Source organism: Paenibacillus sp. LHD-117 (genome assembly GCF_030929555.1).
Classification (GTDB): domain Bacteria; phylum Bacillota; class Bacilli; order Paenibacillales; family Paenibacillaceae; genus Pristimantibacillus.
Genome location: NZ_JAVFVT010000045.1, coordinates 1 through 57,671, shown reverse-complemented (window position 1 = coordinate 57,671; position 57,671 = coordinate 1). Strand labels below are relative to the sequence as shown.

At 46.2% G+C, this 57,671-nt stretch carries 42 protein-coding genes and 1 pseudogene (1 of these 43 running past the window's edge); 12 read left to right on the top strand and 31 right to left on the bottom strand.

Annotated features, from left to right (window positions below; translation table 11 throughout):
* Nucleotides 1-1,411 carry the 3' portion of a sensor histidine kinase gene (locus tag RB620_RS26505; protein WP_308099668.1) on the top strand. Its footprint begins 449 nt before the window's first position, so the window shows 1,411 of its 1,860 coding nt (coding positions 450-1,860); its start codon lies off the left edge, out of view; the stop codon is at nucleotides 1,409-1,411.
* Nucleotides 1,412-1,454: 43 nt separating this feature from the next.
* Nucleotides 1,455-3,029, top strand: a complete 1,575-nt coding sequence (locus tag RB620_RS26500; protein WP_308099667.1) for a response regulator — start codon at nucleotides 1,455-1,457, stop codon at nucleotides 3,027-3,029.
* A gap of 660 nt (nucleotides 3,030-3,689) precedes the next feature.
* Here the strand turns inward: RB620_RS26500 and RB620_RS26495 are convergent.
* The 3 genes from RB620_RS26495 to RB620_RS26485 are packed head-to-tail and all read right to left on the bottom strand — an operon-like array spanning nucleotide 3,690 to nucleotide 7,131.
* The gene (locus RB620_RS26495) at nucleotides 3,690-5,258 is read right to left on the bottom strand and encodes an ABC transporter substrate-binding protein (protein ID WP_308099666.1); all 1,569 of its coding nucleotides are present in this window, start codon (nucleotides 5,256-5,258) and stop codon (nucleotides 3,690-3,692) included.
* Nucleotides 5,259-5,311: 53 nt separating this feature from the next.
* Complete coding sequence (locus RB620_RS26490) at nucleotides 5,312-6,211, bottom strand: carbohydrate ABC transporter permease (RefSeq protein ID WP_308099665.1); 900 nt, start codon at nucleotides 6,209-6,211, stop codon at nucleotides 5,312-5,314.
* 26 nt (nucleotides 6,212-6,237) lie between these two features.
* A complete protein-coding gene (locus RB620_RS26485; protein WP_308099664.1) occupies nucleotides 6,238-7,131 on the bottom strand; it encodes an ABC transporter permease in 894 nt (297 codons plus the stop codon).
* Between the two features lie 210 nt (nucleotides 7,132-7,341).
* On the opposite strand from RB620_RS26485, the gene RB620_RS26480 reads away from it, so the two are divergent.
* Together RB620_RS26480 and RB620_RS26475 are read left to right on the top strand one after the other, a co-directional pair.
* Nucleotides 7,342-8,895: a response regulator transcription factor gene (locus RB620_RS26480; RefSeq protein WP_308099663.1), complete on the top strand. Its 1,554-nt coding sequence runs from the start codon at nucleotides 7,342-7,344 to the stop codon at nucleotides 8,893-8,895.
* A complete protein-coding gene (locus RB620_RS26475) occupies nucleotides 8,892-10,700 on the top strand; it encodes a cache domain-containing sensor histidine kinase (protein WP_308099662.1) in 1,809 nt (602 codons plus the stop codon). Before RB620_RS26480 ends, RB620_RS26475 begins: the two co-directional genes overlap by 4 nt.
* Before the next feature lie 85 nt (nucleotides 10,701-10,785).
* Here the strand turns inward: RB620_RS26475 and RB620_RS26470 are convergent, their stop codons facing one another.
* The 16 genes from RB620_RS26470 to RB620_RS26395 all read right to left on the bottom strand — a co-directional run bounded on the left by RB620_RS26470 (nucleotide 10,786) and on the right by RB620_RS26395 (nucleotide 29,551).
* Nucleotides 10,786-12,453 (bottom strand): DUF4091 domain-containing protein, encoded by a 1,668-nt coding sequence (locus RB620_RS26470; RefSeq protein ID WP_308099661.1) that lies wholly within the window; start codon nucleotides 12,451-12,453, stop codon nucleotides 10,786-10,788.
* Nucleotides 12,454-12,861: 408 nt separating this feature from the next.
* Nucleotides 12,862-13,545 (bottom strand): N-acetylmannosamine-6-phosphate 2-epimerase, encoded by a 684-nt coding sequence (locus RB620_RS26465; RefSeq protein WP_308099660.1) that lies wholly within the window; start codon nucleotides 13,543-13,545, stop codon nucleotides 12,862-12,864.
* Nucleotides 13,546-13,577: 32 nt separating this feature from the next.
* Nucleotides 13,578-14,486: a dihydrodipicolinate synthase family protein gene (locus RB620_RS26460; RefSeq protein ID WP_308099658.1), complete on the bottom strand. Its 909-nt coding sequence runs from the start codon at nucleotides 14,484-14,486 to the stop codon at nucleotides 13,578-13,580.
* A gap of 17 nt (nucleotides 14,487-14,503) precedes the next feature.
* Nucleotides 14,504-15,385 carry an ROK family protein gene (locus tag RB620_RS26455; RefSeq protein WP_308099656.1) on the bottom strand — a complete coding sequence of 294 codons (882 nt, stop codon included), beginning with the start codon at nucleotides 15,383-15,385 and terminating at the stop codon, nucleotides 14,504-14,506.
* 55 nt (nucleotides 15,386-15,440) lie between these two features.
* On the bottom strand, nucleotides 15,441-15,878 hold the full coding sequence (locus tag RB620_RS26450; RefSeq protein ID WP_308099654.1) for a NanQ anomerase/TabA/YiaL family protein: 438 nt from the start codon (nucleotides 15,876-15,878) through the stop codon (nucleotides 15,441-15,443).
* Nucleotides 15,875-16,999 (bottom strand): Gfo/Idh/MocA family protein, encoded by a 1,125-nt coding sequence (locus RB620_RS26445; protein WP_308099652.1) that lies wholly within the window; start codon nucleotides 16,997-16,999, stop codon nucleotides 15,875-15,877. The genes RB620_RS26450 and RB620_RS26445 overlap by 4 nt, the downstream gene beginning before the upstream one ends.
* Before the next feature lie 49 nt (nucleotides 17,000-17,048).
* Nucleotides 17,049-17,885, bottom strand: a complete 837-nt coding sequence (locus tag RB620_RS26440; protein ID WP_308099650.1) for a carbohydrate ABC transporter permease — start codon at nucleotides 17,883-17,885, stop codon at nucleotides 17,049-17,051.
* Nucleotides 17,886-18,785, bottom strand: a complete 900-nt coding sequence (locus RB620_RS26435) for a carbohydrate ABC transporter permease (RefSeq protein ID WP_308099648.1) — start codon at nucleotides 18,783-18,785, stop codon at nucleotides 17,886-17,888.
* A gap of 76 nt (nucleotides 18,786-18,861) precedes the next feature.
* Entirely contained in the window at nucleotides 18,862-20,220 is a 1,359-nt protein-coding gene (locus RB620_RS26430; RefSeq protein WP_308099647.1) for an ABC transporter substrate-binding protein, read from the bottom strand.
* A 275-nt stretch (nucleotides 20,221-20,495) separates the two neighbouring features.
* Nucleotides 20,496-21,338, bottom strand: coding sequence for an AraC family transcriptional regulator (locus RB620_RS26425; protein ID WP_308099646.1), 843 nt, complete (start codon nucleotides 21,336-21,338; stop codon nucleotides 20,496-20,498).
* Between the two features lie 237 nt (nucleotides 21,339-21,575).
* Nucleotides 21,576-21,722 carry a hypothetical protein gene (locus RB620_RS26420; RefSeq protein ID WP_308099645.1) on the bottom strand — a complete coding sequence of 49 codons (147 nt, stop codon included), beginning with the start codon at nucleotides 21,720-21,722 and terminating at the stop codon, nucleotides 21,576-21,578.
* An 847-nt stretch (nucleotides 21,723-22,569) separates the two neighbouring features.
* Nucleotides 22,570-24,288, bottom strand: coding sequence for a cache domain-containing sensor histidine kinase (locus RB620_RS26415; protein ID WP_308099643.1), 1,719 nt, complete (start codon nucleotides 24,286-24,288; stop codon nucleotides 22,570-22,572).
* A 3-nt stretch (nucleotides 24,289-24,291) separates the two neighbouring features.
* Nucleotides 24,292-25,818 (bottom strand): response regulator, encoded by a 1,527-nt coding sequence (locus RB620_RS26410; protein ID WP_308099641.1) that lies wholly within the window; start codon nucleotides 25,816-25,818, stop codon nucleotides 24,292-24,294.
* Nucleotides 25,819-25,975: 157 nt separating this feature from the next.
* Nucleotides 25,976-27,640 carry an extracellular solute-binding protein gene (locus RB620_RS26405; protein ID WP_308099640.1) on the bottom strand — a complete coding sequence of 555 codons (1,665 nt, stop codon included), beginning with the start codon at nucleotides 27,638-27,640 and terminating at the stop codon, nucleotides 25,976-25,978.
* Between the two features lie 93 nt (nucleotides 27,641-27,733).
* Nucleotides 27,734-28,627, bottom strand: a complete 894-nt coding sequence (locus RB620_RS26400; RefSeq protein ID WP_308099639.1) for a carbohydrate ABC transporter permease — start codon at nucleotides 28,625-28,627, stop codon at nucleotides 27,734-27,736.
* A 21-nt stretch (nucleotides 28,628-28,648) separates the two neighbouring features.
* Entirely contained in the window at nucleotides 28,649-29,551 is a 903-nt protein-coding gene (locus RB620_RS26395; RefSeq protein WP_308099685.1) for an ABC transporter permease, read from the bottom strand.
* Between the two features lie 295 nt (nucleotides 29,552-29,846).
* On the opposite strand from RB620_RS26395, the gene RB620_RS26390 reads away from it, so the two are divergent.
* The 6 genes from RB620_RS26390 (at nucleotide 29,847) to RB620_RS26365 (ending at nucleotide 36,302) form a co-directional block, all read left to right on the top strand.
* Nucleotides 29,847-30,641: an ABC transporter permease gene (locus RB620_RS26390; protein WP_308099638.1), complete on the top strand. Its 795-nt coding sequence runs from the start codon at nucleotides 29,847-29,849 to the stop codon at nucleotides 30,639-30,641.
* Nucleotides 30,617-31,456, top strand: a complete 840-nt coding sequence (locus RB620_RS26385; RefSeq protein ID WP_308099637.1) for an ABC transporter ATP-binding protein — start codon at nucleotides 30,617-30,619, stop codon at nucleotides 31,454-31,456. The genes RB620_RS26390 and RB620_RS26385 overlap by 25 nt, the downstream gene beginning before the upstream one ends.
* A gap of 19 nt (nucleotides 31,457-31,475) precedes the next feature.
* Nucleotides 31,476-32,552 (top strand): ABC transporter substrate-binding protein, encoded by a 1,077-nt coding sequence (locus RB620_RS26380; RefSeq protein ID WP_308099636.1) that lies wholly within the window; start codon nucleotides 31,476-31,478, stop codon nucleotides 32,550-32,552.
* Nucleotides 32,553-32,652: 100 nt separating this feature from the next.
* On the top strand, nucleotides 32,653-34,185 hold the full coding sequence (locus RB620_RS26375) for a sensor histidine kinase (RefSeq protein WP_308099635.1): 1,533 nt from the start codon (nucleotides 32,653-32,655) through the stop codon (nucleotides 34,183-34,185).
* Nucleotides 34,151-34,873: a response regulator transcription factor gene (locus tag RB620_RS26370; RefSeq protein WP_308099634.1), complete on the top strand. Its 723-nt coding sequence runs from the start codon at nucleotides 34,151-34,153 to the stop codon at nucleotides 34,871-34,873. The genes RB620_RS26375 and RB620_RS26370 overlap by 35 nt, the downstream gene beginning before the upstream one ends.
* A 13-nt stretch (nucleotides 34,874-34,886) precedes the next feature.
* Complete coding sequence (locus RB620_RS26365; protein WP_308099633.1) at nucleotides 34,887-36,302, top strand: sulfatase family protein; 1,416 nt, start codon at nucleotides 34,887-34,889, stop codon at nucleotides 36,300-36,302.
* 145 nt (nucleotides 36,303-36,447) lie between these two features.
* Here RB620_RS26365 and RB620_RS30430 read toward each other — a convergent pair whose 3' ends face one another.
* The 12 genes from RB620_RS30430 to RB620_RS26310 all read right to left on the bottom strand — a co-directional run bounded on the left by RB620_RS30430 (nucleotide 36,448) and on the right by RB620_RS26310 (nucleotide 56,349).
* Nucleotides 36,448-36,612: a YetF domain-containing protein gene (locus RB620_RS30430; protein WP_374121466.1), complete on the bottom strand. Its 165-nt coding sequence runs from the start codon at nucleotides 36,610-36,612 to the stop codon at nucleotides 36,448-36,450.
* A 22-nt stretch (nucleotides 36,613-36,634) separates the two neighbouring features.
* Complete coding sequence (locus RB620_RS26360) at nucleotides 36,635-37,651, bottom strand: beta-xylosidase family glycoside hydrolase (RefSeq protein WP_308099632.1); 1,017 nt, start codon at nucleotides 37,649-37,651, stop codon at nucleotides 36,635-36,637.
* Between the two features lie 335 nt (nucleotides 37,652-37,986).
* Entirely contained in the window at nucleotides 37,987-38,232 is a 246-nt protein-coding gene (locus tag RB620_RS26355; RefSeq protein WP_308099631.1) for a hypothetical protein, read from the bottom strand.
* 86 nt (nucleotides 38,233-38,318) lie between these two features.
* A complete protein-coding gene (locus RB620_RS26350) occupies nucleotides 38,319-42,419 on the bottom strand; it encodes a beta-N-acetylglucosaminidase domain-containing protein (RefSeq protein WP_308099630.1) in 4,101 nt (1,366 codons plus the stop codon).
* 98 nt (nucleotides 42,420-42,517) lie between these two features.
* On the bottom strand, nucleotides 42,518-43,387 hold the full coding sequence (locus RB620_RS26345; RefSeq protein ID WP_308099629.1) for a carbohydrate ABC transporter permease: 870 nt from the start codon (nucleotides 43,385-43,387) through the stop codon (nucleotides 42,518-42,520).
* Nucleotides 43,388-43,399: 12 nt separating this feature from the next.
* Nucleotides 43,400-44,317 carry a carbohydrate ABC transporter permease gene (locus RB620_RS26340; protein WP_308099628.1) on the bottom strand — a complete coding sequence of 306 codons (918 nt, stop codon included), beginning with the start codon at nucleotides 44,315-44,317 and terminating at the stop codon, nucleotides 43,400-43,402.
* An 80-nt stretch (nucleotides 44,318-44,397) separates the two neighbouring features.
* Complete coding sequence (locus RB620_RS26335) at nucleotides 44,398-45,762, bottom strand: extracellular solute-binding protein (protein WP_308099626.1); 1,365 nt, start codon at nucleotides 45,760-45,762, stop codon at nucleotides 44,398-44,400.
* Between the two features lie 378 nt (nucleotides 45,763-46,140).
* Nucleotides 46,141-52,191 carry a glycoside hydrolase domain-containing protein gene (locus RB620_RS26330; protein ID WP_308099625.1) on the bottom strand — a complete coding sequence of 2,017 codons (6,051 nt, stop codon included), beginning with the start codon at nucleotides 52,189-52,191 and terminating at the stop codon, nucleotides 46,141-46,143.
* 715 nt (nucleotides 52,192-52,906) lie between these two features.
* Nucleotides 52,907-53,650 carry a twin-arginine translocase subunit TatC gene (gene tatC / locus RB620_RS26325; RefSeq protein ID WP_308099624.1) on the bottom strand — a complete coding sequence of 248 codons (744 nt, stop codon included), beginning with the start codon at nucleotides 53,648-53,650 and terminating at the stop codon, nucleotides 52,907-52,909.
* Between the two features lie 133 nt (nucleotides 53,651-53,783).
* On the bottom strand, nucleotides 53,784-53,978 hold the full coding sequence (gene tatA, locus RB620_RS26320) for a twin-arginine translocase TatA/TatE family subunit (RefSeq protein ID WP_308099622.1): 195 nt from the start codon (nucleotides 53,976-53,978) through the stop codon (nucleotides 53,784-53,786).
* Nucleotides 53,979-53,999: 21 nt separating this feature from the next.
* Nucleotides 54,000-55,235: a ZIP family metal transporter gene (locus RB620_RS26315; protein ID WP_308099621.1), complete on the bottom strand. Its 1,236-nt coding sequence runs from the start codon at nucleotides 55,233-55,235 to the stop codon at nucleotides 54,000-54,002.
* 31 nt (nucleotides 55,236-55,266) lie between these two features.
* On the bottom strand, nucleotides 55,267-56,349 hold the full coding sequence (locus RB620_RS26310) for a multicopper oxidase domain-containing protein (protein WP_308099618.1): 1,083 nt from the start codon (nucleotides 56,347-56,349) through the stop codon (nucleotides 55,267-55,269).
* Between the two features lie 484 nt (nucleotides 56,350-56,833).
* On the opposite strand from RB620_RS26310, the gene RB620_RS26305 reads away from it, so the two are divergent.
* On the top strand, nucleotides 56,834-57,238 hold the full coding sequence (locus RB620_RS26305) for a cupredoxin domain-containing protein (RefSeq protein WP_308099616.1): 405 nt from the start codon (nucleotides 56,834-56,836) through the stop codon (nucleotides 57,236-57,238).
* A 28-nt stretch (nucleotides 57,239-57,266) separates the two neighbouring features.
* Nucleotides 57,267-57,551 (top strand): annotated as a pseudogene (gene mntR / locus RB620_RS26300) (transcriptional regulator MntR); the annotation flags it as partial.
* Nucleotides 57,552-57,671: the final 120 nt, after the last annotated feature.

Sequence of the window (57,671 nt, the reverse complement as noted above, 5' to 3'; positions counted from 1 at the left end):
CCGCGATTTAAAGCGCTTTCGAGAGAGCGAGTTTTATACCGCTGCCATGGAGCAGCATGGATATCCCGTTTGGTTTGATACAAGCAGAGTCACTGATCTTTTCTACAAAAGCGAGACCATTAAATATGGTATGACAGATCTCATAACGATGACTCAAGCCGTCTATGATATGGAGACCCACGACTTTGTTGGCGTACTCGTCTTGAATATCAAGGTAGGCGTGCTCACGGATTCGTTGAAATCCTATGCCTTCTACGGAAGCGGAAATACGTTTCTTACTGGTCCGAACGGGGCTATTATGGGCATTAATCTGAATATATCCGAGCCTAACTTCTCCACAGCAAGAGATATTGTTCCGCTGATTGCATCCAACAGGGAGGGTGTCTATAACGGCAAGATGGACGGGACCCGAGTATTTATTGTTTACAAGCAGGTTCCTTATACGGATTTGTCCGTTGTTCATATCGTTGACAAAGACAAGCTGCTGCAGCCGGCCTACAACATCCGCAACCTATGCCTTTCGATTGTAGCCGTGCTTATTATGCTGTCCATTATTGTTGCTTATTGGACGACAATCAGCATCTCGCAGCCATTAAATAAGCTGATGAGGGCCATGGGCGCTTTTCCCAGCAATGAATTCAATGTCAGCTATACACCTTCTGGTCAGGACGAGATTACCTTATTAGGCAACCAATTTATCAATATGGCGGATCATACGAAGACGTTGATCGATCAAATCTACGTCTCGGAAATCAAACAGAAAACGTTAGAACTGAACCAAGCAACAGCCGAATTAAATGTTCTCCAGATGCAGATTAATCCCCATTTCCTATATAACACATTAGACATCATACGCTGGGAAGCGATGTATGAGGCTGGCGGTGAAAGCAAAGCAACCCGAATGATCGATGATTTCTGCAAATTGATGCGTATAACTATCAACAAGGGTGAAGAAGTGATCCCGATTGAAATGGAATTGACCCATGCGCTGACCTATATTGATGTCATTAACTTTAGACATCGCGCCCCTATTTCGCTCACAATTGATTTTGATTTAAATACGAAGAGCTTCTACATTCCAAGGCTGACCATCCAGCCTCTCATTGAGAATGCGGTCATCCATGCCTTTCATGAAGTGGGGGCGGAAGCGAGAATTAGCATAACGGGAACAATGGAGCATTCCATCGTGCTGATCCGTGTAACCGATAACGGAGCAGGAATTCAACCGGGCAGGCTGACGGAGCTAAAGGATTCCCTGCTAAGCGACAACTCGCCTCAGGGCAGCATCGCTCTTTACAATGTCAATCAGAGATTGAAGCTGCTCTACGGGGAAAGCTGCGGACTAGACATAACGAGTGAGCTTGGAGTCGGCACTACCGCGCTCATAAGGCTGCCGGCAATCGAGAAGTAGGCTGGGAGCACTTCACATCCATGATGAGAACAGGAGAATGGACATGTATGTAAAGGTATTGCTTGTAGACGATGAAGAAATTGTATGCGACGGATTAACCCGATTTATCAATTGGGAAGAGCTTGGTTATCAGGTTGTCTCTTCCGCAAGCTCGGCAGCTCAAGCCCTTGTATATATGGAGTCCTCGCCTGTCGATCTTGTCATTAGCGATATTCGGATGCCGGTTCAGAACGGGCTGCAGCTTATGGAAATCATCCAGTCCGAATATCCTGGTGTGCGTACGATTATTTTAAGCGGATATGGCGAATTTGAATACGCGAGGCAGGCTTTGCGGCTCGGGGCGAGCGATTTTCTCACGAAGCCCGTAAACTTTGGAGAGCTGAAAAAACTGTTGATCAACATCAAGAAGGAGTTGGACCTGGAACGCCAGGAGGAGCGAAACCGAAAAGAATATAGGCAGATACATCTTAATCATGTATTAAACAGCTTGGCGAAAGGTTATATTGTCGATGATCAGGAGGAGCAGGCTGCGCTTGCCGGATTGCCATGGGACCGTGAATACTGTTTAATCCGGATTCAAATCGAGAAGTTCTTAAGCGAACAATCGGTTCTGAACGATGGTAAGGAACTCATTTCTCGAATCGCCAGCCAAGCTGCTGATGAAAAGGGCTCAGTCTGGGTCTTCAATAATGAACGGAGCGAGATCGCTTGCTTTTGGATGCCTCAGGTGGATGAAGATATGACCGCTAGTTATTTGAAAGCGCTGACAGAAAATCTGCAAAATCATCAGATCGAGGCTGTACTGGGAATCAGTGAAAAGCACCGTCGACTTGTTCATTTGAAAGAGGCATACTTGGAAGCTGGACGCGCACTGCAATATGCAATGATCCACCTTGACCGGAAGATAACTTATTATCGCGAGATTGATCATGTGCTGTTGACCAACTATCGGATTGATGAGACTCTGGCTGCCGAAATCCTGGATCTACTGGCCTCGCCTGAGCAGTGGATCCGAATCGAATCGATTATTTATTCCACAATTGATGCCATGAATTACGAAGGCTGCAAACCTCATGAAATCCAAGCTTTCTGCATCCAGATTCTGTTTATGATCAGCCAGCATCTTTATAGCATCCATAACATAAAGTCTCCTTCCCAAACAGATACTGCCCTGTTCGTGTCTATTCGGGCCATGCTGCTATCTTCCGACGTGACCAGCATGAAGAAAAGCATTGCAGACGCCCTCGATCGGATGAATCAGGAACTGAACCCATCGGATCAGGAAGCGAAGTCAAGCCATACAATTGCCAAGGTGCAGCGCTATATCGATGAGCATTATGCGCAGGATATCAGCTTAACAACACTATCCAATGTGTTCTTTATCCATCCGATCTACTTAAGCCGTTTGTTCAAAGAAAAGACGGGCAAAAATTATCTCGACTATGTGACAGAGGTCAGAATCATGCGAGCCAAGGAATTGTTGAAAAATCCCGCATTAAAGGTGTATGAGATTTGCCAAATGGTCGGCTATGACAGCCCTCGCTATTTCAGCAAGCTGTTCAAAAGCTTAACGGGGATGACGCCGAAGGAATATAAAGAGAGCGCACACGGATATTGATTATTTTAAATGACAGCGCCAGTAGGATCCAACCACTTTTGGAATCATCTCATCAGAACAAAAGGGTAAAGGCTGAAGTACACACACTTTATGCATACTTCAGCCTTTTCTAATCATATCCGTCGAAATGAAGGGTGTTTACAGTGTACGGACATGAATCAGGCTACGGAAGCGGCGCTCACCGATAATACAACGGTTTCCCCGAACGACGCTGATCGGACAGACGGGAGGTCCAGCATACGGCAGGCTGTTTGGCCGATGTCTGTAACGGCGTTTCCGAGCACTTCATAGTAGTCCAACTCGAAACCCTTCAGCTCTTTGTAATCTCCGAATTATATAGGTTAAGCACGGTTATGGCGATCGTATGAACCTGATCCGTCTGAGACAGCTTGCCGGTAGCAAAGATGACCTCTTGCGTCGGATAGATGCCGTTCAGCCGCGCAATCTTCTGGGCGTCAGTCTCCCGCCCCCTCTGCTGTATCTCGCCGGATCATCCGGCCTGAAACCCATTATGCCTCTGCTGCGAATCTGGGCGCGGGCAGCGATCGGAAGAATATTACTTGCACAGTCTATCCTAGGCAGTGAGCTAAAAGAATGAAGGGGCGCTCACGTCATTAAAATGACTTTTGAGACAGCCCCTCTTACTAACTCTGGCGATTCCTATTTCAGAAACTCGTCAACTTGCTTTTGCATCTCCTGGATGACCTTATCGATGCCTGCGCTTTTCAGTTTCTCTTGGAATACGGCTACCCCTCGCTCTGTGTCTCCAGGCTCCGCCATACCGTACTTCAGCGGTTTACCAAATGTGTCCATCGCGTTGTTTATCGCTGCGATCTCATTCTTCACATTAGAGTCATCGAATACGAAAGTTTCCAATGGGTGATTCACAGTAACTTTCTTGAACTCTTCAATGGTTTGGAAAAATTCTTCTGCTGTTTCTTCATTTTGCCGTTCATTATCTGATACCCATCCCCAAGGACAAACTCCGGCAGGCGGGAAGCCCTCAGAAGCAGGCAATGACTTGAATTGATCATCGCCGATCGCTTCATAATGCTTCCCTTCAATTCCGTAGAAGGTCAAATCATGTATTTCTTTGTCGTAACGAAGAAGATCCAGCACCATCAATGCGCGTTCGGGATTTTTGCTTGAAGCGCTAATGGACATTCCATTGGCGGTGAAAGGAACACTGTACCTTTTCTTTCCATTACTGATATCGATAATCTCGATCTTCCATTCCGGATTTGAACTCTTGATGGACGCTTTTGCCCCAAGCAGCGTGCCGAGATTCCAATCAATCGCAGCAAGCTTCCCATCTTTAAACGCCTGCTGCTTATCCATTTTGCTTACAATCGCATCTCTTTGCCAAGCTCCGGCCTGTGCTGCTGTGTACATCTTTTCGATATACTCCGTATATTCGGGAGTGTCCATGTAGCTGAACACCTTGCCTGTTGCATCATTCATTTTATAGCCTATCGGCAGCGGGTACATAGCATCAGCAAATTCATTCGGTTGGACGAACTCCAGCCAGGATCCTTCCCCTGGACCAAGACTTGGAATGATCGATTTCTCCTTTTCTGCAATTACTTTTAGGTAGTTTTGGTAATCATCCAGTGTCTTAACTTCTGGAATACCATGCTTCTCTCTCAAGTCGCCGCGGATCGCAATCAACTTTTGTGAATATTCGAAGCCGTTCTGTGGCACCATGTATACCTTGCCATTGACTCGTGCCTGCTCCCAAGCAGCCTCTGGTTGTTGTTCCCAGGTTATTGGCGCATATTCTTTCAGCAAATTTTCCGTAATTTCCATATATCCGTTTTTGGTCGCTATTTGGGTGTATTTGTTCCAATTAGCAGAGAACACCAGATCCACATCTTCGTTTGCCGCAAACAGCAATGGGTACTTTTGCTCTACGTCTCCCCAATCGATAAAACTTACATCCAAGGTAGCATTCACCTTTTCTTTCAATCGCTTGTTCACTTCGCCATATACCTCATCGAAATCGGCAGGCTTTGCGCCAAGCAACACCATCTTCAGGGTTATTTCCTTGCTCGTATCTAGTTTTGAACCATCTGCAGAATCTTGACCTGTGCTGTTTGTGTTGTTTGTAGACTCATTTGAATTAGATGGTTCCGGCCCGGCATTTTTTCCACAGCCGCTTAGAACAAGCGCTAATACGAGAAAAACAAGAATACCCCAGGTCTTGAAGCTTTTTCTTTTTCCTGCAAACATTTTTCTTCCTCCCTTTATCATTATTATATATTTGATAACCGGACGAGCCGTGATTATCCTTTGACCGAGCCAACTGTCATGCCTTGTACGAAATATTTCTGAACGAATGGATACAACAAGACAATCGGCCCTGTAGCCACTATAGCTAACGCCATCTTGAGATTCTCGCCCGGCAGCTGCCCTACTGAGATTCCCGTCTGAGCCATAATTCTTCTTACTCCTTCAAGATTTCCTAAAGATTTATAAAGCAAATACTGAAGGGTATACAAATGCTCATTCGATACATAGAGCAGCGAGTTAAACCAGTCGTTCCAATACCCTAATGCTGTAAATAGCCCAATCGTCGCTAGACCCGGTTTAGCAAGAGGAAGAATGAGACGAACGAAGATTGTTAAGTCGCCCGCTCCATCAATCTTGGCTGATTCGGTAATCGCCTCCGGTATGCTGCGCATGAGAGTCCTTAATATGATGATATAAAAGACGTTCAACATTGGAGGCAGCAACAGAGCCCAATAGGTATCCTTAACTTGTAGATAATTCACCATGAGAATATACCAGGGAACCAGCCCCCCTTGAAAGAGGGTCGTAAAGTAAAAGTAAAACGAGAACCCGTAACCCCACTTAAAATCCGACCTTTGAAGAACATAGGCAGCCATCGCAGAAGTTAATAAACCAAACAACGTACCTACCACGGTAAGCGATATGGTCAGCGCATAAGATCGAAATAACACGTCCGGCTCTTTGAACACATATTCGTAGGCGCTAAAATCCAAGGAACTTGGCCAGAGCCGGAATCCATTCGTCAAAATGTCCGATTCGCTCGTAAAAGATCCGCTAATAACTAATACAAAGGGAATCAAGCAAAATAATACAACCAACGTAACGAAACAGTAGCCAATAATTTGGAGGAATATGCGGTCTCTTGCCATTTTCGCTCCAGCAGTTTTACTCATGCATGCACCTCTCTCTTCCTAATCGCCTAGAATAGTGCGTTGTCTTTGTCGACACGTCGTACCAAATAGTTTGCAGCAAGAATCGTAACAAAGCAGAGTACCGATTGATAAAAGCCTATTGCCGCTGACATGCCGATCTCATTATCGACCATAAGTGAGCGATACGTATAAGTATCTATAACATCAGTGGCCTGATAGAGCAGACCATTGCCTCCGACTAGTTGGTAGAACAGACCAAAATCTCCACGGAAAATCGTGCCTATAGACAACAGCACCAAAACAATGATCGTCGGCCTGATAGCCGGAAGAGTAATATGGAAGATTCGCTGAAATATGTTGGCTCCGTCGATCTCCGCCGCATCGTATGATTCACGATCTACGTTCATGATCGCGGCCATGTAGAACACAGCCCCGTACCCTACTGTCTTCCACGCCGAAGTAATTACCAAAATATACTTCCAATATTCTGGTGTTGTATAAATATCTAGCGGCTCTAGATTTAGCGATCTTAGCAAGCTGTTAATTAGACCGTACTCAAAGCTAAAAAGATTGTATGCAATGGCTCCTACTACAACCCATGATAAAAAATAGGGCAGCAGCAAAACAGTTTGTGATATCTTTCTAAACCATTTTTTCCCAATCTCTGCAAGCAGAATCGCAACAATAATTTGAAGAATATTATTGACAATTATAAAAACAGTATTATAGCCAAGCGTATTCATCGTGACACGAAAGGCATCACCAGTTAAAAAGAAAAACCGAAAATTATCAAATCCTACCCATGGCGAATTGAAGATGCCCAAATCGTAGCGGAACTGCTTGAATGCCAAGACGACTCCCGCCATCGGTAAATAGGCGAAAATAAAAAAGTAAATGACTGCTGGCGCTAGCATGAGAAGCAGCGTTTTGCGACTTGCCATATAAGAGAATATCCCCCGCTTCAATATACAATCCCTTCCTTCACTAATTTGAGAACTGAACTTCATTCTATCTATCTATAATTTAACAGCATGCCTATCCATATTGAACCCATGCAAATATCGGTTTTCTGTAACTTATATCGATCCTGCAAAAAAGTCATAGCCTTAAGCTAAGGATGCAGGTAAGCTTGAAGAAGAGGGGGATGAATTGTGAGGTTGCTAATTGTTGATGATGAAAGATTGACCCGCGAAGGATTGCGTGATGCAATAAATTGGAAAAACCTTGGCATATTCGAAATTAGAGAAGCGGTCGACGGACTGGGTGCTTTATCTATTATGAATACATTCAAGCCCGATATCCTGCTCACGGATGTACGTATGCCACGAATGGACGGTATTAAGCTGGCAACCGAACTGCGCCGGATAAACCCTGGCTGCAAGGTAATCTTTATAAGCGGCTACGCGGACAAGGAATATCTTAAAGCGGCTATCTCTCTGAAAGCCGTGCAGTATGTGGAAAAGCCAATTGATGCAGAAGAGCTAGAGGACGCGGTAAAACAAGCCATACAGGAACGGATGGATGACCAGCTTATTAATGAGAACGAAGCCTTTGCCAGGGCCAACTCATCGCTTGTTCGTCAGCAAGCTACACTTAATTTGATCGGTGAGTCGATCGATGAGCATCAACTCCGCAAACAATTGGATTGGACGGGCTTCAACCTGCCCTCCCCTGTCGTAGGAGCGACCGTACTTGTCAAAATCGTTGACCCAATAGCAGATAATGACCAAGCCATGACCATCATGACAACAGCTGCACACCGATTTGCATGTCCCTTTCTTCTTGCTCCCAAGGACAGCATGCATTATGTTCTTCATCTCATACCTAGGGCTGCCTTCCATCTGGATAAGCCTTCTCTTAGAACGATGTGCCAGGAGCTGGCTTCCGCTCTAAGTACACAATTTCCAAGATTCGCAGTCGCTGCCGGAGATATCGTCAATGATATCCATTCATTCAAACAATCCTACATTAATGCCGTTGTAAGGATTCAAGAGGCATTCTATCTTCCTCCTTGCGCGGTAGTAACCGATAACACACCCTTGCGAAACTTTTCGGAAGAACAAAAGCGACTGTTCATGGACAATCTAAAAGCCGCCCTTAAGCTGGAACAGTTCGACGAGATCGACTCGCACGTTCAACATCTGACCGACACGATAAGGAAATGTCCGATGGAACTCGTGAACGCGACCAAGGATTTGTACCGTAGGATTGCCATCGAATTGGAGGCCTTCGCAGAATCCCGCGGCATCCGGCTATTCACGCTGCAAAATGGAGATTCCCCCTTGGAGTTTATTCTCGGATGCCATTTTATTGACGATGTGCTTGCAGCGGTCAAGTCTAAGCTAAGACAGCTGCAGGAGGAGGTCACCGAACGAAGCAAGAACACTACGGCATCGCGGGTCATGAGATACATCCATGAGCATTACGCGAGAGAAAGCTTATCTGTAGGAGACTTAAGCGAATATATGCAAATGACAAACTCTCATTTGATTGCGGTGTTTAGGAAGAGTACGGGCAAAACCGTCAAGCAGTATTTAATGGAATACCGAGTGGAAAAGGCCAAGCAGCTGTTAATGGAGGATTGGATGAAAATGAGTGTTGTCGCTTCTCGAATGGGGTTCAAAGACGGGGAGTACTTCGCAAAGGTGTTTCGAAAACATGCAGGAATGACCCCCTCCGAATATAGGAATCGGTATCGGCCATGAGATCATACTTCATTCAAATTTATAAAGGCTGGTTGTACAATACCAAATTGAAACACAAGATTTTGCTTACTTATTTGGCCCTGATTATACTTCCACTCGGAATATTCCAATATGTTGCTTCAGACAAAATAGCGGACCTAATCGTCGATCAGATTACCTACTCGGCGGAACAAGGCTTTGATCAAACCTACTCCTATTTCAGTTATCGCGTGGAGCGCATTGCCAAAACAACCGACATACTGCTCACTAATCCTGCTGTATCCAGCTCCATACTAGAGCTGAAAACGAATCATAATATTAACAAAGAGCTTCAGGAATACGACGAGCTCAAGCGGCTACTGATTTCGGTTCGCGATAATCTTGATATTGCCGGCACTGTCATGTACGTTCCGGAAACATTTTTATTCGCCAATGAGATGGAGAACTTCCTGCCCATTAGTCTTGCGGATAATAGCTCCTGCTTTCAACGGTTGAAAATGGAAAAGCAAAAATATATGTGGTGCACTGCCGACACTCTTGCCGGATACTCACCGACCGATGATGCATCTTTCATCTCAGTTGCCAGGAATATTATGGATCCTAACGATTATCAGTCGCCCATTGGCCACCTAAGAGTTGATGTAGAGAAGGAAAAACTAAGAATGATCTTAAATAAAGCAAATGTCGTTAAGAATAGCGTAACCTTTCTTCACGACTCAACATTAGGCGTTATTCTAGCTTCTGACTCAGTCCCTGCTGACCTTGTTCAACCGCTGGCCGATGTCCACCTGCGCGATGAAACGAATATTTTTACTTCGGGCGAAAATTACTATTTTACTCGCCCTGTTCCATCCTCGCAATGGAGTATGGTTACTGTCATTCCGCTTGATGAAGTTGTTAAACAAGGGTTTCAACTGCGCAACCAACTGTACCTTTTGTTGTTTGCTATCGCGGCTGCAGCTTATTTGGTGGCCTACCTTCTTGCAATATCCATTACTCGCCGCATATCAAGGCTGACTAGCCGTATTCGAGAGGTGGAGATCGGCAACATGCTCCCTTTGTCCCCCATCGATGGCAGGGACGAGGTGGGCGAGTTAATCCGAACTTATAACTTCATGATCAAAAAGATATCTGCCATGAACGAACAACAGTTTCGGCTTGGCCAGGAGCGGAAAAGCGCGGAGCTGAAAGCGCTGCAATCACAAATCAATCCACACTTTCTATACAATACGTTGGATCTGATTAACTGGATGGCTACTCGGGGTATGAATAATGAGATCAAGAACGTCGTAAAGACCCTGTCCCGTTTTTACAGAGTCAGTCTTAGCAACGGAAGAGACATCATTACCCTGAAGGAAGAATTGGATCACGTTACATTTTATGTGCAAATCCAAAATATCCGTTATGATTATGAAATCGAGTTTCATATCAGGGTGCCTGAGGATATGTACACCTATTTGATCCCGAAAATAACGCTGCAGCCGTTAGTGGAGAACGCCATTGCTCACGGTATCCTGGGGCGCGAGAGCCGAAAAGGTAAGATTGAAATCACTGCGGCATGGGCAGGAAATGATATCTTGATCACGGTAAGCGATAACGGTATAGGCATGGACGAAGATCAACTCGCAAAGCTCAATGATCACTTCACTAAGCCTGGTGTAAGTGATGACTCCTATGGCAGCAGAAACGTTGATATGCGCATTCGGCATTACTTTGGAAAAAACTATGGGTTGACTTACAATAGCATGGAAGGCAGGGGAACGAGCGTAGATATTCTTATATCAGCGGAGGATGTACTCCGTAACGATGTGTTAGATGACAGTTAACCAGCATCCCATTATGGGCAGCGGAATCTAGGCCATTAGCATACCCCATCAATTCCGCTGCCTATTATTCATGAATATATGCCCTTCATGATTTATTTAATTCAATAAGCCGATTGACTTTCTCACGCAATTGAAAAATATATTCTGATGATCGTGGATATTGCGAAAATGTGATTGGATAGGACAGTCCCTCATGGATTAACTGTTCCACTTTTGATCTGCCAATCGACATTTCAAGCAGCTCTAAAGCACGCAAATCATACAATGCCGATTTCAATACCATCCCCCGTATGGACTCATATGCGTGGCCGTCAGGCGCGGGATATACTAAAAACGGATCGCCAGAGGGGAACGCTTCACCCGCATCCGTTACAATATACGGATTAATCGGTTCAAGGGAATATTGTGAATTATAGAAATTAAAGCTCCAATGCAAGAAACCTTCGATCTGATACAAGTACAACAATATACCCAATATGCGATTTCGCGCTGACGGCATAGCCATAAATCGATTACTCACTTCAAGCGCCTGCACCGTACAGTAATAAGCCCAAAGCTCCTTCACGCCCGAATCGATAAAAGGCTGAATTTTATCAATGCTGGCAATTGGCTTATCGACGACGCCTTCGCGATAAATGTCAAAGCTGCTCAAAGCATCAATTACTCTGCAATCCTTTAACAAATGCTTGATAGAATCCTTCGCCGCCGCATATGTCTCTTTCTGATGATCATGAGGCTCATCCGAAATATGAAACCACGCTTGCTCAAAGATCCCCTGCTGCTTCAACATTGACTTCAACTCTGGCAAAAAACGGCATAAAAAGGTATGATAGGCCTCTCCCGTGGCTGGAGTATCCCAACCGAATATTTGTTTGTCCTCGCCGTCTACCTTAGCTATTATTTTAGGAGCATACTCTGCCCCCCATTGAGTGAACAAGTGTGACAATTCAATATTTGTAATGCCATGCTTCTTGCACAGATCAATCCAGCGAATGAACCTCGAAAAATCAAACTTGTACTCGTCTCCATTTTTCACCACATCAATTAATTGAACAGTCGTTCGTTCGCCCCCAATCGCTGTGTCCAGCGGTGGAGTAAACATCGGAGTTAACAGCATATTAATCCCATGGCTTGCCGCGGAAGCCATGAAATTATCGATGATTGCCCAATGCACTTCACTAAAGACAGGGACCTTGTAATAATCCGCTAAACAATCTGCATGGAACCATTCGGTATGAAGCAGTCTTTGTGCAGGCAATGGTTGTTTCACGGGTTGAATTCGAATGCAGTGCTCCCAGAGCTTAGTCCCATCTTGAGCTTCCGTTGATAATTCAATTTTGTATTCTTTCTCAATTAAGCTAGCGTCCAATTTCACATCCACCCATATCGCACGCCATTGGTTAGGTATCGCCTTAATAGATTCGGTAGATTGCAACGGTTTTAATAAGTCAGGTAACAGCCCAGGCTCGGTCGTCAAATAATTATCATCCCAAACCCCATAGCAAGGAAAAGCTGAAGGTACAAGCTCGACCTTACGGTATAGAAGCTTATCTCGCAGCAAAGATTTCACGCGCAAATGAAATTTGTAGCCCGGAGTTTCATACGATTCGGTCTCACAGCGATATGCGAGCTGGAACGACAGCGTTTCTCCAATAAGCCCCGTCAATACGGCATCATCCGGCACGGAAGATGGTTGTTTGGAGGGGAGTACCTTTTCTAAACTATCGACCAATATAAACTGAAAGTTTGTCATATTGCCTCCTACAATGTTAAATGAATTCCCGGTATTCACCGAGGCTGATTAAGCTACTTCCCTTGGTATGCTCTCAAAATGCCTAAACATGAAATCTAATGTATACCTATAAGGTAACAGCCGCCCCATTAACTTTAAACCTATGTTAATATCGGTTTTCTGTAATTCATGTCGATTCTACAAGAATATCCGTGATCTTTTGATGTGAGAATCTCGGCATATACGAAATAAGAGTCGGACTTATATTTGATAGTTGACGCCCATGCTAGGCGTACCCAAAAGAAGAACCGACCCTCACGGATCGGTTTTAGTTTTATAAAGCCTAGTCATTCGACTGCGTCGATTTTCGTTATCGGACTGCAATGATTGATTCGAACAGGACCTTAGTCCAGTCCACCGCATGTTCTATTAAACCTGTTCCCGGGCATAGACGAACCGTCTCGTAATTTCGAGCGGTCGGGTGATGGCCCCGCCGACTACAACGGATGCGGCGCCTACTGCCAAGCAGCGCCTGTACATCTCCGGCGTTAATACGTTTCCTTCCGCAATGACAGGAATCCGGACCGCGTCCGCCACCGACTTCAGAAAAGCAAAATCCTCGTTATATAGCTTTCCGCCCGAAGTATATGACGTGTAGCCATACAGCGTCGTCGATACGCAATCGAAGCCCATCCGCTCCGCGTCCATAGCCTCTTCGACTGTCGAGATGTCCGCCATGAGCTGTAGATAAGGATTCATTTTCCGGCAATATGCGACCAGTTGACTCAGCTTCAAGTCATCCGGTCTCCTGCGTCCCGTAGCGTCCATCGCGATCATTTCGCAGCCGCTCTCCAGCAGCTCGTCGAGCTCCTTAACCGTCGCGGTGATAAATACATCGCTGCCAGGGTAATCCCGCTTGACGATCCCGATGACCGGAAGCGATACTTCTTGCTTGATCGCGGCGATATCCGCTTTCGTATTGGCTCTTATGCCGAGCGCCCCGCCTTGCGCCGCCGCGAGCGCCAGCTTGCCCATAATGTACGGGCTGTGGAGCGGCTCATGCGGAAGCGCCTGGCACGATACGACGAGGCCGCCTTTAATCTGTTCCAACATCGTCTTTCGGCTCCCTTCCTCTGAGATTCGCCTTATCTGCAGCTTGCGATGGATGCCTCGATTTCGGCATTCAGCGCAGCAAGCGACTCACGATGCTCCGGCCGAACAGGCAGAAGCGGCAACCGCGGCTTGCCCGTCTCGATTCCACGTAAACTTAAGATAAATTTGCATGCGCCATAGAGAGACGGATAACCCAGCAGCCTCTTGATGAAGCCGTTGATGGTGACTTGCAGCAACTGCGCCTCTACCAGCTTCTCCTTCTCATAAAGCTCGTTCAAGGCGCAGAACAGCTCCGGCATAACGCCGTACGTTCCGCCGATACCGCCGTCGGCACCCATAATGCGTCCTGCCAGAAACTGCTCGTCCGGACCGTTGAACACGAGGAAATCCTCGCCTCCCGCTTCCTTGAACTGCTGCAGCTCGAATGTGCTTTCGCCGGACATCTTGACTCCGATGACTTTGTCCTGCTTCGCCAGCTTGCGGCATAGGCTCGCGCTGAGATGGAACCCCGTCGTCTGCGGGATGTTATATATGATGAACGGTAGCTCTGTACTATCGATCATCTGCTGCCAATGATGCTCCACCGCCGCCTCCGGCAGCCGGTAATAAATCGCGGGCACCGCCGATATGGCGTTCGCGCCCCACCGCTCGGCATGCTTCGATAATTCCACGCTTTCGCGGGTAGAATTCGCACCGACATGCACGATAACCGTCAGCTCGCCCTTTACTTCCTCCATAACGGCTTCAAGCGTATGCTTGCGCTCCTCCGCCGACTGCAGGATTCCTTCTCCCGAGCTTCCCCCGACGTACAACCCTTTGATTCCCTTGCCCGCGTAATAACGCGCCAGCTTCTTGACTCGTTCGCGATCAACCTCGCCCGCATCGTCGTAAGCCGAATACATGGCGACGTAAATCCCTTCAAAATCAGCTACTGCCGTCATCTTGCCCAACTCCCCCGTTATAATATGAAATAAGGATATACGGCCCCGAACAAAGCTGCACGATTGCCCAGCTCGGCCATACGGAGCGGCGTCTCGGGTAGTCCCTCCGGCATATAGTCATGGGTATGCCGCCGAATTTTGCTGAGCAAATAATCGCCTTGCTCCGATACTCCGCCGCCGATCACGATCATGGCCGGATCGGCGATAAGCGCTACTTGAGCAAGACCCTTCGCGATCTCCTCCGCCCAGCTCTCGATCAAGGCGTCATAAGCCGCATTGCCGCCCCTCGCCTCCTGGAATAGCTCATGTCCGCAGCCAGAGAAACCGCGAAGCTCGATCTTTGCTCGACGCATCAAGGCGGACATGGAGGCGCGCTGCTCGTACGTTGTTCCCGTTAGCTTGTCGTACAGAGAGTGCCCCAGCTCGCCTGCCCGGTAATGCTCGCCGATGACGAGGCTGCCTTTGCAATACATCGCTCCGCCTATGCCGGTACCAAGCGTTATGCAGAAGAAGCTGTCATATCCTTTGGCAGCCCCCATCCACTTCTCTCCGCAAGCGGCCGCATTCACGTCGTTGGCCACATGTGCTGCCAAACCGAACTGCTCCTCCACCATCGCCTTGAGATTAGCGCCCTTATAATCCGGTATCGTTCCGCCCGCGAACACAATTTCCCCGCTCTCCGGATTAACAACCCCGGCGGTGCTGATTCCAACGCCTTGCACGCCTTTGTAATGCTGGAGCAAGTGTCCGATTATACCGGCCGCCTGTCCCGTTATCCGGAGTCGGGCATCTCCCTGAGGCGTCTCCATCCGGTCGTGAACGATTAGGGTTGCGTTATTGTCTATGATGGCATACTTTATCTCCGTACCTCCGATATCAAGCGCAATATATCGCTGCATTTCCCGTCACGGCCTCTCCTTTATTTCAAGAAAATTCTGAATATATGATTCATCGTTACACAGCGATTTTGTAGATGATCTTCTTTACATCCTCTGCATGCTGTTCATGCGCGCCTACCAGATGCGCATCTTCCGGAAAGCAGACCAGGAAGTATCCGGGCTCGAGCATTCCCTTCAGCTTGGAAGCCGTTTGTACATCGCCGAACCAAATATCTCTTGTCTCGTCATACGCCGTTACATTTGTAAGTGAGTCGATATGGCTGACCTCGATATACTCTTTGCCTTCCAGCACGACGTGGATATCGATATATTTTTTGTGCGCCTCGTATTGCTTCTGCTCCTTTGGAGACGTAACGAACTGCGCGATGTTTTTGCTAAAGGCGTTCGAATCCGATTGCCCAATCAGATTGAATCTCAAGTCTTCCAGAGCCCTTGCCAATCCTGCATGTTGGAAGATATACAGCCCTGCGTTCTCGATTTTATCGTAGATCATTTCGCCACAATATCCTTTTCCATAATCTCTTTCACGCTGACCTTCCTGTCTTCCTGCAGCGACTTCGTGAGGGCGTCCGCTGTCGCGATGGCCGCTCTGGCAGCCGTGCCATCCAGCAGCGGCTTAAATTCATCCTCTGCTTCAACACCTTGCATAATGCCGTGGAAGTAAGTCATCTCCTTCTTCATAATGCCATGCAGCCACTTCGGCGGCGTCGCGCTAGGTTTGCCGTACATGATTGCTCCGTCCATCTCCAGCCCTTTATAAATGCGGGTACGGTCCTCGTCCACCTCTTTGCTCTCATGCAGCAGGAACCGTTCTTCACCTCCCGGCATCTTCAACACCACTTTAACATCCTGCATGTCGATCAGAATGGCGCCTTTGGTGCCTTGGATTTTCACGTAATGCTCGCTCCAGCGGAAGGCTGATCCGTATTGCAGTGTTGCGAAGCGGTTGTTCGCGAACTCAAGTGAAATGAACAGCATATCGTCTTCATCGCCGAATTGCTCGCCTTGGTGGGCTACGTTGCCGCCCATCATGCTGACGCGCTCCGCTGGTCCCATCAGAAACTGGATGAAATCGAGCTCATGGATGTGATGATACAGATGCCCGCCTGAGATATGGCGCAGCTTCTTCCAGCTTACCTCTTGCTGGGGCTCTTCCCAACCGTTTCTCTCCGCGTGGCAGTACAATAGCTCGCCGATCCGACCATCGTTGATCAGCTTCTTGGCTGTACGGACGCCATCCATAAAGTTCATGACGTGGCCGGCCATGAAGATAAGCCCTTTCTCCTTCGTTCTCGCGATCATTTCGTTACAATCGTCATAATTTAATGCAATCGGCTTCTCGCAAAACACATGCTTGCCATGCTCCGCCGCACAGAGTACCGGATGCTTGTGGTAACCGTTCGGAGATGCCACGATGACGGCGTCGATGTCCGCTCTTTGGCATAACGATTCAACACTTGCCTCCATGTCGCAGCCCAGCTCCTCAGCGATAGGACCCGCATGAGCCGGATCGTATACCGCCACAACCTCTGCCCCTTCTTGGGCATGCAGCAGCCTGCCCAGTCCCGCTCCGAAATATCCTGTGCCTACGATACCGTATTTAATTGTTTTCACGTCAAACTTCTCCTCTCCATGATGCACGCTCTATTTATGAGTGTTGAATTTATTTCACAGATCCGTCAGCCAGACCGCCCGCAATCTTCTTCTGGATGATCATAAAGAAAACGACGGAAGGCAAGATGACAATGACCGATGCTGCCATCATTTCGCCCCAATCCAATATTTCGGAGCCCGTCAATGAATAGAGGGCAACGGATATCGGCATTTTGGCGGAAGTGTTAATAAGCAGCAAAGCGAATAGGAACTCGTTCCATGTATTAATGAACGTATAGATGGCCGTTGCCACAATGCCCGGCGACACGACTGGCAGCACAACCTGCAGGAACACGCGCATCTTGCCCGCTCCGTCCACTTTGGCCGCTTCCTCGATTTCCAGCGGAACAGTTTGAAAAAAACCGATGAGCATCCATACTGCGTAAGGAATCGAGAAGGACAAGTACGTAATAACGAGTCCCGTAAAGCTGTTTACCAGTCCGACTTTAATAAGAATGATGGAATAAGGAACAGCGAGCAAGATCGGAGGGAACATGTACGTCGTAATGAGTAGCTTCGTCATTTTTTTCCCCGCGCGCGGGAAGAAACGTACGATACCGTATGCAGCGAGAGACGAAATGACAATCGTGATGGCTGTCGCCAGCAGAGAGACAATCACGCTGTTTCTAATATTGATGCCGAAGTTCAGGTTCGTCATTACCCTCTTGTAATATTCGAAAGTCCACGTCTCCGGGAAGAAAGCGAGTGGATTGCTGGCCATCTCACCCGGCGTTTTGAACGATGAGAGAATAATCCACAGGAGGGGAAAGACCGCGACAATGGATGCCAGGGCAAGAAAGACATACAACAAGCTTATGCCGATTCTGCTACTACCTACCGTTCTCATCTAGTGATCCTCCCTTTCCCATTTATTTAGAAGCCTGAATAACAGCATGCAGATCATTAGCAGAAACAGGAGCAGGATAACCGTAATCGCCGAGGCGACTCCGAGTTGCTTCATCCCCCATCCCGCCTTGTAAGCGAAGATCGGGAGCGTTGTAGTCAAATTCGATGGGCCTCCGCCCGTTAACAGATAGAGCAAGTCAAAGTTATTGAAAATCCAGATCGTACGCAATACGATCAGTAAGCCGATAACCCCCCGAATATGCCTGATCGTAATGGACCAGAACGATTGCCATGCAGTAGCTCCGTCCATGACGGCCGCTTCGTATTGCTCCATCGGAATTGTCTTCAGCGCGGACAGGATGTTCACCATAAACAAGGGCGTGCCGAACCAAATGTTGATGAATACAACCGCTACGAATACGAAGTTCGGATCGGCGAAGAAGTTCAGGTTGTGATCGGTTATGCCGAGCCTCGTCAGCATATTCGGTACAAAGCCATATACATCGTTAAATATCCATTTCCACGAGAATGCGATGACGATCGCCGGGAATGCCCAAGGAATAATGAGAAGCGTGCGGAACACTCCAGAATATTTCGGGATTTTGTTCAGCGCCAGCGCAAGGGCGAAGCCCATAAGCAGTTGACCAACGATGGATAGTACTGTCCACTTGATAGAATTGGTAAAGGCCAAATAAAAATCTGCGTTGGTCAATACAAACTTGAAGTTATCAAGCCATACCCAGTCGTAGGTCGCTCTAAGCAAGTGCTTCGAAGTAAAGCTGAAATAGATGCTGGATAATATCGGAAAAATCAGCAGCAGCACGACGATGAGAACCGCCGGCAGGATAAACATCAGACCCGTCACGTTTATGTTCTTTTGCTTCAAGCTGGTTCCTTTCACCGCTCTCTCCCCTTTCTTCGGTATTGAGAGGAAACGGAGGATGTCTCATCCCCCGTTATTCCGTTATGTTTATCCGTTATTTAGCGATCTGGAAGAGGTCGTTCAACTGCTTTTCTGCACGTGCGGCGGCGTCCTCGACTTTTTCGTTCTTCAGAACAATATCCTGGAACATCGTCTCGATGACGCTTTGGCTCGTAATGATGCCGGATTGCAGCTTCGGACCGTTCTCCATGCCGATCGCCGTCCCTTTATTTACGGCTTCGCCGATAACCTTCACCGCACTGTTGAATTTCTTGATCGTCGGATTGGCAAGATACGCCGGCTCTTCCGCAATATCCTTCAGAGCAGGCAGCATGCCCGCCGGTACGGAATGCAGAAACTTGATATACTTCTCTTTCTCGTACAAGCTCTCCACGAACGCCTTCGCAATCTCTGGATGTTTGCTTTCCTTCCATACAACCATCGGAATGTTGGACGTCTCGATGCCTTGATCGGGATCGGAAGCGTTCACCTTCGGAATCGGCGCCGCATCGATATGATCCAGAAGCGCAGGCGAGTTCGTCTCTACGCCTCCGATATGGAAGCCGCTGTTAAAGTCAAATGCCGTCTTGCCTTGATAGAACAACGTCGATTGATCCAGCGTCTTGAAGTTCATGGAGCCTGTCGGAGATACAGCCTTATACATGTCCGTCCAATATTTAATGCCGTCTATTGCCGCTTGACTCGTCAAATTGGCTTTCCCATCCTCCGTGATGAGCGTCTCGCCAGCAGAACGGACATAGAAGTTCAGGAAACGCGTAGACAACATGTCGCCGATTCCCATAGGTACGGACATACCGTACACGTCCGGCGGACTGTTCAGCTTCACGGCCGCTTCCTTCAATTCAGCCCAAGTCTTGGGAACCTCGAGACCTGCCTTCTCCAACAGATCCTTGCGGTACCACATGACCTGCGCATGGGAGTATAGCGGGATTGAATAGCTCTTGCCGTCCAAGCTGCCTTCCTTAAGCGGAGCATCATAGAAACGTTCTCTGCCGATTTTGTCAATGACCTCGTCGATCGGGATGATCGCATCAGCATCCAGCATCTCTACGACGTGGTTCGGAAGCGCCGTGCTGACGTCAGGCACTTGGCCCGACAGCAGTCCGGTCGTCCACTTAGTATAGAACTCCGCCCAAGCAAACGTTTCAATCGTAATTTTAACATTCGGATGCGCAGCCATAAATTCATCCGCAGCCTGCTTCATGAAATCATTGCGAGGACCTTGCGTAAAGGAATGCCATAATACGATCTCGCCCTTCAGCTCTTGCTCGGCTTCCGCATTCGTTTCGGAAACGTTGTTCGTCGATTCCTTGCCATTGCCGGCACCATTGCTGCAAGCTGCGCTGAATGCCATTACGAGAGCAAACATCATCATCGTCATTTTTCTTCTCATCAGTCATGACCTCTTTCTGTTATGGATTCGTACAAATCAAACAGATTTCCAATCATTCGCACTACCGAAAAATGCTGGTCGCCAGAATTCGACAAAATCGCTTCAAAAAAATAGACGTCACCTTTTACCGTTCGACTACACCCCTTTTACCGCGTCATTGCTTGATTCTTCATATTTCGTTACCGCTTACAATATTAACAATAACGAAAAAAAGTGGGAGTTTGAACATAGTAAACCAACCATAAGTAGCACAAATCGATCACTTGATGGAGTTCTTACAAGCCTCGTACACGCTCACGGTAAGTATAGGGAGTGACTCCAAAATTTTTTTTGAATATACGCGTAAAATAATTTGGATCCTGAATGCCGACCATATACGCAATGTCGGATATCCGCTCGTCGGTCTCCACGATTTTTTTGGCGGCGACCGTCATCTTCAAATCCAGCAGAAACTCGCTTGGCGTCTTGCCGGTATGCTGCTTGAACAGCCTTCTGAGCGTCGTTGAGCTGACATTAGCCATCTTAGCGAGTTCCTCTACGTTCAAGGCCGTATCGTAATGATTGATCATATAGTCAACGATAAACTGGGCTCGATTATCGTTTTTGTTGTCCGAATTGACCGTCCTCGGCTTCGTCGTCCTCTCCGGCGCGGATTCGTCCGAGGAGTCGATCATATACGCTAGGATAAGCTCCAAATAGCCTCTGAGCAGCAGAAACTTCCCTCGCTTGGAGCCGTCCTTTTCCCGAATGATGCAATTAAAATAATAGATAATTTGCGGATCTTGGCACTGTGTCTTCATGTCGTAGCCGACCAGCTTAGACCACATATCGATGTCGCTGGACGGGAACGCCGCCGTGAACCGGATGCTAATAAACGTAAAGTCGTCAGTATGCGCCTCACATTGAAGCTTGCAGCCTTGCGGGATATAGATGATGTCGTCCTTCTGCAGGCGGTAGACCGTATCGTCGATGACGAACGTGGCGCTCCCTTTGCGAATCAGCCGGATCATTGCGTACGGAATCGTTGATTCAAAGTATGTCCAATTGATAGGAAAAGAATATTCCTCTGAAAATAAATAGTTCAAACGCAGTGTCTGAAATACGCTTTGGTCCGCCATCCTCGTTCACCTCATGCATGAATGTATATCGGTTAGCGTACATAATATTTGCAACAACCGCAAGAAGAACCGCTCCGCGCAAATCGATTGGATGCGTAGGAAAGAGCAAGAAAAAAGCCAAGCGAAAATCAGGAGTGGGTACCTGAAATTCGTCGGCTGCAACCTAGGATATCAGGTTCCTTCCATCAGAAGCGCAATTTGCCAGTTTGTCTTTTCTCACATCTTCGAACGCATAAACTACTCTACTTTAACTGGGTCACCATGCTCCCACGAAGCGAGTACATGCAGACTGACTTTCAGCGCGACAAATGTGAAGTCCGCGACAGAAACCTTCACTCGATCGTCTCTCAGCCGATCTCCCAGGTAATACCGAATGACTGCCATTTTTGCATTTTTCCCTCACTAACAGTAAGAAACACACCACATCCATCGAGTGCGTTCTTAAGCTCTAATCTGCAGATTTAGCATCAAAGCTTCATCCTTTAATCCGACTTTCCGCTTTACCACTGCTTGTGATACGGTTCTCCGTATCACTCTAACGACGAAATTTATATTCTCTTTTATTTATCACTCTACATGTCTTACATCTTGTGAAAAATGCATACAATCGGAAATATTGAATTCGATTCAAAGAAATAGCTTGCATCGTTTCGATAACGATGCAAGCTGAATTCAGGGTTATGCTTTGCGAATGGAATTCCAAATTTCTTTATAGTGCGGACTGTGGACCAAGCCAATGATGTTTCCAAAAGGATCCACGACCGATGCAGTGAACCCGGTGGGTTAATGGTGATTGATGTTCCAGACATAGACACCGCATTAGAGTGGGCTGCCAGAGCGCCAGTCGATGTGGTTGAGGTAAGCTGAACATTCCCCCCCTTTGAAGTAAATCGGAGATGAAAATTAGTCAGGTCATTGAAAAAACGGCACGTGATGCTTATGGACGTTTGCCCTACTATTTGGCTGTAAATCGGCGGGACCTTCAGGCTGTCGGGGATGCCAAAGGGATGCGGCTCGAATCGCGTCTGCCTTCATCACCAAGCCCTCCACCATGGGTAAGCGACTTACTCCGTCAAGAACAAGAACCGTGTCGAACGCCTCACTTTTAAAATGCCATATTCATTACTTTCACAACCTTACGTTATTCCTGTCACTGGTTTCAGCATCTGCTTCGACAGCCCTCCCTGCATTGTGTTCAGAGCATAATTCGAAACTTTATTAAATATGAGCTTTAGTCCTCTTTCATCTCCAGCGGTATTTCGATATGAATGAATGTGCCTTCTCCTAATTGACTGCTAATTCGAACGCCATAGTCCGGCCCGTAGTATAAGCGGATTCGTTCCGTTACATTGCGAATGCCATAGCCTACCGACTCAGGATTTTCATTGAGCTTCTTCACTTTATCCGGCTCTATTCCGCAGCCATTATCCTCGATCTCGATATATACACGATCCGAAGAGCTCCAGCAACGCACATAAATGTATAACGATTCATGATGCCAAGCATGAATTAAAGCATTTTCCAAAAAAGGCTGCAGCAATAATTTGAGTGTCAATATTCGACTCGTATCGCACTTTATGTCATAGACAATTTTCAATGCGTCCCCATATTTAGTCCTTTGAATGTCCAAATAAGCTTGAACCTGCTGCAATTCAAGTTCCAGCGGAATAATCATCACGCCCGTATTCATGACCAATCTGTAAAATTTCGAAAGACCGAGCACCATTTGATGCATTTGATCAAGCTCTCCAAGCTTGGCAAGCCTGCTAATCGTTGACAATGTGTTGTATAAAAAATGTGGATTAATCTGATTTTGCAGCATTTGCAGTTCTGCTTCCTTTTTGCTTATATCGCTCATATAAACTTCATAAATTAAACGTTCAATCGTTTGAGCCATCTCATTAAAGGATTGCGCAATTACAGCAAACTCATCATTGCTTTTGAAATTAATGCGTTTATGAAAGCTGCCTTCCTTGAAAGCGTTCATCGACCTGCTTATTTTATTTATTCTTTTCGTCAGCATCTTGGTCAGCGCAAAGCTAATGAACATAATAACGAAAAATGTTATTGCACAGGCGAGCAATGTTGCTTTTCTAATTTTTCCTGTGTTTTTTTCCAGCTCGATTTTTGGGATAAATGCAATGAGCGACCATTCATCATTGTTAATGAGCTGTTCTACAATTAAATACTCCTCGTCGCTTACCTTTTCCGGAATGCTCTCTCTGTCATTGCTATAAACAACCTTTTTAGTTTCATTGTCAACAATAAACAGGTTGCTCATTACGCCCAGCTTTTGTGAATCAAGCGCCCGAAAAACATCCTTCTTTTTAATGTTTACGCGCAGCCAGCCTATAGGTGTAATGCTATTAAAATTTATGAGGGGCATTATGAGCGAAAGCGCACCATTGTCTTTATCCTCCTCAACCTCTAGCCAATATCTTTTTACTGGCATATAGTTCAATTGATTGTACCAAAGCTCACCTCCTTCCTTCGCTTTCCGAAGCTCATAGCCCTTTCCTGTCGTCAACGATTTTTTCTCCTCGGAATAGTACTTTTCATAGATGGTTTGGTTATTCGCATATAGCGTGATCCATAAGAAATCTGTCGACATTTTTAAGGTGGATTCAAACTTCGGAATCAAATATTCATGATAGAAATAATAGCTTTGCTCCGCATCAAATTCTCTAAGAAACGCGCGTTGAATCGTTTCATCCAAGTAAATTTGATCCGCTATTTTATTCAATTCCATAATGGTATACATAATGTTTTCTTTCATTAATTCCAGTGAACCCGACAAACTGGAGCGTGTATGCTCCTCCAATGTTTTCATCGAGCTTTGATAAGAGTACGTGCCAAGAGCAATAATCGCCATCATTACAATAGCCGTATAGGTTGCCAGCAGTTTCCAATAAAAGGAGATAGACTTCAGCTTTCCTTTATGTTTGCTCATCCCTTATTTAGCTGCCTTTCTATATTCGCTTGGCGTTACTTCAAAATACTCTTTAAATTGCTTTGTAAAGTATGGCAAATCACGATAACCAACCGCTTCAGCGATTTCAAAAATTTTCAAACGAGGATTGCGGAGCATTTCCTTCGCTTTGTTCATTCTCGTCTGAATAACGAAATCACTAAATGCGACTCCAGTATTGTTTTTATATAAATGAGCCAAATAATTACCCGAAAACGCTAAATGATCTCCAACATCTTTAAGAGTAATTTTTTTGTCCAGGTTATTCAACACGTACCGTTCAATTTCAGCAACCAGCTTTTGCGGCACAGTTTGTCGTTTGAAATACAGCTTTTCCGAGCACTGAAACAAAATCTCCCTCAGCTTTCGCTTCATCTCAATTAATGTTTCATATTCGAATAAAATATGGAGTCCCTCGTAATTTACACCTAATATATCGTTTACATTTTCATTTCGGCTTTTTAAGTAAATCTCAACCTGAGACAATATATAGTAAATGATATGGTAAACCACAATCGTGCTGCGACTGGATTGGAATAAGCGAAATATTTCTTCTAAGCTATCATGTATATCAACAACCGAGTATTCCGAAATACTATGCAGCAGCGATGCGAGATACCCCTCAAGATCGATAACCTGCAGACTAACCTCTCTCATCGCTTGCTCCGCCGTAATAATTCTGTCCTTGCTCACAAATAGCTTGGATTGCACGGCTTGCCGCGCTTGCTTAAACGATGCTTGCAGATCTGCAGCGTCCGCTACAAATTGGCCCAAGCCAATCGTAATGGTAAACTCTGCATTAGTGCGAACTGTCTCTTGTATCCCATTCAGCAGCGGTATCACTGCCTGCTCATTGCCTTGCAATAACATGACGATTGAGGAGTTGAACCATTTCATCACAATGGAATGCTGATCAAGCTCCATGCAGCTTTGCACGATAGCAACCAAGCTCTCAAACCATGAGTCCTTCTCCATGCCGATCCGATGATCAATCTCGATAACGGCTACCGCGGCCTCGCCATGCTTGATAATTAACTCGTTTATTGGCAATACCTTCGCTACATCCTCTGTATTAATTAGTTCTAGAAACCATTCCTGCAGCAGTTTATTGCGAACGATTGGGGCGTGCGTTTTTTCTTGATCCAGCTCATCTTTAGCTTTTTTCAACAGCTTAATAATTTCTTGATCGTCGACCGGTTTAAGCACGTATCCAAACGCTTTCAAGTTAACCGCTTGCTTTGCATATTCAAAATCAGCGTAGCTGCTTACAAAAATTATTTTCATTTTTTTGTTCAGCTTTATAACCTGTTCCGTTAGTTCCAGACCAGACATAATGGGCATTCTTATATCCGTCACTAAAATATCGATAGGCTGCTCTTCCAAAATCGACAGCGCCTTCATCCCATTATTAACAGTCGCTGCAACCTCCATATTCATGTCATCCCAAGGTATAAAGCGCTTTAAGCCCTCCAAGTCAGGTAAATCATCGTCCACAAGTAAAACTTTATACATTCGGACTCCCCCCCCTGCTTCTATTGTAATTTATGGAGTAACCCTAGTGTAAAGAGAATGATGCAACATATAGATTTGATAACAAATAATCTATCTAAAGCAACCCTCGGCTCCATTAAAGAAGCTGAGGGTTGCTCATTGTACTTTTCTTTTTCGATTATTTATTCAGTTTTACCAGGTTTTCTTTCCATCTTGCTTCTTTAAAAGCAACTACTTTAGCAATACCTGCTTTTTCTGCGTCAGCTTTAGCAGCAGCAAGCAGCTTTTCTACTTCGCTGTCATCCTTCGCAAATACTGCCTTAGCAAGCAATTCTTGCATAATTTCCGCAATCTTTTGATCGGCAATACCTTCATCAGAATCTGGTGCAGGGTAAATATTTTCAAACTCGGTAGCATCAAAGCTTGTTTGTCCGTACACTTCTTTTTGTGCTAATGTGCTCCAAGCAGTCCAAGGACGAACGCCTTCATCTTCTTTCATTTTCGTTTTGTAATCAATCTCTCCGAAGTAATTACCGTTAGCTACCCAGTTGAAATCGCTCGTTAATACCATTTTTTCCAATTCCGCATCTGTATATTTATTAGTCTTAATAACAACGCCATCGTCACCGATTTCATCCCACAGCACCCCTGGAGGACCATCAAAACGAATGCGCTGTCCGTCTGGACTTGTCATCCAATCCATGAACGCAAAGATTGCTTCAGGGTCTTTTGCCTTCTTAGTAATTAAAGTAGAGTTCCAGCCTGTGCGATATTTCGGATCCGGCTTAATTTTGCTGGCATCCAAGCCTTCCTTATGAATTGTCCAAATTGCTTTATATAGCGGTTCTTCATCTACACCTTTTCCGGGCAATGAACCTTCATGTCCTTGATTAAATGCATCCACACTTACTACAACTGCAGCCTTTCCAGAATTGACCTTCTCCATGTATTGATCATAGGTTTGAGTAAAGGCATCCTGTGTAATTAGCTTGTTGCGGAATAGTCTTGAAGTATATAACAACGCTTCTTTTAAAGCAGGGTCATCAAATACGGGAAGCAGCTGGTCGCCATCCTGATAGAAGTATGTTTTATCAACGTTAAAGAATGGTTTGTTTTCACCAAAACCGGAATAAATAACAGGGAAGCCTCTGAATTGCTCTTGTACATCCAATGGTGTAATATCCGGATATTTTTCCTTAGCTAAAGTTAAGTAGTTCTCCAGGTCTGTAAATGTTTCCAGCTTAGGCGATCCAAGCTCTTTATATATTTTTGTATTTATCATCCAGCCCGCATTACCGCCTAATTCACCAGAACCAGTGTACCAGTTAGGGAATTGATACAATTTCCCGTCGCTTGAACGCAGCATATTTATTGCATCATCGCCAAGCCATTTTTTCAAATTCGGATATTTGTCGATATATTCGTCGAGAGCAACTAGCATTCCAGCCTGCACAAGCTGTTCAATTTTAGCTCCTCTATCCATTGTAATAACATCTGGCAATTCACCTGAAACGATCATATTGTTCAAGTTTTGATCGGCTGCGCCGTTTGCCGCTACCCAATTGATTTGAACATTTTGATCATTTTTAATCCATTCAGTCGATAAATCCTCACCCCAAGGAGTAATCGTAACCCAGTCATACACAACATACCATGACATTTCCAATGGATCCTTTTCTTTCTCTTTCTCGGTATCGTTAGTTTCAGCTTGATTCCCTTTATCTTCTGCCGGAGTATTCGTTGATACAGCATTAGAGTTTCCATTATTACTTGAGCTGCATCCTGCCAATACTAACGATACAGCCAAAACCAATAACATGAATATCTGTAATTGTCGTTTCATTTTTTGTCCTCCCTTTTTATATCGAAATATCAATACTATATTAAAAACTGATATCCCTGCAGTGAAATCAGCTTTTAATAACAAGCTAATGCTCTACTCCTTTAACGAGCCTACCAGCACACCTTTCGAAAAGTATTTCTGAACGAAGGGAAATACAACGAGTACCGGTATTGTAGAAATCACCATAGTTGTCATAAGCAAAGACCTATACGTCACTATATTGGCTTGTTGAATCGCTTTTACAGTCGTTTGCTTCAAAAATTGAGACGATTCACTTACAAGATTGGAATTAACGATGTTGGACAGCAGCGTTTGAATAGGCAATAATTTGGGATTCGTAATATAAATGCTGGCATCAAACCATGAATTCCAATGCCATACAGCTGTAAATAACGATAGTGTCGCAACAACAGGCCCTGATATCGGAAGCACAATTCTAAAAAATACGCCATGATGATTGCATCCATCCATTTTGGCCGATTCCTCCAATCCTTCAGGCAATTGAATGAAAAACGTGCGGAAAATAATCATATTCCAAACACTGATTATCCCCGGAATAACCATGACCCAAAATGTATTCATAAGATGCAATTCGCGGATAAGTAAAAAGGTTGGAATAAGGCCGCCGCTAAAGTACATCGTGATCACACAAATCACCATATAATATTTTCTTCCGATTAGTTCCTTTTTGGACAATCCATAGGCAAATAAGGATGTGAAAAATATAGATAAAACTGTGCCTACTACTGTTCTTAATGCTGTAACAACAAATGCGTCTAACAATCGCGAGTCCCGTAATACAACCTGATAATTTTTCATCGTAAAATCTCTTGGCCAAAAGCTTAGTCCCCCGAGGGCTGTATTGTGCCCTGTATTGAAGGAGATGACAATCGCATTCCAAAACGGATACAGTGTTACAAACATCAATACAAATAAGGAGCTATAAATAAACGCCATTAGCGCTTTTTCACTTAAATTCGAGTTCATAGATCCCCCCCCCCCCCCCCCCTACCACAAACTTGAGTTGCTGAATTTTCTAGAAGCTGCATTAGCGAGTACGAGGAGCATAACACTAACAATTGATTTGAATACGCCTACCGCTGTTGCATATGAATATCGTTGGCTTTGAATCCCTACTCTGTACACATACGTATCTACAATGTCAGACACATCTTTTACTACAGCATTTGCGCCTTTATTTGTTAAAAGCAAAATCTCCTCGAAGCCAATATTCAAAGTGTTGCTTATTGCTAATATTAGGAAAATTATAATAACTGGCATAATGCACGGAAGCGTAATTGCGAAAATTTGCTTAAATCGGCTCGCACCGTCTAGCTGTGCGGCTTCGTACAATTGGGGGTCGATGCCGGCAATTGCAGCGACATAAATAATAGCGCCAAATCCAACATCCTTCCATATGCCTAATGAGACGAGTATGCTCCAAAAGTATTCCGGTGTTGACAGCCAGTTGACCGGCGAATCAATGATGTTCAAATACATTAACAATTCATTTATACTGCCATGATCAACTGACAACAAGTTAATTAGCAGTCCTGTCGCTATAACCATCGATATAAAATGTGGAATATAACTAATCGTTTGTACAACCTTCTTAAATGATAGAATTCTAACTTCATTAAGCATCAGTGCCAGTATTATTGGCGCTGGAAAGCCTATTAATAGTTTCAGGAAGCTAATCACAATTGTATTTCGCATTATTATCCAAAAGTCAGACGCATGAAAAAAATCTTGAAAATGCTTCAACCCCACCCATGGACTTGCCATAAATCCATTAAATATATTGAAATCTTGAAATGCCATAAGCAATCCCCACATTGGGATGTAGCTAAATACGATCACGAATAATAATGCCGGGATCACCATTACTTGCAAATCCCATTGTCTAATCATGCGAATGCCGAGTTTATGTTTATTCAAAGTCCCTCACCCCTTTACAGTTTAAGTATACGTGCGTTGCCGCGGCCTAAAAAGATGACAATACATCGAAAATTAGGAGAATTCGCATTTAAATTGGGTACCCCTGAAACAATAACCAGTTGTAGTAACGACTATTCGGTACTATTTGTACCTTCGACGGTATTGGCGTTTCGTGCTAGGTTATAAAAAAATTCATACTATTTTAACGATTTGTTAATTCGTACAATGAGACCAGCAGCACCCCATTACATAGCAAAGGTGGAGAGGCATGGACAACAAACCTGCAACTAGAATCGGACAGATGCTTGACCGAATTAATGGAAAGGTTTTTCTAACCATATCCCTCTTGCTCGGACTTCTCGTTTGGCAGCTGGTATCGATGACGAAAGCCGGAGCCGTTTTCGCGGGACCTGTCGATACGTTCGACGCCTTCATCAAGGAAGCGTCCAGCGGCAGGCTGCTGGAGCATATTTACGCAAGCTTGTTCCGCGTGCTCGGAGGCTTCGCGCTTGCGCTGCTCGTCGCCATTCCGGTCGCCTTCCTGATGGGATGGTACAGAGTATGCCGGATGCTCGTCGAGCCTTGGATCCAATTCTTAAGGACCATTCCTCCCATTGCTTACATTCCTCTCGTTATCGTTGCGCAAGGGGTTGGAGAGAGCGCCAAGATTACCGTTATATTCGTGGCTTCGTTCCTTGTGATGGTCGTCTCGATCTACCAGGGCGTACGAAATGTAGACGTGACGTTGATCAAAGCTTCGCGCGTGCTGGGGGCCAAGGACCGAGACATCTTCTTCCATGTCATCATTCCGGCATCCTTCCCGTTCATTCTGGTCGCGCTGCGGCTTGGACTAAGCGCCGCTCTGACGACGTTGATCGCCGCGGAATTAACGGGCGCTCAAGTCGGCCTCGGTCAGATGATTCAGGAAGCAAGCTTGTACTTCCGGATGGAAATCGTTATTTTGGGCATTGTGATGATCGGCATTATCGGTTTTCTGCTTGATAAGGTCTTATTGTTCCTGGAGAGGAGGCTGGCGGGATGGCAGGAAGTGCGGAGCGTGTAGTGATGCTAAGGGAAGCGAGTACAGAGCAAGCGAAGCCGGAGCCTGCGAAAGTAGAGATCGACGCGGTCCGCAAAGTTTTTCAAACCTCTCGCGGAGAGGTCGTCGCGCTGAACGATACCAGCTTGAGAATAGCGAACAACGAATTCATATGCGTCGTCGGCCCGTCGGGCTGCGGCAAAACGACGCTGCTGAATATTCTCGCTGGGCTGGACGTCCCTACCTCCGGCGAAGTCCGCATCGATGGAGCGTCCATTCACGGACCGAGCAGCGAACGGGGCGTCGTCTTCCAGCAATACGCGCTGTTCCCCTGGCTGACCGTGAGACAAAATGTTGAATTCGGACTCAAGCTCAAAAAAGTGGGCAAAGGCGAGCGCAGGTCCATCGCGAAAAAATATATTGAATCGGTGGGGCTTAAGGATTTTGCAGACGCTTATCCGAAGGAGCTCTCCGGGGGCATGAAGCAGCGTGTCGCGATTGCCCGCGCCTACGCCGTCAATCCTCAGCTGCTGCTGCTCGATGAGCCGTTCGGAGCGCTTGATGCGCAGACGCGGACGCAGCTGCAGGTAGAGCTGCTTCACACATGGGAGCAAGAACAGAAAACCTGCTTCTTCATTACTCACGATGTCGAAGAAGCCGTGCTGCTTGCCAGCCGCGTCGTGGTCATGAGCGCCAGGCCCGGACGGATCAAGGCCATTGTTCCGATCGATCTTGCGTATCCCCGGACACAGGAAACGCGTATGTCCAAGGAGTTTCACGATATCAAGAACGAAATTTGGAGCCTGGTCTATCAAGAATACCTGGACGCCAAAAAATAATAGAAATGAGGGGATCTTCATGAAAAAATGGTTAACGATTGCACTCGCTTCCGTCCTTATGTTCACAATGGCAGCATGCGGCAGTTCGAATGGCGGGAATAACGGGAATGCCGGCGCGAGCGCAACGCCGGGCGCGAGCGCAGAAGCTTCCTCCGAGCCGAGCGCGGAGCCTACCGCCGCTCCTAAGCCGGATAAGCTTCGTATTGCGTACCATCCCAATATGGGCGGCTCCTCCGCAGTCATTACCGGTATAAAGAAGGATTTCTTCAAAGAACAGAACCTCGAGATCGAGCTCGTCAAATTCACTAGCGGTCCTACAGAAGTTGCCGCCATGATCTCCGGAGACATCGATCTCGGTTATGTCGGACATGGCGCGCACTTCCTTGCCGTAGAAGGCAAAGTGAAGATCGTCTCGCTGGACGTGCTGAGCAAAGCCGAGGAGCTGATGGTACGCACGGATTCCGGCATCGCGACGGTGAAGGATTTGAAGGGCAAGACGGTTGCGACGCAGCTTGGCACATCGGGAGAAATTGTGCTCGATCTGGCTTTGAAGAAGGAAGGCATGACTCGCGACGACATTAAGCTGGTCAATATGGACATGGCCGGCGCCGTCTCCGCATTTATCGCCGACAAAGTGGATGCCGCCATTGTATGGGCGCCCTACTCCACCGAAATCAAAAAAGCGGTCGGCAAGGAAAGCATTACGGTACTTGCGAACAGCGCAAGCTTCAGCGAAGAGTTCGTATTCCCTTCCAGCTGGATCGTAACGCCGGACTACTTAAGCAAAAATGAAGACAAAGTCGTTCGTTTTCTGAAAGGCCTGCACAAAGCGATGGACTACCGCGCGGACAATCTGGACGAGGTTGTCGGCTATGTGGCCGAGCTTAATGCGACCCCTGTCGAATCGGTCCAGGAAGAAGTGGACAGCGGCGTTTGGATGACGGGAACGGAGGTCCGGGAGCTGTTCGCGGACGGCACCGCAAAAAAATGGTATGAGCAGCAGCAAGAGCTGTTCTTGTCAAGCGGCAAGCTCGAGAAAGGAGCCCCGGTCGAGGACTATGTCGCATTTGACTTGATGGGCAAAATCGCGGAATAATCGCGTCCCTGCAAAAGTTCCAAAAATTGTGCTTATTCACCTGTGCTAGAATAGTAACGACGATTCGTCGTCGTTACTATTCCATTAGGAGCTGGCAGGCATGATCCTGTTTATATTAGCCGTCATGACGATTACCGGCATCGTGCTTGTGACTACCAGCATGAAATCCTCTTCGGCTTGGTTGACCGGTTGCTTCGCAGGCAGCATCCTGCTCATCGTCGGATTTATGTACTATTTCGCCAAGAGCGGCGGCTTGCCATATCGGATGGAATTTATTTTTTTCCTGCATCCGGATATTCATCGGTACTTCCAGTATTCGACCATTACGATCGACGAGATGAGTCGCCTTCTTTCGATTGGACGCGCCGTTTTTTTGTTTTTTATGGCCGGGTTCGTCATTGGCGTGAGCACGATCATTCGGCCTAGGTTCAAAAAAATCGCTTATGCCGTCTCATTCCTGTTCGCGCTGCTCAGCTATCTGATTTATGAACCCGTCGTATACGCTCGCCTTACCGAACATTTGCCCGATATCGTTCATAGCCGGACAGCGTTCATTATGCGGGCTTCCTATTTGCTTTACGAGCTTATATTGCTCGTCTTGCTTATCCGCGAGCTTGGAACGATGAGGACGCCGTGGCTCCGGAATAAATTCATGATCGTGTTCGTGACCGTCGTCAACCTCGCCGTCATCTTCTTGCTGTTCGGCGTATTGTCCCCGCTGCAGGTCAGCCATGCCGTATCGACGACCTATTTCTATATGGGATCACTCTACTACCACAGCATGCTGTCCGTTATTCAGTGGTACGTCCTCATCGGCATAAGCTTCGTCGTCACGATCGTCGGCGGGTTCTCCCTATGGAGATACAACAAGCTGGTGGGGCAGATCGGCAAGCCGGAGCTGCTCGTGGAGAAAAAAATTCGCCAGAGCGATATGGGCGTTCGCGTCTTTACGCACGGAATCAAAAATCAAATCCTTGCGCAGCGGGTGCTGATTCGCAATCTGAAGAGGCGTATGGCGGAAGCCCCGGAGGCTGAAGATCAGAACGCGGGCCGGACGGAGCACTCGGGGCTTATACGGGATGATCTGGAGAGACTAGCCGCCAGCAACGACCAAATCCTGCAGCGCATGGACGAATTGTACGGCGCGTTCAAGACGAATCGGATGCGCCTTCGGCCGACAAGCGTTCGATTCATTTATGAGCATGTTCTGCCGAAGCTGGATCCGGAGCAGCGGGCTCTGCTCCGGGCCAAGCCGTTCAAGGAGCATCTGATCTTGGCTGACCTCCCTTATATCGTCCAGACCGTCTACAACCTGCTGTCCAATGCCTTCGATGCCGTCCATGACAACAGAGGTCTCGGACGAGCGCCTTCCGTCAGCTTTGACAGCTGCCTGGCCGGCCATTATGTCGTCTTGCAAATCAAGGATAACGGGACCGGCATCGACAAGAACCATCGCCATCAAATATTCGATCCGTTCTACACCCGCAAAAATTCGGACACGAATTGGGGACTGGGTTTGTCCTACGTTCAGCAGACGGTGAAAGCCCACTTTGGCTATGTCCGGTTCGACAGCAAACTCGGGGAGGGTACGACATTTTATGTTTACTTACCCATATACAGATCCGATGATTAACCGCTGGTCCTCTCGCATCATACGGGTTGCCGTCGCCGAGGATCATGACATCCTCAGACAGGATTTCTCGGAAATGATCGAGAACCGTCCCCAGATGGAATGGGCGGGCGCCGCCGCTACCGGCAATGAGGCTGTGGAGCTTGCGCTGCAGGCGAATCCGGACATTATGCTGATGGATATCGAGATGGAGTCCCATCAGGACGGCATCGAAGCCGCGAATCGGTTATCCGTTCTGAGGCCGGAGCTCGGGATCATCTTCTTAACCGTGCACGAAGACGACGAAACGATATACAAGGCTTACACGTTAACCAATGCGAGAGACTATCTGGTGAAGTCGGCCGAGCATGACGAAATCATACGAAGCATTGAATACGCTTATGAGGAGCAGAAGCATGGCTCCTCCTCGATGTCCTCCAAGCTGAAGAGCGAGTTCTCCCGGCTCAAGCAGACGGAGAGTAAGCTGATCTTCTTCATGAGCATCCTGTCCCAGCTTACGCAGGCCGAGCGGGACATCATCAAGCTTCTGCTCGCAAGCTGCAAGGTTGAGGATATGGCCAGGCTTCGCATGGTAGAGCCCGTCACCATCAAATCCCAGATCAATACGCTGCTCAAAAAATTCGGAATGAAACGCACCAAGGAGATTTCCAGTCTGATCCGCGAGCTCAATGTCGCGTTTATATTCGAATAGGGGTGAAACGATTATGCATACGGAACGGAAACCAAACATTTTGTTTATGATGTCGGACGATCATGCTTCGCACGCCATGAGCTGCTACGGCAGCCGCATCAATCGGACGCCTCAGCTGGACCGGATCGCGAATGAAGGCATGCTGTTCGACAATTGCTTCTGCACGAACTCGATCTGCTCGCCTAGTCGGGCAGCCATCCTTACGGGCAAATACAATCATCTGAACGGCGTCAAGTCGATCGAGGACGAGCTGGACGGCAGACAAATGACCTTCCCTAAGCTGCTCCAGGAAGGCGGCTACCAGACCGCGATGATCGGCAAGTGGCACCTCGGGCACGGCGGCAATGCCGACCCTACGGGCTTCGATTATTGGACGGTCGTCCCCGGCCAAGGGGACTACCATAATCCTCACTTCTACGAAATGGGCGAGCTGAAAAAATTCAAAGGATACGTTACCGATGTCATTACGGACTTCTCGATCGATTGGATGGACAAGCGCGACAGGGATCGCCCGTTTCTCCTTATGTGTCATCATAAAGCCCCCCATCGTCCGTGGGTCCCTGCCAAGAAATACGAGTCGCTCTACGAGGATACGGTAATTCCGGAACCGGAAACCTTCTACGACGATTACGCCACTCGTTCCAAGGCCGCTGTCGATGCGCGGATGCGCATTGACAGCCATATGAATGACGAGGTGGATCTTAAAGGATCGCCTCCGGATGGACTCTCGCCGATCGAAGCGAAGAAATGGAGATACCAGCGGTACATCAAGGATTATCTACGATGCGTCGCCTCCATTGACGAGAGCGTCGGACGTCTGCTCGACTACCTGGAGGAGGACGGCATAGCCGAAGATACGATCGTCATCTATACCTCCGATCAAGGCTTTTTCTTAGGCGACCACGGCTGGTATGACAAACGCTTCATGTACGAGGAATCGCTTCGGATGCCGTTCATCGTCCGTTATCCGCGCGAGATTCGGGCAGGCTCGAGAACGGATGCGATGACGCTCAACATCGATTTTCCGGCGACCTTCCTGGACTACGCAGGCATACCGATTCCCGATGAGATGCAAGGCAGCAGCCTGCGACCCATCTGGGAAGATGCCGGGACGCCGGATAATTGGCGCACCTCGATGTACTACCGGTATTGGATGCACCTGGACGAACACCATAACGTCTATTCGCATTACGGCATACGGACGGAACGGTACAAGCTTATTTATTATTACGGCGAAGCGCTGGGCACGTCGGGCTCGATCGAAGAGAACCGCTCGCCCGAGTGGGAGCTGTTCGACCTGGAGCTGGACCCTTACGAGCTGAAAAATGTGTACGGCTATGACTCCTATGCAGATGTCGCGAAGTCGCTCAAGCAGGAGCTTCGCAAGCTGCAGCTCGCCGTACTGGACGAACCCGTGGAAGAGATTTGACTTCCCGGAACGCAAGAAGGCTATGCCCTGTCGGCATAGCCTTCTTACGCGTTGCTAGATGGTATCCGGAGCCGGTATCATATTTCACCTAGGTAGGCTATTTGACGCTTACTATGCTGCGTTTGAGTATTTTGTTCGAGCCAGGTCAATCGTCAAATGTTTGAATAAATAAACCATCCCCTTCCATCCATTCTGCGATAAATACATACCGAATATCTTTTACCTTATGGGATTTAAGTTGATTCCTCAACCACGCCTCGTTTTGTCCAAGATCACGTAGTTCATCCTTCAACAATTCGCCGTCCCTAATAATTTCTCGTTAGGTTGTATGCTTACAATATTTCTCTTGCGACCGCTGCCAAATCCTCTATATCTATCTTGCCGTCCTTCGTTATGTCCGCCATCTTCGCGGCATTCCAATCCGGACTGCCGGCGTTTTTGCCGTAATGGGCGGCAACGATGCCGAGATCTCCGACGCTCACCTTGCCGTCCTTGTTCACATCCTCCGGCAAGCCGGGTACGATTGGCAGGATACGGATGGTACTAGCGGCTTGGGCGGCATTCGTTTCTGTCCCTTCCGAATCGCTTACAATGACTTTCGCCGTTTCGATTTTCCCTGCTGCGTGCATGTCGTCAGCCTTGGCCCGCCATGTCAATTCCATAAACGCACCGTCCGAAGCAAGAGCTTGATTCGCCCCTAGACTCGCCACTATCAATCGGACCTGCCCCGGCATATCACGATTTATCCCGACCACTTTGACAGACTCCTGCTTGGATTCGGCCTTGATGAACTCGAATCGGTCCATATCGTAATGGATGACGATATCTTGGGCTTGTATCGGATTCGTGACATGACTGTAACCAAGGCTGGTAACGAATGGTTCCTCCGATACGACCTCCTCCGGAGCGTCCAGCACGGCCTGAAGCCCTTGAACCGGGACCTTCTCGCCAAACGGGATAGAGCGGCCCTCCAGCTGGAAGCTATAGAAATCAGCGTCATCGCCGTATCCGCTGCCTCCGCCTGCGTTATTGGCGAATAAACCGATTTTCAACTGGGATATCGACTTGTTTTCGATAGCAGATCCTATCTGAATCCAGTTGGACTGATCCAGGCTATAGTAACCGGCATAGCGGCTGCCTTCCTTGGTCACCTTCAAATAAACGGAGCCTTCTTGAACCGAATCCCGAATATACTCCTCCTTCGGCACTCCGTTCATCTCCGAAATGACGGTAAAGATAGGCCCCCCATAACCAGGGTGATGCTTACGCGCGACATAGAAATAATTACCGTCATCGCCATACGCGATCAATCCCGCTTCGGCATAGTTGCAGCTTGGCTTGAAAGCCAATAGACCCTGTTATTTCTTATTTCGTATAGAGAGTCCCGGTTCACTTCAACATCCAAGTAATTAGAGCCGAGCTCTACGACTTTAACTTCAGACATAGTAGGACGCTCATAGTCAACGCTTACGTTTCGGATCTCGATATTTTCGCTCTGATCCACGACAAATGAAGTCATCTTCCCGTGAAGCATAAACAAGGAACCGTTTCCTTCAACGGTCACATTAACCAGATCCTTAAGAAGAAGTCCAATCGTTTTCGTTACATCCGGATTTTCGCTTTCGGAAGCCGTGTTGGAAATATAATAGGGCCGCTTCTCCGCATTTTCCGAATAGAAATCATATCATCTTCCCTCAGGAAAATGAATAACTACGGGGCCTTCGACTTTGGCAGCCGCTGCAAGTGCCTGTTGTACGGGCGACGCTGCATCCTCCATAGAATTCGGAATCGCTCCATAATCCGTTACATCGATAATGACAGGCTCCGGTGCCGCAGCCTCTGCCGAAACGGCCGGGGCTATATTCGTGATCGCCATGACAACAGAAACAATGATGACAAGACTTAATACCTTATTCCAATGCATCACCATATCCACCTCCATTAGAGAAAAAGACGGCTACATATCCGCATGCTTGGATGGTAGCCGTCTTTTCTTGTTACAAAACGTTTTGCGTTTTACCCCAAAATCTTTTTCGCGACCAAAGCCAAATCAAGGAGATCAATGCTGCCGTCAGCCTTGACATCCAAATGCTTCACTTGGGCCCAATCCGCGCTGTCCTCGTCTTTGCCGTAATTCGCGGCGATCAGCGCAAGGTCGCCAACCGATACTCGATCGTCGCCATTGACGTCGCCTTCCATACCCTTCGGAACAGCTGTGATCTCGATACGGTAAGTAGATGGAGCCAGCCCCGTCTCTGTGCCTTCCGCATCTCCAAGAATCGTCTGGCTGACCGTCATTTGGCCTTCTGTCGTCTCCGGCACATCTAATGCGCGGAAGGTCAGCTTCGCCAGCTGGGTATCGCCCGTTATCGGATGATTCGCCCCTTGAGAGGCCATGATCAATTGAATTTGTCCCGGCGTATCCGATACTGTCTTGATGATCGAAATTCCCGGTTGAAGCTCAGCTGCGGAAACGAACGACATGACATTCGGATCGTAAGTCAACACAATGCTCGCCGCATATTTAAGCCCTTCTACTTGCTTGATCCCGTATTGAACCTCGAACTCCTGTCCTCCGACAACGGTGTCATCGCCTGTCAGGCTTGTTGCCGGACCTTCAGGAATAACGACATCTCCGTCCCTCTTCACCGGGATGATCTCATGGATTTGAGGCTTCACGGCTCCATTCCATTGCAGACGAACTTCAAGCACATCCTCCATGTCGGAGGTGTCGATCCGGTTGAAAGATTCGGATAGCGTGCCGGCTTCATGCCAGCCCTTCGCATCTCTTACCGAAACCGCTGCATTGGAAATGCGAGAAGGGTTCTGCAGTATAATGACTTCGCCCAGCTTCGTTTCATTGGACAACTTGTAAGTAAGCTGCCCTGTCGCAGGTTCGCCGCTAGGCGTGTAGAACGTCGACAATTGATGATCGATCGCATATAGCCCTTCATTGCCAGTTGCGCCCTGCGGATTCACTTGAATGGAAGGATTCTCCGATCCAGGGCGATCCAGCCCTTCATTCACGATGATCTCATTTAATGCGAACCATGCGTCATGCGTCTGTGTGGAGATTAATCTGACATATCTGGCAGCCGTTTCTTCTACCTGAACTCGCTTGTACCGGTAAGGAACCTCATGCTCGGGAAAGTTCAGGCTGCGGTCGCCAGGGTTATTGAAGCTGTGAATGGTGATCCAATTCTGGCCGTCCGCCGATAGCTGCAAGTCGCCTTTGCGGAAGAAGTCGCCTTCTCCGTCGCCGATGACGACTGCGACATTGCGTACATTTACGACCCCGCCCATGTCCACCTGCACGTATTTGCCGGCTGTTTGAATACTGCCGAACCATACCTTGTTCACCAAATCCGCATTGTAAACCTGACTAATATTGCCCTGATAGATGCTTCCATAGTTATGCGTAACAACTGGCTCGGTGAACTTATTCAGCTTCACGAACAAACGGCCCAGATCGAATGTGACCGCCTGATCGCCTTTGTTGATTAGCCGGAAGTAAGCGGCATCGTTGTAAGGCGCAGCAGCAGTAACTGCCGTCCATTCAACGCCATTCTCGGAGGACTCCATTACGACTTCCGGATTGGCGCTTGCCAGCGTTACCTCTGCGATCTGCTCGATCGACTGCAGCTTCATGCCCACATACTCCGATGCCTGCAATGTAATTTGGCTAAGATTTGCAATCTCAACGGAAGTCGGCGTTGAAGCAACGGCTGTATCCTTGAGCCCGGGAACATTCGTATAAATGCCCGCTTTGCCTGTGTTCTCGTTAACCGCAAATTCTCTGACCGCCGTCCACAGATCAGGCTTGCCGCCTGGAACACCGGCATGGGTCAACCGATACCGGATATATCTTGCTTCCAGCTCAAGCTCCTTCACCGCAATTTTGAAGCCGGATCGCTCTTCTCCGATTGCCGTCCAAGTCTGTCCATCGGCGGAATATTCCAATATCCCTCGTTGGAAAATGTCATGATCGCTGTCCGTGCGGCCTTGTGTGATGGTGACATCATTCACTTGAACGGTCTTGCCCAAGTCCAGACCGAACCAGTCGCCATTCTTCTGAAGCGTCTGAATGTATACATTCGTACTCAAATCGCCATCGACCATTTTGTTCAGACCGTTAACCGACCCATAAGAGCTAGTTGCGACCGGAATGACGAAGTCCGGATCAATGGAACTATAAATTTGCGCATCCAGCTTATTCAATAATTGTTGAGCAAACGGAACGAGCCGTTTCGCTCCAGCTTCAACGGTAACGTCCGGAGCGTTTAACTTTTTGATTTTGAATGATTTCGATGCGGCCATCGCGCTTGTCGCTTTGGCCAGCTCCTCCCATGCTGCATCCAGCTCTCCGTTCTGTACCGCCAGCGCAGACAGGACCACCGATTTATCCGCTTGAAGAACATGATGCAGTACGTTCAACCAAGGATTAATTTCCTCCAGCATCGCCGGATTTTGAATGTTCGCTCGGAAGGAGTCGATCGCATTCAGCACATGGTCGAATTCCTCGATCAAGGTCTGACCAACTTCTGCAACCGACTGGCCGCTTGCGTAACGAGTTAGAAACGATTCAAGCTCCTCCTTGATATTCTCCGACTCGCCTACGACAAGACCATGACCGCTTGGCGACGGATCGCTAAGATGGTAAGCGATGGCGTTAAGCTCGGAAGCAACCTCGGGAGCTACATAGCCGAAGGAATCGATCCAGCTCTTGTCGACGTTGAAGTCATCCACATTCCATGTGTAGTCCGCAACGGCGAATAAAGCAATTTTCGATAGCTCGGCATGCCCCATCGGATTCGATACGACGCCTGATATATTATGCGTGCCTGGCTTAAGCACCTCTCCCTTGCCAAGCATCAGCCTGGAATCTTTGTAGTCATTGACCGGCCAATTGAGCCACACATACGGATCTCTGCCATGCGCGTCCTTCGGCCATTGCATATCGGCCGTGTTGACGGTTCCGACTACGCCTCTGCCCGTCCACATGATTTCTACATTTTCAGGCACATTGGCAAGCGCTTGAAGATAAGGCTTGCCGCCCGCGCCTGTCCAGCTTTGATTGTAGAATGGAGGGCAATAAATGAGCGATTTCACGTCTCCCTTGCTGGCAACCCAATTGGCAACATCCGTGATGAGCTTCACGTGCTTATCCTTGTCCGTCAACGACTGGGAGGTGCTGATATCATCCATGAACAAGCCGAATTGGCGAACGCCGATACCGTAAAGCTGCTCTAGCTTGGCAATCAACGTCGCGAGCTCGGCGTCGTAATTATTCCAGTTGATCATGTTGAAGCCGGGGTGAATCGCCCATACGAACTGCGTTTTGGATTCGTGTCCGACATCGACCAATTCTTTAATCTTAGCCAGTTCCGCGGCAGGATACAGCGTTCTCCATGCCGAGTTATGGTACTTGTCATCCTTCGGCGCGAAAATGTAAGAATTCATCTTCATCGTTCCGCCGAACCGCATCAAGCTTATACGATCCTCATGCGACCATGGAAAACCGTAGAAACCTTCGATGAAGCCCCTGAAGTTGGTGTCGGCAAAATCTTCGATCTTTACTTCTTGAACCTCGCTCTCCGACGCTTGGTCCAAAATCATCTTAAGCGATGCCAGCCCATAATAGGCGGAATCCGTATCCGCGCCCAAGATGGCGATATGGTCGGCATCTGCCTCTTGATCGTCGATTTCCAGAACGTAAGCATCCTGATTGGCGAAAATATCGGCGTCATAATTGATATGAGCATCAAAATAGGCATCGACATAGCCGTCAGAATCTTTGACGCCGATCAGAATATTCGTCTTATCGGCAACGATGGCTTCCGATGTCGCAGCTTCGATGCCATTCTCGGACAACATTTTCTCAAGAAAATTTTCGGTGTATTCATCGATAGCGCTTTCAAAAACGATATTCACTTCATCGGTTAGCGTGACGTTCGTACCCGTGTAAGTCGTTTTTTGCGGGAGAGGGTAAATTTCGTAGGGGACACTGGCTGCGGCTGGTTCGTTACTAGGAGAGTCTGACGCGGCGCTTGCCGCGCTGGTGAACACGCTCGACAGCATGAGAATACTCGCCAACAGACTAACGGTCTTTTTAGACATCCGATCAAAACCTTTCCATTGATTATATTGGCATGGCCTAACCGCAAATAAGATCGGCGCGACGACTTCCGGAAAAGCTGACGCGCCTATTCATTTGCCTATCCCTTCAAAGCGCCGGCTGTCAGTCCGCCGGTAATCTGCCGCTGGTAAAACACGTAAATCAGGATGACGGGGAACATCGAAATCGCTAGTCCGGCAAACAGCGGTCCCCATTCGGTCCGATATTGCATCTCCGCCTGCATGATGGCGATCCCGACGGGAACGGTGTACTTCTCCGGGTTATTGGTCAAGACCGTAGCCATAATGTACTCGTTCCACACGGTCAAGGTGTTCATAATGCCTACGGTAATTAACCCCGGCTTCGATAAGGGCAGCATGATTCGGAAGAAGATGCCGTAATCCGTACAGCCGTCTATCGTAGCGGCTTCCTCTAATTCCTTGGGCAGCGATTGATAGAAGCCAATCAGGAAAAAAATGGCGAAGGGCAGGATGCCGATGGTACCTACCGAATAAACCAGGATGAGTCCGAATAAGGTATTATCCAATTGAAGATCGCTCAGCAAAAAGAATAAAGGAATCAATCCAAGCGTCGTCGGAATCATCATCGAGGCGATGTAGGCAAAGTAGAGAATGCCTCTTCCCTTAAACCGGAATCGGGCCAATATGTACGCTGTTGTTGCGGCGAGCGCCATGGACAAGGCTATGCTTCCGACCGTAACGATCAAGGAATTGAAGAAATAATCGCCGAAATGCGCGCGGCTCCACACGTTTGAATAATTTTCGAAATGGAGCGCGCTCGGCAAATCCCAAGGCTTGCCCAGCATAACCATTTGATTGTCCTTCAGAGAGGTTAGAAACGTCCATATAACCGGATAAAGGACAATCACAGACCATAGCAAGAGGAAAAAACGAACGACCGTTTTCGAAACGTTCCGCCGCCTCGGCCTATTCATTGACAGCTCATTCATTTGTACACCTCCTTACATTTCGATAGTCTCCCTATGAAGGACTCTTTGCAAAATTAAGGTTGTCAGTAAGGATAGAATTAAGATGACGACGCCAATGGTCGCTCCATAGCTCATATGGAACTGCTTAAAGCCCATCTGATACAGATAGTAGCCAAGAACCTGCGTCTGATTGTCGGGACCGCCTTCCGTCATAAGCTTTACGATGATGAATGAACCGTTCAGCGTTGTAATCGTAATGTGGATAACGGATGTTTTGAACTGCTCCCAGATCAGGGGCATCGTAATGCTCGTGAACTGCTTCCATTCACCCGCTCCGTCTATGTTGGCTGCTTCATATAAAGAGCTGGGAATAGCTAGTATGGATGCGATAATAAGCAGCATATAAAATCCGATCCCCGCCCATACGCTTGGAGGAAGCAAAGACCAGACCGCAGAGCCGGCGGAACCGAGCCAGTTCGTCGTTACGGGCGTATCGGTAAATAGCGAGAGGAATGCATTCAGAAAGCCTAGGCTCGGATTGTAGATAAAGCTCCACAGAACGCCGATAACAACGACGGAAATAATGTTCGGAAGAAAAAAGACGACGCGGTAAAATCCATATTCCTTGAGCTTCAGCCTCGTTAACGCGACAGCGAAGAATACAGCGAACAATAGGATGAGGATTACTTTCCAGAAGATGAGGAAATAGTCATTCGATATGGCAATCGGAATAATCGGATCCGCGAAGAGCTCCTTGTAATTATCGATACCGATAAAGTTCATCGTTTCCGACCCGCCCGACCAGTCGAAGAAGCTTAAATAAAGTCCGCGGATCAGAGGATAGACCGTGAATATACAGAATAGAACGAATGTCGGCAGCAGGAAGCTGGCTACAAACAGCCTTCGGCTCCAAGAGCTTTTGGATCTATTTTTTTTCATCATCGCAATCATCGTCTACTTCCTCCCTTAAGATTTGAAAGAACAATCAGAGGAGCATCGTCCTCTGATTGTTAGAAGGTAGAGAGGTCGTCCTAACCGCGGACTTTCGCTGCCGCTTTTTCCATCCTGTCGATCCACTCGTCCACGGTAATGGTGCCTTGGAGCAACGCGATCGTAGCGTCGTTCTCCCCTTGCTCAAGATCCGAGTTCAATTTGAAGACTGGAGCAACGATCGTGTCGCTGCCGTTGAAATATTTCATGGCTGTTTTGACAACATCGCTTGCGCTGGAGGATTCCAGATCAGCCTTCACGTTCATAAGAGCGCCTGTCAGCTCGGCCCAGCGGACGGCAGCTTTCTTCGTGAAGATGAACTCGACGAATGCTTTAGCCGCTTCCGGGTTTTTCGCTTTTTTCGCAATGGCGATATTGCTCGTGTAAGGAATCGCAACATATTTGCCGCCTGCATTCTGCATAACGGAAGGAATAAATCCGAATTTGAAGCCATCTGGCGTGTCCTTGCTCATTTCGTTTTCCAGCCATAGGCCGTTAGGGATCATCGCATCTTTATGCTGCAAGAACAGCATCTGGGAATCCGTATGGTTCATGCCGAAGGATGCATTATCGAAGTAGCCTTTATCGCGCATCACGACAATCTTCTCCAGCGTCTTTCTTACCGCATCGTTGTTGAAGGAGTTTTCTTTGGCCGCTTCTTGATCCTTCAGGATTTGCGCATTGTCGCCATTCTCGGAGACAAAGCCGGAGTTGAGAAGGCCGCCGACGATGTAGTACGGGTATTTGCCGGTGTGGATATAAGGATTGATGCCATCCGCTTTAATCTTTTCGCTGGTTGCCAGGAAACTGTCCCAATCGGTAGGAACCGTCCAGCCTTTATCCGCGAACAGCTTGGCGTCATAGAAGGTGCCCCAGGAGCCGAATACCATCGGAATGGTATAGTTTTTGCCATTGTAGTCCTGTGGAGGGGCAATCAAATTGCTGACCAGATTTTCGCCATCCGCGTTTTGCGCATCCCTCACCCAGTCTGTAATATCCATCAGCTGGTCATCCTGAACCATCTGCGTTTCGTTCGAGCCCGCGCCATCGATGTAGACGACATCCGGCGGATCGCCTTGGATCCAGCGCGGCTTCATTTGTTCGTTGATTTGGGAGCCGGCCGATTCTTTGATGTTCAGTTCCGGATAAATCGCCTTGAACTCGCCGATCATTTCCTTCCACCACGCATCGCCGTATCCGCCGACAAAGTATTGGATTTCAAAATCCCCCGAGATTTTGGTCTCCCCGGCAGGCGCTTCCGTCGCCGCGTCCGTCGGCGATGGAGACGGCGAAGTCGTTGCCTGATTGTTGTTGCTCGCGTTGTTTCCGGCGCATCCCGATAGAGCTAACAGGACGAGGGAAAGCGCGAGCCCCCCTGTTACTTTCTTCCTTAGTTTTCTACTCATTGCATGTTACCCTCCCCAAAGTGATGTTCGTCTTCCTTAATTACATCAAGCCTTATTTTTGGCGCTCTAGGTGTTTGGTCCTAATAGGCGCTTTCATTATATAACCTGCGGCAGCGCTATCACATGATCTCTTTTGTAGTGAACTTGATCATTTTTGTCCTCAATTGCTCACAAACGCAAAACAAAAAGGGAGATGTAGGATAAACTCCCATACATCTCCCTTTTCCACCCTTTCAACTAACCCAATATATTAAGGGCTATGGCAGCAAGATCTAGAACATCGATTACGCAGTCCTTCACGATATCTGCTTTTTTCGCTTGCGCCCAATCCGGGCTTGACGAATCGTACTGTCTACTTGACGGGGTGCAGTTCAACTACTAATTCAACAACTCTCTGGCAACCTTCGCCAAATCATTCACATCAATTTTGTCGTCATTATTAACGTCTGCAATCTTCGCTGCGTTCCAATCCGGACTATCGACGTTTTTACCGTAATGAGCCGCTACGATAGCAAGATCCCCAATACTCACTTTGCCATCCTTATTCACATCCAGAAGTATACCTGGATCGATTGGCATAATCGTGATGCTTTTGGAAACGAGGGCCGCATTCGTTTCTGCTCCTTCCGAATCACTCACAATGACTTGCACGACTTCAATGTTCCCCGTGGAAGGTGTATCGCCGACTTTTGCCCGCATTGTCAGTTCAATGAACGTCCCATCTGTCCGGATAGCTTGATCCTGCCCTACACTAGCTACGAGTAATCGCACCTGCCCTGGATGATCTGTTTGTATTTGAACGATCTTGACAGACTCCAGCTTGGATTCAGCTTTAATAAACTCAAAACGATCCGAATCGTATCGAATGACGATGTCTTGGGCCTGTACCGGGTTCGTGATTTGACTTAAGCCAAAGCTTGCGATCCATTCTTCCCCCGAAATGACTTCTGTTGGCGCGTCCAACACAGACTGAAGCCGTTCTCCATGCACTTCTTGCAATCCTGCAAAAGCAGCTTGAAGTGTTGAATTAGCTTGATCAACTTCAACTTGAGTAGAAATGTTATCTTCCTTAACCATTATTGCTTCTTCTAACGCTTTAGCAAAGGTTTGCCAACTTTGTATTGTATATTTTGCTTCCTCAACATGAGATACACTTTGAATTGTCGTTATTAGCTCATTTCGATCTACCAAATGAAGTGCATTGTCGATAACACCTAGTTTAAATTTGGCTTGCACAATATAACTTAGATCAGTTGTCACTCCGCCTTTCCATGCTTTAGAGAATGCCTCATCCCAATGTCCGTAAGAATTCATGATAAGGGTACCATCTGGTTGTACGACTATACCAGCGTATCCTGTATCCCCTGAATAAAAGTTCTGTGCAAAATCTTCTTTTAACATGATGCGATATTGACCTTCGTTTTGCTGCATCAAATCTTCATAGGTTCCAACCCAGGCTACCCATTCGCCCGCTCTCCAATCGCCAGGTTCAATGATGCCGTTTTGATTATAATCAAGAGTAATTTCACGGAAAGTTACGACGAGACGGCCGGTAATTGGGTCGTAGACTGCCTTATGCCTTTCCCCTTGCAAGGCTCCTTGGACATCTTCCGGTTCACTCCACGTCTCGCCTTCGTCGTCCGAATAGAACATAACGGATTTATGTTGATGCGACTGGCTTCTAGCCAAAGCTACTATTCTTTTACCATCCGGCGATCGGAACATTCCCACCTCGCATATTTGATAGCTGCTTTCAATCGATCTGTATTCGCTTAAATAGGGTTCCGGCTTGCTCCATTGTTCATTGCCATGTTCATCAAAAGTTAAATACGTTTTGTAATTGGTGTAACCATAATCGTGATATACTCCCATCCATTTGTCCAATAAATTCCCATTTTCATCTTTCAACTGGACTAAACTTGCCATAGCTACGATAGTCTTATGCGGCTTACCATCAACCTCTGAATACCAATGCTGATACTCTGTCCAAGTCTCTCCGCCATCATCGGAATACGATGTGTTCCAACCTGTCGAACCATCTCCCCAGCCTGGGCAACCGGTAATCAGGATAAGTCTTTCTTTGCCGTTACTCATATTTAATTTATAGATCGTAGGCGTTTCTTGAGATTTTGCCCATGAAGCCGGTGTCTCTTTTTCAACCCAAGTTTCCCCCGCATCATAGCTCATTTGCAGGACAAGAGGACCTTTACCATGACCAATTGGATACGCTGTAATCAATGTTTTATTATCGCTCAGCATAACCATATCCGGCTGCCCCAAATATTGTCGCTCTGTACCTTTGCCGTTCTCAATCGTTGTAATATATTCGTCGTCCAAATGATATTGCGGAATTGAATATTGAATATTCAGGTGTTTGGCTACCTTAATCGCTATCGTTTTCTTATAACCGCCAGCCGCGTTTTCAACTGTAATTGTAGCATCGCCTTTACTTATCGCATTCACGATACCACTTTCATTTACAGTTACAACTTGTGGATGACTAGAAGTATAGGTTAACGATTTATCTGGATTGTCAGATATGAGTTCAGCTTGAATTTGATAGGAATCTCCGATATATAGCTCTTTACTCATTTCAGAAATATTCAATCCATTCACGTAGTTTAACGTTTTCACCTCATCTGGAGTCAATGTACGATTAAATACTTTTACTTCATCCAATATTCCACTAAATCCACGTCCACCAATTATTTTTGTTGGAGCCAAAAGCGGTGTCTTCACATTTTGATTCCAAGCAATCGTTGCTTTTAATAGGCCATCAATATAAAGATTAAGATTGGATGCGTTGCTGGTTACCGTAACATGTTTCCAACTATTTTTCTCTAAGAGGTAATTAAAAGTTAAGAAACCTTCTGGTACATGTACAGCCATCTTACTTTCCGTACTATCGCGGCGTACATCAATGGAAGTGGAACTTAGCTGATTGCCGGTAAACGATTTGCCATCCCATAGCGCGGATGCGGTCTCGTTGCTGCCGGAATCTTTTACCCAAAAGGATACTGTCCAATCTTTTGTCAATGTAACTGGCGAAGTAATCTCGACCTTGTCTTCTTTTGCAAATTGAATCGCGTTGCCGGACATACCTTCAACAATTGTTCCACCTGTTAACGTTCCGTTTGCCAATCCCCAGCTATCCGTTATCGTATTAGCTGTAACATGATCAAAAGAATAATAAGACACCTGAGCCTCTGGATCCACTTTTGGCCGTTCTACGATAACTTGAATAGAAGCCGTTTTCGTTGGATCAGCTTGGGAGGCGACTGTGATGGTCACAGTTCCTACGCTTTTACCAGTAACGATTCCATTCGAATCTACGCTTGCAATGACTTCGTTTGCTGATGTCCATGTTACGGCTGGGTTACTGCTATTCGCCGGTGTCAGTATGGCATGTAGTTGTTTGGTTGCACCTATACCAACAGATGTCTCTGCACCTTCTTGAATGGCTATCGATTCTATCGGTACCGGGTTATTTTTCATTTGAATATATTTGGATGTTAGCGTTTTTATTTCTTGGCGAATTTGATCCATGTCTGCCGCAATTTGAGTCTTGCCAGCCGCTGATAAGTAGTAACCTGATGAACTATAATTTGGTTTTATTTTGACTAGCAGTCTATCCACATCAGCATTCATAGCAGGAACTTCTTTTTTCATTAGAATCAATTTATTCACATCGCGTACACCTTCTGCCATTTTCTCAAGTCGTACACTTGATTTGGAAGTCGGATTTGAAGCCGTACGTTCATCTGGGAATATGAGAAACGTATCTCCCGCCTCGAATGCGTTATGTGTCGTATCCTCTAATGGGTTCTCTACCCACGAATCATAGGCCCAGCGCAAATATCCTTCTCCGCCCACAGCATAAGAATACATCATCGTCCAATAGCTTTCTGCAGGCGAACTAAGCGAGAAGTTTCCTGGTATATGACCCGTACAAGAATAAATGGTAGTCCTAAGGCCAAGTGCTTCACGTTGCATAATAAATTGAGCAAACTCTGTTGGATGAGCTTTCACTGCGATCGTTCCAACACTCAGGTCATCCACACGCATTCCCAAATCTTTTTTTGCTACAAAAGCATCCATCGCCCCTGCTGTTTTCAAGCTATCTCCGTGAATCCCTTTCACGCTGTCAATCAGATCAAAAATAGCCGCGCTGAATCCTCTCTCGTCAATCCCCAGATAGGTATGATCAAACCATCCCTTTTCTTCTAGATGTTCAACAAAACTGTTTAAAAATAATTTCCAAATGCGATTATATTCACCCGTTCCCACACTGGAAAACGAAGCACTTACATGACGACTTGCAGCTTCGTCATAATAGGTAAAGGAGTTATGCCAAGGAGCAATACCGTAAGCAACGATTTTATCTCCAAGTCCTAATGTTTTATTAAAATTGACCCATGCATCAAAATCAGAATAATCAAAGGTAAACGTACCATCCGTCTTTTTTGTCCATTTGATCATGGATGGGTAGTGAATTTCGTTTGCGCTATAAGTCTGACCATCCCATGCATCATCGACAATTGTCGTGGTAATGGCATGCCCGCCTAATTGTTTATATTTCTCCATATGTGGAAGTAAAATTTCTAGATGCTTTTGCGAAAAAGGCTCAACACCATAGTATTCGGCTACACTATACGGCGCCTGCCATAATTCAATATCAAAACCATCTTTAAACTCTTCTGCATCAGGCATCATTGCGTCTAATACTTCTAGATTATAGGTAAATTCTATCGGTGTATCTACTTTGTCTGCTGTTACGATAATTTTACCAGCATAGGTTCCAGACGGTGTATCCTTAGGCACATCAAATTCAACCCATACGGGCTGCACCGCATTAAATGGAATCTGTATCGGTGTCGTTTGATATAGAATATCATTACTTTCTGCGCGATTCCCCTCCGGTACAGGTCTTGTTTTGCTGCCATACCCTGGCATACCCGTATACGCTTGTGTAGATTTAATATATGTTGTAGTGATATGAATAGCCGATAAAGTGTTGGTTCCGCTTACAAAATCTGTTGCCTGTACACTTACATTACGCAAGCCGGATTCTAAAGAAATCAATGCAATTTCCGATACGGCTTTATCATTTTTCCATGCATAAATGGATTTATTTACTACACCTAAGTTCTTCACTTCATTATAACGATCCTGTGTGAATTGCGAATTTGTATCAACTATACTTCCATGCATCTGCGGATTCCCCTCGGTTACAGTCACTGTAAGCGTTTTAGACAAGTTGTGTTTTAATGAGCTTATTGTAATCGTTGCCGTTCCAGCAGAAAGGGCTTGAACCAATCCATTGGTACTTACTGTGGCAATATTCGTATCGCTTGAGCTATACTTACGATCGCGAATATCCGCATAATCTGGTACCACCGTAAAATTCATTTGATATTGTGAACCTTCAATGAGTGTAATATTGTCTTGTGATAGTACAATATCACTCACTTGGTATGGCGAATGATAGACAACGACTTTCGCACTATCGATGAGTGTCCCTGTAGCGTTTGGCTCTTTCTCTCCTGTTGCCTCTGCCCGCAAAACATGAGGTCCGTCCGTCAATCCACTCACCGTCGTAATCAAGGTAGAATTGATATTGGAAGAATTGTACAAACTAAACACACCTATTTCTACTCCATCGATCAAGTATCGGACCTTCCCCATAGGTCTATTTTTGCCTGCATAAATATCAATTTTATGACCAATAAAATTCACTTCGTAATAGGTATCGCTTGGGTTGGCGCCTAATGGATTGGACCAGGTATGTTCAGCATTGCCCGCTGCCCAATTGCCCGAAAATGTGAAATAGTTGTTCGTTCCCGTAGTTTTCGTATGGAGGATCTCTGTAGTCTCTACTTCTACTTCAACTTCATCATCGTACACACGTGCGTAGCTGACTTGTAAGCCTGTACCTCCTTCGGGCAAAGTGACATTTACGGTATGAATGCCATTCGTTAACCCTTTTTTACTGTACAGTAGCGTTTCTGTATTAGCAGCGCCTGTAATGAGTAAAGTTTCAGGAGTTTGATCATCCAATTGGAACGTATTTTTCGGGTCGTTTTTGACACCGTACAATTCTACCCCTGTTCCCTTAAAGGTAAACGAATAGGTATGCTTACGGGCCTCTTCGTAATTCGTATTCCACACCCAATGCTGCGTCTTGGCTTCTTCAATTCCTATAATTGATGACTTCCTATCCGCTGCCCATCCCGTTGACCCATTCACATCCGCAGCTGCCGTGTAAGTAAAATAATGATCGCCTGAGGTTACGGTATCATCCACGACAATACTAGATGTGGACTCGGCATATCCTACTGCCGGATTAGCGGTCAATACAGTTGATAATACCATAACGGCTGCCAAAACAATGTGAAAAAGTTTAACCGTCACTTTTTTTAATTTATTCATTGTGCATACTCCTTTTCTTTTTTTAATGTTTTTGATGATTTAAAAACGTCTCGTGCCGTTATGGGTTTCGATGGATCTAGTATCATTGCTCACCTATAAGACGGACTGATTCGAATCGTACCGTATCAAAAGAGAAATGAACATGATCATATTTGAGGAAAGCATGATTATATTTGATAAAATTCTAACTTCTTCTACAACCGTTAGAACATGCATGTCCACAAAAAAGCGCATACAACTCAGCAACCGATCATAAAAAAACTGTTCCCACTCAGTAATAAGCTGCTTTGGGAACAGTTTTTCCTATCAATCAGCCGTCAACCATCGAAAAGTATTCAAAGCACTTGTTACGTTATCTGGAATGGATGCAAACAGATCGTAACCATCAGTCGGAATCAATAGAATCTTCAATGTTAGCGTACATACATCCGGACAACGACATTGCCAGTCGCAGCAAAGATTTGAAAAGTGTATGTGCAGCTATTCGCTTGTATTACCACCATTTAATGGGTATCCCACTTCATCGAAATTTGTATTCTAGGGGTCCCGCCAACAGCTAATATATTGAAACACAAAAAAACGACAATGGACTCATTGCCGTAGTAACTAAAGTCGACCGTACTACCGTAATGAGCTCACCACTTCTAAAGAAATTCAATCCTACATTGGTTTTTACCATCAATAATAAATAAGGCAAACTTGGAATAATCAAACTTCAGCTAAAATGATTGCCCAAGATTTTGGATTGCTTACGATATACCCATCCGGACATTATGATGCTGATTTCATACAAAACGAATAGCGGTATAGAAACAAGAAAATCGGATATAAAATCTGGAGGTGTAATCACTGTTGCAATTATGACTAGCAAAAAATAGGCATATCGCCTCAGTTTCTTTAATCTTTGGGGATTAAGGATCCGAAGTTTGGTTAAAAACATGGTTACTATTGGAAGCTCAAATAATATTGACACCGGAATCAAGATGTTAAACATGAAGGAGAAATATTGAGCGATTCCGTAAGTTTCCGTTAAACCTAAACCTTTGGATACTCCAGAAGTAAAATAGAATGCCATTGGAAAAAGAATGTAGTAAGCAAATGCCAATCCTAACAAGAAAAGTATCGTAGCCCCAGGAATGTAGGCGAGCGTTCCTTTTTGCTCTTCTTCATGTAATCCGGGTTTTACATAGGCCCAGATTTGATACATTATAAATGGTAGAGCAACCACCAAGCCGATGACAAATGAAAACTGAACGTAAATCCGAAGGGCGTCCAAAGGGGAGAAGGCATTCCATGTAATATCTGAAGCAGGGGGGACGCTTTTTAAATAATTGATGAAGGGTTTGGCTATGAAAAAACCGCCCGTCATTGCAATTATTAGTACAATCAAGATCCAAATGATACTTCTGCGAAGTTCCTCCAGGTGTTCAATGAGGGATGAGATTTTTCCTTCAGGCAATACTATTCACCTCACTTGATGTAATAAATCTTTGGATATGATGCTGCAACGCTATCGATGATCCCATTGAGAAAGAGAGCTTCTCATCCTGAATTGTAAAGGATCTGAGAAGCTCTTCTGTTTGGAATCGGTTTTACTTCATGTCTTTTTTATCCTTTTTATTTCTTTCGGGTTCCATATCATCTGTTAGTTCCCTTGTCGACTTTTTAAATTCTTTAAGCGTGGTGCCAAAAGCGCGCCCCAATTCCGGAAGCTTGCTTGGTCCGAATATAATCAATGCCAACACTAAAATCAAAATCAATCCAGGAATACCAATACTGCTCAGCAATTGAAATCTCCCCTTTCCTATTTAGCCGATGACGAACAATCCGGTAATGTACATAATCAACATACCGCATACAATTCCCAATCCACCGGGAAGATCTCCAAAGATGGTCTGATCTTTTTTAGTCATCATTTTCACGATTTCATAAACAACTTGGATAATCGCTCCTGCACCAATGGATAAGAAGATCAGTGCCCATAGATTAGAGTATACAAATCCTCCGATCCATGTACCTATAATAGTAGGACCTCCGGCAATCAAGCCGAATAAAATAAGATGGCCAAAAAGTTTTTTTGGATTCTTATCTTCTCGTGAAATAGGAGCTACAATAGCTAAGCCTTCTGTCAGGTTATGAATCATAAATCCGAGGATTAGAAAAGCACCTAATGCCATTTCACCTAACGTATACGCCGCGCCAATCGCCAACCCTTCACCAAAGTTGTGTAATCCTATCCCAACAGCAATCATATAAGCCAGCGCCAATCGCCCAGAGATGCCGTCTGTTCCCTTAAATGATTTTGTTGCTTTTCGATTTATGGCTACCAGCACGTAGATACTAGTAAAAATACCCAACACAATTATTGCGACTCCACTCAAAACTCCAGGAAGCTCTAAGGAGATTTCCAAAGATTCTTCAATTGCATCCACAGCAAGAAACACGAGTAATCCAACTGTCAAACTGAGGAAAAACTTATATAACCGATCATTAATTTTCGCAAGGAACGGTCTCCATAGTAACCCTAACATAACTGGGATGACACCAACAAATATACCGATTAGCGCAAACATCCAGAATGTAGAACCATCAGATGTCGGTGACAATATGGCTACAGGAATTTCACCTTCAAACGTGCTTCCAATAGAAGAAAGTGCCATTATCGCTAAGGGTTCTTCTTCAACCCAAGGATAATTGATGGTAATTGTACCAGAACCCAGGCGGGGAATTACATCGCTTGGTTCCACGTTAAAATTCACGTAAGCCTCGTTTACTGCTACTTGAGCAATAGTAAAATCCTCGTGCCCCGTATTTTGTACTTTCGCAATAATCTGCCCTTCTTTCAGAGTAAAGCGTTCAAAAGTAAGTTCCTCCACCGGGGGGCCACCCGCTCCAAAAAAGGGAAGTCCTATATTAAAAATCCCATAGATTATTGAAGCCAATACGATGATTGGAAGCAGCCCGGAAATCCAAAGCTTGATGCCATTTTTATTCATCCCTCTATTCGGGACAGATGTCTTTTGAGTATTTTGTAAATTTGCCATTTCTTTTTCCCTCCCTCAACAGATTCGACCTTTACTTCTCCACTTCAAATAACCCTAACCAACCGAGTTCCGTAAATTCATTTACATGGGCATGGAACATAAAAGGACCCGGATGAGTGAATGAGAATTCGATAATTCCTCGCTGCCCTTGGGCCTGCATAATCGTATCGGTTAATTCAAACTGCTCCAGATTCGTGCCGGTAGGATAATAGCGGAACATATCCCCATGCAAATGGAAGGAGTTGATCAGATCAAATTCAGTCATATTGGACAGGTAAATCCGCAGCTTCTCTCCAACCTTCACTTTGATTGGATAATCGTTATAATAAAATGCAACACCGTTTACCGTATAAAATTCGTTTCCTCCATCAAAATTCGTATCGTAACCGTTCATCACCATAACCATCTCTTTGGCTGGGGGGCGCGGTGTTTTCGGATCAATGATAAACGTACCGTACAACCCTTTGGCAATATGTTTTGTAAATGGAATAGTATGGCAATGATAGACATGAAGACCAAAAGGTAATGCATCAAATTCGTAAGTAAAAGTGCCTCCACCGGGCGGTACGATTTCAAAAGAACCGTCCATATTAGCCGGATGAATGCCGTGGAAGTGAATCGTATGAGCATGACTTCCATTATTGATAAAACGAATTTTTACGCGATCTCCCTCAGTGCAGCGAATGGTTGGCCCCGGTACGGCGCCGTTGTAGGTCCATGCCGGAAAGAATACACCAGGCGCCACTTCAATTTCCTTATCCTCAGCAACAATTGTGTATTCCCGAAGTGTCTGGCCATTGGGGAGTTTGCTCTCTTTTCCATAATCAAAATGGGTCAAGAATTTCATCGGATCATGCCCGTGCTTCATCACGGTCGGATTTTTTTTTGTACTCATCATATGTCCGCCGTGTCCATGACCGGAAGATGAAGTTTTACTTCCTTGTACTTCTTCTGCATTAACTTTACTTTGTAAGCTTCCCGGGAGTAGATTTGCTAATGCAAATCCGATAGCCCCAAGGCTTCCAACTTTTAAAAAGGCTCTACGCGATAAATTCTTTTTCTCAATGACTGAATTATTAAGAATTTGGCTTGCTTTTTGTTTTGGATGTTTCATCGTGTAACCTCCCTATTTGTTATCAATGTTTACTATACGCCTTTTTTTTCACTTAATGCCCATTTCTTTACCTCGTACATTTATTTTGCATTAGACCAACTTTAATATAATTGAACCATCATATTCTTGTAAAGATAAATTTTTTAATCCAAACAAAAAAAAAAATTTTCCTTGAATCCGTGATGTTCACTTCTAGTGATTCTCACGCAGGACTTTTTTAATCAAGAAAAACCGGAGGACTGGCTCGGGCTCGCACAACGTGCGCTGAACATGCTAATTGCATACTGATTTCAAGCCCTGATAAGCTGGGGCAAACAAAGAAAAGCCTGCACTATTTCGTCACGGATTCAGGTTTTCTTTAGAGAGTCAGTAGTCAAAAAATGATGATTCGCGTATAATTTGATTATAGGAAAAATATTTGCATTCAGTTAAAAAAGTTTATGTTCAGCAAAAAATAAATGTTCTTTTATTGGAGGGTTCTTTCATGTTGTTAAAAAAAAAGTTTTTCCGTGTTTTATTGGTATTTATTTTAGTAGTGGCAAGTATTCTTGCGGTCTATTGGTATCAAAATTCAGTAACATCAGTGAATAAAAACAGCCAAAGGGATAAAAATGGTGTTTACGTAGAAGTCCTTTTGACGGAATGGAAAATTACTCCTAAGAATTTTAATGTGAATCGAGGAGAAACTGTCTATCTTTCCGTTCTCAATCAGGGGTCATATCCCCATGATTTTGCAATTAAGGAACTTGGGATTAAGACACGCACACTTGCTCCAGGTGAGAAGGAAACCCTTACTTTTGTAGCAGAACAACCGGTAACTTTGGAATCCTATTGTTCTTTGCCTGGACACAAAGAGTCAGGGATGGAGACACAACTGTTAATTAAGTAAACAAAGTGCAAGAAAGGTTGGATATAGAGTGACAACGCAAACTATAGAGGATTATTTGGAAAAAATATATCTGCTGATTGAAGAAAAAGGATATGCGCGTGTCATTGATATTGCATCTTCTCTTGATGTCTTTCCATCATCAGTAACAAAAATGATCCAAAAACTTGATGAAATGGACTTTGTCGTTTATGAAAAATACCGGGGATTCAACTTGACTTCAAAAGGAAAACAACTTGGTAAGGCGCTTGCTGAAAAACACGAAAAATTGGAGGAATTTCTTCGAATCATTGGTGTAGACGAAGTAAACATTTATGAACATGACTTATGCAGTTCATTCCAAGTGATGGAAACCGATTAATAGTCATAGAAATGTAAGCTATAAAACGGAAAACCCCTTGACTTTTGGAAATCACCCCAATAATTCGCGAAGAAT

Excerpts from the sequence above, each read along its gene's own strand:
- RB620_RS26500 (WP_308099667.1), top strand. The coding sequence starts at position 1,455 with ATGTATGTAAAGGTATTGCTTGTAGACGATGAAGAAATTGTATGCGAC.
- RB620_RS26495 (WP_308099666.1), bottom strand. The coding sequence starts at position 5,258 with ATGTTTGCAGGAAAAAGAAAAAGCTTCAAGACCTGGGGTATTCTTGTT.
- RB620_RS26490 (WP_308099665.1), bottom strand. The coding sequence starts at position 6,211 with ATGAGTAAAACTGCTGGAGCGAAAATGGCAAGAGACCGCATATTCCTC.
- RB620_RS26485 (WP_308099664.1), bottom strand. The coding sequence starts at position 7,131 with ATGGCAAGTCGCAAAACGCTGCTTCTCATGCTAGCGCCAGCAGTCATT.
- RB620_RS26475 (WP_308099662.1), top strand. The coding sequence starts at position 8,892 with ATGAGATCATACTTCATTCAAATTTATAAAGGCTGGTTGTACAATACC.
- RB620_RS26470 (WP_308099661.1), bottom strand. The coding sequence starts at position 12,453 with ATGACAAACTTTCAGTTTATATTGGTCGATAGTTTAGAAAAGGTACTC.
- RB620_RS26465 (WP_308099660.1), bottom strand. The coding sequence starts at position 13,545 with ATGTTGGAACAGATTAAAGGCGGCCTCGTCGTATCGTGCCAGGCGCTT.
- RB620_RS26460 (WP_308099658.1), bottom strand. The coding sequence starts at position 14,486 with ATGACGGCAGTAGCTGATTTTGAAGGGATTTACGTCGCCATGTATTCG.
- RB620_RS26455 (WP_308099656.1), bottom strand. The coding sequence starts at position 15,385 with ATGCAGCGATATATTGCGCTTGATATCGGAGGTACGGAGATAAAGTAT.
- RB620_RS26450 (WP_308099654.1), bottom strand. The coding sequence starts at position 15,878 with ATGATCTACGATAAAATCGAGAACGCAGGGCTGTATATCTTCCAACAT.
- RB620_RS26440 (WP_308099650.1), bottom strand. The coding sequence starts at position 17,885 with ATGAGAACGGTAGGTAGTAGCAGAATCGGCATAAGCTTGTTGTATGTC.
- RB620_RS26430 (WP_308099647.1), bottom strand. The coding sequence starts at position 20,220 with ATGAGAAGAAAAATGACGATGATGATGTTTGCTCTCGTAATGGCATTC.
- RB620_RS26425 (WP_308099646.1), bottom strand. The coding sequence starts at position 21,338 with ATGGCGGACCAAAGCGTATTTCAGACACTGCGTTTGAACTATTTATTT.
- RB620_RS26420 (WP_308099645.1), bottom strand. The coding sequence starts at position 21,722 with ATGGCAGTCATTCGGTATTACCTGGGAGATCGGCTGAGAGACGATCGA.
- RB620_RS26415 (WP_308099643.1), bottom strand. The coding sequence starts at position 24,288 with ATGAGCAAACATAAAGGAAAGCTGAAGTCTATCTCCTTTTATTGGAAA.
- RB620_RS26410 (WP_308099641.1), bottom strand. The coding sequence starts at position 25,818 with ATGTATAAAGTTTTACTTGTGGACGATGATTTACCTGACTTGGAGGGC.
- RB620_RS26405 (WP_308099640.1), bottom strand. The coding sequence starts at position 27,640 with ATGAAACGACAATTACAGATATTCATGTTATTGGTTTTGGCTGTATCG.
- RB620_RS26400 (WP_308099639.1), bottom strand. The coding sequence starts at position 28,627 with ATGAACTCGAATTTAAGTGAAAAAGCGCTAATGGCGTTTATTTATAGC.
- RB620_RS26395 (WP_308099685.1), bottom strand. The coding sequence starts at position 29,551 with ATGATTAGACAATGGGATTTGCAAGTAATGGTGATCCCGGCATTATTA.
- RB620_RS26390 (WP_308099638.1), top strand. The coding sequence starts at position 29,847 with ATGGACAACAAACCTGCAACTAGAATCGGACAGATGCTTGACCGAATT.
- RB620_RS26385 (WP_308099637.1), top strand. The coding sequence starts at position 30,617 with ATGGCAGGAAGTGCGGAGCGTGTAGTGATGCTAAGGGAAGCGAGTACA.
- RB620_RS26380 (WP_308099636.1), top strand. The coding sequence starts at position 31,476 with ATGAAAAAATGGTTAACGATTGCACTCGCTTCCGTCCTTATGTTCACA.
- RB620_RS26375 (WP_308099635.1), top strand. The coding sequence starts at position 32,653 with ATGATCCTGTTTATATTAGCCGTCATGACGATTACCGGCATCGTGCTT.
- RB620_RS26370 (WP_308099634.1), top strand. The coding sequence starts at position 34,151 with ATGTTTACTTACCCATATACAGATCCGATGATTAACCGCTGGTCCTCT.
- RB620_RS26365 (WP_308099633.1), top strand. The coding sequence starts at position 34,887 with ATGCATACGGAACGGAAACCAAACATTTTGTTTATGATGTCGGACGAT.
- RB620_RS26355 (WP_308099631.1), bottom strand. The coding sequence starts at position 38,232 with ATGGTGATGCATTGGAATAAGGTATTAAGTCTTGTCATCATTGTTTCT.
- RB620_RS26350 (WP_308099630.1), bottom strand. The coding sequence starts at position 42,419 with ATGTCTAAAAAGACCGTTAGTCTGTTGGCGAGTATTCTCATGCTGTCG.
- RB620_RS26345 (WP_308099629.1), bottom strand. The coding sequence starts at position 43,387 with ATGAATGAGCTGTCAATGAATAGGCCGAGGCGGCGGAACGTTTCGAAA.
- RB620_RS26340 (WP_308099628.1), bottom strand. The coding sequence starts at position 44,317 with ATGATTGCGATGATGAAAAAAAATAGATCCAAAAGCTCTTGGAGCCGA.
- RB620_RS26335 (WP_308099626.1), bottom strand. The coding sequence starts at position 45,762 with ATGAGTAGAAAACTAAGGAAGAAAGTAACAGGGGGGCTCGCGCTTTCC.
- RB620_RS26330 (WP_308099625.1), bottom strand. The coding sequence starts at position 52,191 with ATGAATAAATTAAAAAAAGTGACGGTTAAACTTTTTCACATTGTTTTG.
- RB620_RS26315 (WP_308099621.1), bottom strand. The coding sequence starts at position 55,235 with ATGGCAAATTTACAAAATACTCAAAAGACATCTGTCCCGAATAGAGGG.
- RB620_RS26310 (WP_308099618.1), bottom strand. The coding sequence starts at position 56,349 with ATGAAACATCCAAAACAAAAAGCAAGCCAAATTCTTAATAATTCAGTC.
- RB620_RS26305 (WP_308099616.1), top strand. The coding sequence starts at position 56,834 with ATGTTGTTAAAAAAAAAGTTTTTCCGTGTTTTATTGGTATTTATTTTA.